At 53.7% G+C, this 57,275-nt stretch carries 53 protein-coding genes and 1 pseudogene; 31 read left to right on the plus strand and 23 right to left on the minus strand.

Annotated elements, in window-relative coordinates; genetic code table 11:
• The first annotated feature begins 269 nt into the window (after positions 1-269).
• Together ACR0MI_RS21575 and ACR0MI_RS21580 are read left to right on the plus strand one after the other, a co-directional pair.
• A complete protein-coding gene (locus tag ACR0MI_RS21575; RefSeq protein ID WP_170611820.1) occupies positions 270-419 on the plus strand; it encodes an adenine nucleotide alpha hydrolase family protein in 150 nt (49 codons plus the stop codon).
• 71 nt (positions 420-490) lie between these two features.
• Complete coding sequence (locus tag ACR0MI_RS21580; protein WP_170611818.1) at positions 491-2,203, plus strand: adenylate/guanylate cyclase domain-containing protein; 1,713 nt, start codon at positions 491-493, stop codon at positions 2,201-2,203.
• 193 nt (positions 2,204-2,396) lie between these two features.
• Here ACR0MI_RS21580 and ACR0MI_RS21585 read toward each other — a convergent pair whose 3' ends face one another.
• Positions 2,397-2,663 carry a nitroreductase family protein gene (locus ACR0MI_RS21585; RefSeq protein WP_170817374.1) on the minus strand — a complete coding sequence of 89 codons (267 nt, stop codon included), beginning with the start codon at positions 2,661-2,663 and terminating at the stop codon, positions 2,397-2,399.
• A 667-nt stretch (positions 2,664-3,330) separates the two neighbouring features.
• Between ACR0MI_RS21585 and ACR0MI_RS21590 the strand changes: the two genes are divergently transcribed.
• Entirely contained in the window at positions 3,331-3,816 is a 486-nt protein-coding gene (locus ACR0MI_RS21590; protein WP_170611814.1) for a hypothetical protein, read from the plus strand.
• 46 nt (positions 3,817-3,862) lie between these two features.
• Here the strand turns inward: ACR0MI_RS21590 and ACR0MI_RS21595 are convergent, their stop codons facing one another.
• Complete coding sequence (locus ACR0MI_RS21595) at positions 3,863-4,030, minus strand: hypothetical protein (protein ID WP_170611812.1); 168 nt, start codon at positions 4,028-4,030, stop codon at positions 3,863-3,865.
• Positions 4,031-4,171: 141 nt separating this feature from the next.
• The gene (locus tag ACR0MI_RS21600; RefSeq protein WP_480855564.1) at positions 4,172-5,392 is read right to left on the minus strand and encodes an alpha/beta hydrolase; all 1,221 of its coding nucleotides are present in this window, start codon (positions 5,390-5,392) and stop codon (positions 4,172-4,174) included.
• 87 nt (positions 5,393-5,479) lie between these two features.
• On the opposite strand from ACR0MI_RS21600, the gene ACR0MI_RS21605 reads away from it, so the two are divergent.
• The 4 genes from ACR0MI_RS21605 (at position 5,480) to ACR0MI_RS21620 (ending at position 10,229) form a co-directional block, all read left to right on the plus strand.
• Complete coding sequence (locus ACR0MI_RS21605; RefSeq protein ID WP_170609149.1) at positions 5,480-5,680, plus strand: hypothetical protein; 201 nt, start codon at positions 5,480-5,482, stop codon at positions 5,678-5,680.
• Between the two features lie 430 nt (positions 5,681-6,110).
• The gene (locus ACR0MI_RS21610; RefSeq protein ID WP_170817372.1) at positions 6,111-6,932 is read left to right on the plus strand and encodes an ankyrin repeat domain-containing protein; all 822 of its coding nucleotides are present in this window, start codon (positions 6,111-6,113) and stop codon (positions 6,930-6,932) included.
• 304 nt (positions 6,933-7,236) lie between these two features.
• Positions 7,237-8,862, plus strand: a complete 1,626-nt coding sequence (locus ACR0MI_RS21615) for a tetratricopeptide repeat protein (RefSeq protein WP_170615129.1) — start codon at positions 7,237-7,239, stop codon at positions 8,860-8,862.
• A gap of 437 nt (positions 8,863-9,299) precedes the next feature.
• Positions 9,300-10,229, plus strand: coding sequence for a hypothetical protein (locus ACR0MI_RS21620; protein WP_170619879.1), 930 nt, complete (start codon positions 9,300-9,302; stop codon positions 10,227-10,229).
• Between the two features lie 58 nt (positions 10,230-10,287).
• On the opposite strand, the gene ACR0MI_RS21625 is transcribed toward ACR0MI_RS21620, so the two are convergent.
• On the minus strand, positions 10,288-12,069 hold the full coding sequence (locus tag ACR0MI_RS21625; protein ID WP_170817370.1) for a GMC family oxidoreductase N-terminal domain-containing protein: 1,782 nt from the start codon (positions 12,067-12,069) through the stop codon (positions 10,288-10,290).
• A 271-nt stretch (positions 12,070-12,340) separates the two neighbouring features.
• Positions 12,341-12,592 (minus strand): annotated as a pseudogene (locus ACR0MI_RS21630) (ABC transporter ATP-binding protein); the annotation flags it as partial.
• A gap of 290 nt (positions 12,593-12,882) precedes the next feature.
• Between ACR0MI_RS21630 and ACR0MI_RS21635 the strand changes: the two are divergent.
• From ACR0MI_RS21635 to ureG, 9 genes are all read left to right on the plus strand, one after another.
• Positions 12,883-13,620 (plus strand): urease accessory protein UreD, encoded by a 738-nt coding sequence (locus ACR0MI_RS21635; protein ID WP_480442320.1) that lies wholly within the window; start codon positions 12,883-12,885, stop codon positions 13,618-13,620.
• Between the two features lies 1 nt (position 13,621).
• The gene (locus ACR0MI_RS21640) at positions 13,622-13,924 is read left to right on the plus strand and encodes an urease subunit gamma (RefSeq protein WP_170613846.1); all 303 of its coding nucleotides are present in this window, start codon (positions 13,622-13,624) and stop codon (positions 13,922-13,924) included.
• A 17-nt stretch (positions 13,925-13,941) separates the two neighbouring features.
• Positions 13,942-14,103, plus strand: coding sequence for a hypothetical protein (locus tag ACR0MI_RS21645; protein WP_170613844.1), 162 nt, complete (start codon positions 13,942-13,944; stop codon positions 14,101-14,103).
• Positions 14,100-14,432, plus strand: a complete 333-nt coding sequence (locus tag ACR0MI_RS21650; RefSeq protein WP_170613842.1) for an urease subunit beta — start codon at positions 14,100-14,102, stop codon at positions 14,430-14,432. The genes ACR0MI_RS21645 and ACR0MI_RS21650 overlap by 4 nt, the downstream gene beginning before the upstream one ends.
• A complete protein-coding gene (gene ureC / locus ACR0MI_RS21655; RefSeq protein ID WP_170613840.1) occupies positions 14,407-16,167 on the plus strand; it encodes an urease subunit alpha in 1,761 nt (586 codons plus the stop codon). Before ACR0MI_RS21650 ends, ureC begins: the two co-directional genes overlap by 26 nt.
• Positions 16,168-16,335: 168 nt before the next feature.
• A complete protein-coding gene (locus tag ACR0MI_RS21660; protein ID WP_170682697.1) occupies positions 16,336-16,512 on the plus strand; it encodes a DUF1127 domain-containing protein in 177 nt (58 codons plus the stop codon).
• Between the two features lie 28 nt (positions 16,513-16,540).
• A complete protein-coding gene (gene ureE / locus ACR0MI_RS21665; RefSeq protein WP_170613837.1) occupies positions 16,541-16,993 on the plus strand; it encodes an urease accessory protein UreE in 453 nt (150 codons plus the stop codon).
• Positions 16,977-17,630, plus strand: coding sequence for an urease accessory UreF family protein (locus tag ACR0MI_RS21670; protein ID WP_170613835.1), 654 nt, complete (start codon positions 16,977-16,979; stop codon positions 17,628-17,630). The genes ureE and ACR0MI_RS21670 overlap by 17 nt, the downstream gene beginning before the upstream one ends.
• Entirely contained in the window at positions 17,627-18,256 is a 630-nt protein-coding gene (ureG, locus tag ACR0MI_RS21675) for an urease accessory protein UreG (RefSeq protein ID WP_170613833.1), read from the plus strand. Before ACR0MI_RS21670 ends, ureG begins: the two co-directional genes overlap by 4 nt.
• Before the next feature lie 507 nt (positions 18,257-18,763).
• Here ureG and ACR0MI_RS21680 read toward each other — a convergent pair.
• Positions 18,764-19,396 (minus strand): tyrosine-type recombinase/integrase, encoded by a 633-nt coding sequence (locus ACR0MI_RS21680; protein WP_170613831.1) that lies wholly within the window; start codon positions 19,394-19,396, stop codon positions 18,764-18,766.
• Positions 19,397-19,551: 155 nt separating this feature from the next.
• Positions 19,552-20,496: a helix-turn-helix domain-containing protein gene (locus ACR0MI_RS21685; protein ID WP_170817369.1), complete on the minus strand. Its 945-nt coding sequence runs from the start codon at positions 20,494-20,496 to the stop codon at positions 19,552-19,554.
• A gap of 158 nt (positions 20,497-20,654) precedes the next feature.
• Here ACR0MI_RS21685 and ACR0MI_RS21690 point away from each other — a divergent pair, with 158 nt between their 5' ends.
• From ACR0MI_RS21690 to ACR0MI_RS21720, 7 genes are all read left to right on the plus strand, one after another.
• A complete protein-coding gene (locus tag ACR0MI_RS21690) occupies positions 20,655-22,397 on the plus strand; it encodes an amidohydrolase family protein (protein WP_170817368.1) in 1,743 nt (580 codons plus the stop codon).
• A gap of 59 nt (positions 22,398-22,456) precedes the next feature.
• Positions 22,457-22,882: an antibiotic biosynthesis monooxygenase gene (locus ACR0MI_RS21695; protein WP_170817367.1), complete on the plus strand. Its 426-nt coding sequence runs from the start codon at positions 22,457-22,459 to the stop codon at positions 22,880-22,882.
• Positions 22,883-22,995: 113 nt separating this feature from the next.
• Positions 22,996-23,778, plus strand: a complete 783-nt coding sequence (locus ACR0MI_RS21700; protein WP_170817366.1) for a hypothetical protein — start codon at positions 22,996-22,998, stop codon at positions 23,776-23,778.
• Positions 23,779-23,922: 144 nt separating this feature from the next.
• Positions 23,923-24,711, plus strand: a complete 789-nt coding sequence (locus tag ACR0MI_RS21705; protein ID WP_170613821.1) for a DUF3299 domain-containing protein — start codon at positions 23,923-23,925, stop codon at positions 24,709-24,711.
• 395 nt (positions 24,712-25,106) lie between these two features.
• Positions 25,107-25,823, plus strand: a complete 717-nt coding sequence (locus tag ACR0MI_RS21710; RefSeq protein WP_170613819.1) for an ABC transporter ATP-binding protein — start codon at positions 25,107-25,109, stop codon at positions 25,821-25,823.
• 29 nt (positions 25,824-25,852) lie between these two features.
• Positions 25,853-28,183 carry an ABC transporter permease gene (locus ACR0MI_RS21715; RefSeq protein ID WP_480855575.1) on the plus strand — a complete coding sequence of 777 codons (2,331 nt, stop codon included), beginning with the start codon at positions 25,853-25,855 and terminating at the stop codon, positions 28,181-28,183.
• Between the two features lie 5 nt (positions 28,184-28,188).
• Positions 28,189-29,409 (plus strand): permuted SH3 domain-containing protein, encoded by a 1,221-nt coding sequence (locus ACR0MI_RS21720; protein ID WP_170613815.1) that lies wholly within the window; start codon positions 28,189-28,191, stop codon positions 29,407-29,409.
• Between the two features lie 372 nt (positions 29,410-29,781).
• Here the strand turns inward: ACR0MI_RS21720 and ACR0MI_RS21725 are convergent, their stop codons facing one another.
• The 9 genes from ACR0MI_RS21725 to ACR0MI_RS21765 form a co-directional block, all read right to left on the minus strand.
• Positions 29,782-31,446: an alpha/beta hydrolase gene (locus ACR0MI_RS21725; RefSeq protein ID WP_480442311.1), complete on the minus strand. Its 1,665-nt coding sequence runs from the start codon at positions 31,444-31,446 to the stop codon at positions 29,782-29,784.
• A gap of 268 nt (positions 31,447-31,714) precedes the next feature.
• On the minus strand, positions 31,715-33,232 hold the full coding sequence (locus ACR0MI_RS21730; RefSeq protein WP_170619811.1) for an aldehyde dehydrogenase family protein: 1,518 nt from the start codon (positions 33,230-33,232) through the stop codon (positions 31,715-31,717).
• A 34-nt stretch (positions 33,233-33,266) separates the two neighbouring features.
• On the minus strand, positions 33,267-33,611 hold the full coding sequence (locus ACR0MI_RS21735; protein ID WP_170525386.1) for a cupin domain-containing protein: 345 nt from the start codon (positions 33,609-33,611) through the stop codon (positions 33,267-33,269).
• Complete coding sequence (locus tag ACR0MI_RS21740; protein ID WP_170617418.1) at positions 33,608-33,973, minus strand: cupin domain-containing protein; 366 nt, start codon at positions 33,971-33,973, stop codon at positions 33,608-33,610. Before ACR0MI_RS21740 ends, ACR0MI_RS21735 begins: the two co-directional genes overlap by 4 nt.
• Positions 33,970-35,256: a glycosyltransferase gene (locus ACR0MI_RS21745; RefSeq protein WP_170617416.1), complete on the minus strand. Its 1,287-nt coding sequence runs from the start codon at positions 35,254-35,256 to the stop codon at positions 33,970-33,972. Before ACR0MI_RS21745 ends, ACR0MI_RS21740 begins: the two co-directional genes overlap by 4 nt.
• A 24-nt stretch (positions 35,257-35,280) precedes the next feature.
• Positions 35,281-36,294: an ABC transporter ATP-binding protein gene (locus ACR0MI_RS21750; protein WP_480442334.1), complete on the minus strand. Its 1,014-nt coding sequence runs from the start codon at positions 36,292-36,294 to the stop codon at positions 35,281-35,283.
• A 44-nt stretch (positions 36,295-36,338) separates the two neighbouring features.
• The gene (locus ACR0MI_RS21755) at positions 36,339-37,121 is read right to left on the minus strand and encodes an ABC transporter permease (RefSeq protein ID WP_170617412.1); all 783 of its coding nucleotides are present in this window, start codon (positions 37,119-37,121) and stop codon (positions 36,339-36,341) included.
• Positions 37,121-37,975, minus strand: coding sequence for an ABC transporter permease (locus tag ACR0MI_RS21760; RefSeq protein WP_170617410.1), 855 nt, complete (start codon positions 37,973-37,975; stop codon positions 37,121-37,123). Before ACR0MI_RS21760 ends, ACR0MI_RS21755 begins: the two co-directional genes overlap by 1 nt.
• A gap of 78 nt (positions 37,976-38,053) precedes the next feature.
• Positions 38,054-39,124 carry a polyamine ABC transporter substrate-binding protein gene (locus tag ACR0MI_RS21765; RefSeq protein WP_170617407.1) on the minus strand — a complete coding sequence of 357 codons (1,071 nt, stop codon included), beginning with the start codon at positions 39,122-39,124 and terminating at the stop codon, positions 38,054-38,056.
• Between ACR0MI_RS21765 and ACR0MI_RS21770 the strand changes: the two genes are divergently transcribed.
• Both ACR0MI_RS21770 and ACR0MI_RS21775 read left to right on the plus strand, forming a co-directional pair.
• Complete coding sequence (locus tag ACR0MI_RS21770) at positions 39,123-40,226, plus strand: FCD domain-containing protein (protein WP_170817362.1); 1,104 nt, start codon at positions 39,123-39,125, stop codon at positions 40,224-40,226. The genes ACR0MI_RS21765 and ACR0MI_RS21770 overlap by 2 nt on opposite strands.
• A 4-nt stretch (positions 40,227-40,230) precedes the next feature.
• On the plus strand, positions 40,231-41,523 hold the full coding sequence (locus tag ACR0MI_RS21775) for a nucleotide disphospho-sugar-binding domain-containing protein (RefSeq protein WP_480442337.1): 1,293 nt from the start codon (positions 40,231-40,233) through the stop codon (positions 41,521-41,523).
• A gap of 342 nt (positions 41,524-41,865) precedes the next feature.
• Here the strand turns inward: ACR0MI_RS21775 and ACR0MI_RS21780 are convergent, their stop codons facing one another.
• The gene (locus tag ACR0MI_RS21780) at positions 41,866-43,710 is read right to left on the minus strand and encodes a TPR end-of-group domain-containing protein (protein ID WP_170617403.1); all 1,845 of its coding nucleotides are present in this window, start codon (positions 43,708-43,710) and stop codon (positions 41,866-41,868) included.
• Between the two features lie 503 nt (positions 43,711-44,213).
• Between ACR0MI_RS21780 and ACR0MI_RS21785 the strand changes: the two genes are divergently transcribed.
• Positions 44,214-44,759, plus strand: coding sequence for a hypothetical protein (locus ACR0MI_RS21785; protein ID WP_170617401.1), 546 nt, complete (start codon positions 44,214-44,216; stop codon positions 44,757-44,759).
• A gap of 906 nt (positions 44,760-45,665) precedes the next feature.
• Complete coding sequence (locus ACR0MI_RS21790) at positions 45,666-46,265, plus strand: hypothetical protein (RefSeq protein ID WP_480855581.1); 600 nt, start codon at positions 45,666-45,668, stop codon at positions 46,263-46,265.
• Between the two features lie 129 nt (positions 46,266-46,394).
• On the opposite strand, the gene ACR0MI_RS21795 is transcribed toward ACR0MI_RS21790, so the two are convergent.
• The 4 genes from ACR0MI_RS21795 to ACR0MI_RS21810 form a co-directional block, all read right to left on the minus strand.
• On the minus strand, positions 46,395-47,252 hold the full coding sequence (locus ACR0MI_RS21795; protein ID WP_170617397.1) for a class I SAM-dependent methyltransferase: 858 nt from the start codon (positions 47,250-47,252) through the stop codon (positions 46,395-46,397).
• The gene (locus tag ACR0MI_RS21800) at positions 47,245-47,532 is read right to left on the minus strand and encodes an acyl carrier protein (RefSeq protein WP_170617395.1); all 288 of its coding nucleotides are present in this window, start codon (positions 47,530-47,532) and stop codon (positions 47,245-47,247) included. The genes ACR0MI_RS21795 and ACR0MI_RS21800 overlap by 8 nt, the downstream gene beginning before the upstream one ends.
• The gene (locus tag ACR0MI_RS21805; RefSeq protein WP_170617393.1) at positions 47,532-49,055 is read right to left on the minus strand and encodes an AMP-binding protein; all 1,524 of its coding nucleotides are present in this window, start codon (positions 49,053-49,055) and stop codon (positions 47,532-47,534) included. Before ACR0MI_RS21805 ends, ACR0MI_RS21800 begins: the two co-directional genes overlap by 1 nt.
• Before the next feature lie 88 nt (positions 49,056-49,143).
• Positions 49,144-49,839, minus strand: coding sequence for a DUF374 domain-containing protein (locus ACR0MI_RS21810; RefSeq protein WP_170617391.1), 696 nt, complete (start codon positions 49,837-49,839; stop codon positions 49,144-49,146).
• A gap of 757 nt (positions 49,840-50,596) precedes the next feature.
• On the opposite strand from ACR0MI_RS21810, the gene ACR0MI_RS21815 reads away from it, so the two are divergent.
• From ACR0MI_RS21815 to ACR0MI_RS21830, 4 genes are all read left to right on the plus strand, one after another.
• Positions 50,597-51,154, plus strand: coding sequence for a tetratricopeptide repeat protein (locus ACR0MI_RS21815; protein ID WP_480855584.1), 558 nt, complete (start codon positions 50,597-50,599; stop codon positions 51,152-51,154).
• 223 nt (positions 51,155-51,377) lie between these two features.
• Positions 51,378-53,291, plus strand: a complete 1,914-nt coding sequence (locus tag ACR0MI_RS21820; RefSeq protein ID WP_170617389.1) for a DUF3604 domain-containing protein — start codon at positions 51,378-51,380, stop codon at positions 53,289-53,291.
• Positions 53,292-54,103: 812 nt separating this feature from the next.
• Positions 54,104-55,339, plus strand: a complete 1,236-nt coding sequence (locus ACR0MI_RS21825) for an adenylate/guanylate cyclase domain-containing protein (RefSeq protein ID WP_170617387.1) — start codon at positions 54,104-54,106, stop codon at positions 55,337-55,339.
• 437 nt (positions 55,340-55,776) lie between these two features.
• Positions 55,777-56,226 (plus strand): DUF411 domain-containing protein, encoded by a 450-nt coding sequence (locus ACR0MI_RS21830; protein ID WP_170619817.1) that lies wholly within the window; start codon positions 55,777-55,779, stop codon positions 56,224-56,226.
• Between the two features lie 188 nt (positions 56,227-56,414).
• Here the strand turns inward: ACR0MI_RS21830 and ACR0MI_RS21835 are convergent, their stop codons facing one another.
• Both ACR0MI_RS21835 and ACR0MI_RS21840 read right to left on the minus strand, forming a co-directional pair.
• On the minus strand, positions 56,415-56,651 hold the full coding sequence (locus ACR0MI_RS21835; protein ID WP_480442346.1) for a universal stress protein: 237 nt from the start codon (positions 56,649-56,651) through the stop codon (positions 56,415-56,417).
• 58 nt (positions 56,652-56,709) lie between these two features.
• Positions 56,710-57,159, minus strand: coding sequence for a phasin family protein (locus ACR0MI_RS21840; protein WP_170817361.1), 450 nt, complete (start codon positions 57,157-57,159; stop codon positions 56,710-56,712).
• Between the last annotated feature and the right edge of the window lie 116 nt (positions 57,160-57,275).

A 57,275-nucleotide genomic window follows, 5' to 3' on the forward strand; every position in this document is an offset into this window, starting at 1 on the left:
GGTGGGCAAGGATTCCTACCACCCCAGCCAGGTCATCAGAACATGGAACGAGACTAGGCACTTGGGGCTAAACCCTCCGAGAAATGCCCCCATTTATGCCCCAGTGGTTTCGGGTGTTCTGACTCCCCCTGACTCCTCCTCTTTCCTGACCTCTAGCAGGAGTTCTATGGGGGTGGGGAATAGGTATAAGTAATGAATAGAAACAGGAGGATAGAGAGACCCGAGTATCCTCCTTCCTGATCCGTAATACATTGAGGAAGGAGGAGGTTATGGGGGAGATAGAGGACCCATGGCACTCGCGGCCAATCGACGTTCATCGCTGGTCGGACCATCCAGAGGTGGCAGAGTTGGTCGACCGCATCTGGGATGATCTCCAGCATGGAATGGATTTTGAGAGCAGTTTGGGACTTAGGGTTTAACGCTCAAAGGCAAAGTTGTCGGGCTGACAGAAGTTGAGTGTCGCGCTAAGTTTCTCAAAACGGGGGAACGAATGGACAGACGGCTTACCACAGTGCTTGCGGCGGACATCGTCGGATATTCAGCACTGATGGATCATGACCGTGAAGGTACGATTGCTGCGCTTAGATCATTCCGTGAAGATACACTTCAGTCGCTGCTGCAAGCCCACAGGGGGACATTGATCAAAAGCTTGGGCGACGGTTGGATTGCCGAGTTTAAGTCCACATCAGACGCTGCAGATTGCGCTATTGCATTACAGTCAGCGCAGAAACCAGAGAGCATCAAGCTTCGAATTGGCATTCATACTGGCGAGGTCGTTACAGAAGGCGATGACATTTTTGGTGACGGAATAAATGTCGCCGCTCGTCTCGAAGCGCTGGCCGAACCGGATCAGGTTTTGATATCGGACACATCTCACAACAGTCTTGACCGAGGTGACGCATCCAAATTCGATGGCGGTGAGCAGACAGAACTCAAAAACATCACGCGCCGCATTGGTGTTTGGTGCTGGCCAAAGGGCACTTTTGCCAATCTGTCAGAAAAGGCAGATGTCAGACCCGGGATTGCAGTGCTGCCATTCGACAATATGTCTGGTGATCCCGAACAGGAGTTTTTTGCGGACGGCATCACCGAAGACATTATCACAGAGTTGTCTCGTTTCCGTTGGCTGATGGTCGTGGCAAGAAATTCATCTTTTACATTCAAAGGAAAAAGCACGGACATACGCGAAGTGGGTCGCATTCTTGGAGTGCGCTACGTTCTCGAGGGTTCAGTCAGACGAGCAGGTCAACGAGTCCGCATTACAGGGCAGTTGATTGATGCGGAAGACGGCAGTCATCTCTGGGCAGACCGCTTCGACGGCGTGCTTGATGATATTTTTGACCTTCAAGACAAAGTAACGCTGGAGGTCGTAACCGCGATTGAACCGTCTTTAAGGCACGCCGAAACTAACCGAGCGCGGGCAAAACCTACGGAAAATTTGGAAGCTTATGAACTATATCTTCGAGCACAATCGCATTTCCATCTTTTAACGGATCAAGACAATCGAGAGGCCATACGTCTGACAAACCTCGCATTGAGGCGTGATCCAGAATACGCATCCGCGTCAGGGCTGTTGGCTTGGTTGCATATTCAGCGAATGGTTCAAGGGCTTGAGCCAATTGGTGAAGGGCCGAAAGAGGCTATTAAGGCAGCCGAGCGGGTTCTGTTGAGCGATCGTGCAGACGGCATCGCGTTGGCGTACGCTGCGCATTCAATCTCTATGCTGGCGCGAGACCTGCCACGCGCGCGGGTTGCTTTCAAACAAGCTCTTGAGCAAAATCCAAATGCCGCAACGGTCCATATGCTGGGCTCCATCAACCTTTTTCTTCTTGATCGTCCAGAGGAAGCACTAAGTCACGCGGTTCAATCTGTTGAGCTCAGCCCTCACGATCCATTGCGCCACGCTGCTTACCTTGCTCAGGCTAGCGCGCTTTTTCACCTTGGGCGTTATGAAGAATCGGCTAAGGCTTGCCGAGAAGCTTTATCTGTACGCTCAAACTTCGTAATGAGCCATCTTATGCTGATTGCTGCTTTGGGACACCTCACCGATGATGCTGCAGCTCGCAAAGCGGTAGCGGACCTTCAGACGTTGCGCCCGGGCCTGACTGCAGCCTCAGCGCAGACACAAATGCCAATATTCACTGTTCCATCCTGTGCAGATAGTTGGCGCGAAGGTTGGTTAAAAGCAGGGTTGCCAAAATGAGTATCCGTAGCGTTTTTGCAAAGGCTTTAGCTTCGCACCGCTCCAAGTGAACGTCAGGTCACAAAATTGAAGATGAAAGAACTGAATGATCACAGCAATAGCTTCCTGTGACTTCACGGAGTGTTAGAAACTGATTTATGCACAATTCAACCCTTCGTCTGTCCGATAACTCGGCCCACTTATTTCTGCAGCGTCAATTTTGAGCTTCGAACGGCACCACCTCTCGCCCTGTTCTCCGTTCATGTTCCGCCAGCCGTTGAAGATACGCCTCGGACCGGGCCGTCTGCCGACAGATGATGTAGTCTTTGACGTGGTCGGCGTTCGGATCGGGTTGTTCGTCCAGCCCGTAGAACTTGTTCGATGTGGGTAACGGTGCACCAGCCACTCCAGTAGACGCCTCGGCCATCACCCGCTTCAGCTCCCCCACGCGGGTGTAATCGACAATAAAACTGTCATGCACGGATAGGACTGGAACGGCCCGATCGCAGAAGTGCCGATGGACGCGCTCCGCTATCTGACTATCAAGGTTCATCAACTGAATACCTTGATCCGCGAACAGAAAGTCCCTGATGTGAGGGGTCTTTAGCCCCAAGTGCCTAGTCTCGTTCCATGTTCTGATGAACTGGCTGGGGTGGTAGGAATCCTTGCCGTCCGATGAAACCTAAGAGCTTTTCAGCGAAGCCCGAGAAACTGGGGCGGTTTCGGGGGCATTTTGCTGAGCGAAGCGACGGGCGGAATGGAGCGTCAGCGGGTCAGCATGGGGCACTTCTGACCGCCGGAGAGGCCGTTCTCTAGTGCTGACGGCGTCCGTAGGACTGGACCGTTGACGAGTCGTTCCGGGGGCTGACGGGGGTCGCTGGTGCTGGCGGATTGGGGGGGCGGACGTTCAATCCTAGTGCTGCGAATGACTGATGGGAGCCCAATGCGGAAAGGATGTGCAATCTACCCAGACGCGGAGCACTACCTTGAGACAGGTTGCAGAATCGTACAACTGCACAGGTACGCTGCTGGCGCAAATAAGTAGGTGGGGTCTTCATATTGACGTATGTCAATACATGACAAAGTGTTTCTCATTAATCTGGTTTTCCAAATACCGAAGCTCGGAGAATGATCTAGGAGAGCCGGAAATGAAGCTTCTACCCATCGCCGCGACAATTGCCACTCTCTTGATTGCAGGATGCGAAACTCCATCTCCAAAGACAACCGATTCAATTGGAAATCAAGGAACAACGAGCCTAGTACCAACCGTTCCAGCGAATCGTTCAATGGTTGTATTTTTCCGTGGAAACGAATTTGCAGGCAGCGCAAATATCTATAGGGTCTTTGTAAACGGTAATGCTGTGGCAGACATGTCTGTTGGTACACGCCATGTGCAAGAAGTCAGCCCCGGAACGGTAAATTTGAATGCTGAGACTGTGGCGAGCGTTTTGAACGTAGGACTTGGATTGGTGATTATGGAGAAACCTCAATTACAGCTTCAGGCGAAGGCGGGTCAGCTCTATGTAATCGAAATCGATCCCGGATTTGCTGGCGGTCCTGTATTCAAACAACGCGACAGCCAAGCGCTGTCCAGCACTCAGGGATACTCACCGGCTAAAGCTCCGTCGCAGTAACTCTTTCAAACTGTCCCATTGGTGCTGACGTCAGACAAGCTTCAGCTCAGTCATCGTCGGGCCTCCACGTCCAGAGGACCGCCAGCAGAACCAGCGCCGAGACAGCGGGATGAGACCGAGACACCACCCAGAGCATCGTCGTCAGGACAGCCTTGGGCGGTGGGTGCAAAAGAAAACCCCCGACGAGAACGCCGAGGGCAGACAAGTACTTCATGGATCAAACTCCTGCATTTGCTTCTTTATTTAGATGCAGGAGGTTGCTCGGTTTTTAGGGTGGGCGGACATTCAGATTTATTGCGGGAATGACCAAGTTGCGGACGAAGGAGCCATTGCCTCCAGCCGCGCGCCTTATCTGTCAGGCATCGAGAAAACCCCGGAGCGCCTGGATAAACACATCGAATGTTGGGTGGCCAGGGACAGGCAAGTGGTTCGCGCTTTCCAACACCAACAGCTCCGAGCCGGGAATGCCTGCAGCAAGTTTCTTCGCCTGCACCAAGGGATGTATTGAATCGTTACGACCTTGAATGATCAGAGTCGGGCATTCGACATTCTTCAATACATCGATGATTGATGCATTGTTGGACCGGTCGCGATGTTCGAGCATGAATTTCTGAGAGGCGCTTTCCTGCATTAGTCCCACCATTTGCCGCACGCCTTCGGCCGGACCCTCGGGAAAATAGGCCGTGAGAAAGGCAGTGGCGATCCCGCCTTCATGCTGGTCCCAACCTGCCTCCATCATAGCCTTCAAGACCTCGGGCTGGCCTTGCGCCTCACGAATCCCGCGGCCCTCTGCATACCCGCCAACCATGACAAGGTGTGTGAGCCTCTCAGGATGCGTTGCAGCGAATAGGACGGCTGGCAAACACGCACCAGATTCGCTCATGAGAGCAAATCGGTCTAACCCGGCGGCATCGGCAACGGCGACCATATCCTCGACATTCTCTTCGATGCTAAGCGCTTCATCCAACGCCTCCGACAGACCCGTTCCGGCCCAGTCCATTTGAATGAGCGTACGACCCTCTCGATAGGCATCATAGCCATCTCGCAAGATCGGTATGTGCCACGCCTTCTCCTTGCTAAGCGGCGGACCATCAAGTTGAAACAGCGGTGGCCCGGAACCGGAAACAAGATAGGCCAAAGAGTGCCCGCGCTTTGAGATCGTGTATCGCACCTTGGGAGCCATTGGTTTTTCCAAATTTGGGCGGTCGGTGGCGTCGCCGCCTGTAACAACAGCAACCATTTCCAGACCTCGCCCGTGATGTGTCCGAATTACCTTCTGCTGCTTTCCGTTGTCTCCAATCGCACGGCGTGCTGCAGCGATCCGGGCGCTGACGGCACTTTCGGAAACGACGCGTCCGCCCCAGACGGCGTCAATGATCTCATCTTTGGTCACTAATCTTGAAGGGTTCTCCGCCAGAAGCCGCAGCAAATCGAAAACTTGCGGTTCGATGGCAACTTCCAGACCGGCGCATTTCAGTCGGCGGCTGGCAGTGTCGAGTTCGCAATCTCCAAAACGGTAAAACAATGAGACAAACCTTTGATCCAAGATGATCTTTGAAATTCTAGACAAATCCAAATGAATTCACAGGGATTTCTAAGGGCTGTCTTCAAGCGAAGATCTTTTACCCCTGTCACAGTGGCAACAGGAACAAGGAGAAAGACGATGAATGCCCCTTTTGATACCGCCCTGCTCAAGCATTTGCCCGATCACCTATCCCCGCTGACCGAAGCTGATCGCGCTGCCGAAAAACTATCGCGTCCCTATCGCCCAACGTTCCATGAGTTCGCGGCGCAGGTTTTCTCCGCGGTGCCACGGCATCGAAAATCTGAGTTGCCACGAACTGCGGCAACTACGCGGCTGTGAAAATCGAAAGACCAATTTGGGCTCAACGCAGCCATCTGAGTCTTTTAGTCAGACGACGGCTTAGGAACGAATAGCGGTCATTGTTAATGGTCATTCCGAGAAATTTCGCCTGAAGGTCTGCATAGAGCGGTAGCGGACGTTCGCTGAAATCTTCTGAACGGCAGAGTTGCGGACGAAGCTGACGTTCAGTTCGAACCAGCAGGTCCGTGAATTTGGCTCCGAACCAACGTCCATAAGTGGACTCAAATGCTGCGGACGCAGCCGACATTACCGTCATGCGTTGCGATGGCGAAAATGCTTCTTCTGCGAGCGACCACAAATGGGACGAACTGCCCCGAGTGTCACACAGGAGCCCTTTTCCACCTTAGGATTTGGTACAATGGTTCCATCTGCTTATGGTTGGCTTAAGCTGTTGAATTTGGAGGCCCGTATGTTTCGGCTGATTGCAGTAGCTCTGTCGCTGTTCATCTTTCCGCTTGAGAAGGCATTGGCGGAAATCATCCATCTCCACGCTAAACGTGGAAATATTGAGGGCGTTCTCGCGGAACTAGATAAGGGTGTACCGCTCGAACTTCGCAGTACGAACATGACAAGCGCACCGGGCGTTACACCGCTTTTTGTAGCTGCAAAATTCGGCCATACCGAGTTGGTTAAACTTCTTCTTGCGCGGGGTGCCGATCCAACAATTTTTTTCTATCAGGGAAATGATACTTATACGGTTGGAACCGCTCTCCACCATGCGGCCGGGTATGGCCACATCGAAGTGGTAAAAGTCCTCATTGAGGCAGGGGCGGACCCAGCCAGCTATGAACCATATATCTCGACTCCTTTGCATCAGGCGCTGAGAGCGGGGCACATCGAAATCGCCGAGGTGCTCATCGAAGCGGGAGCGCCTCAGCGAGTAGAGCGCCAACCGATTGCCGATAAGTTGCAGGGTGCCGATATTTCAAATGGTGAGTTTCTAGCCAAGGGGTGCGAAATCTGCCACGGCAAACCTTCGTCGATAGGAATTGCCGGCGATAATGGGCCCAATTTTTGGGGAGTATTCGAACGACCCTCTGCGTCCGATCCCGAGTTTCCTTACTCAAGTTACTTGCGCGAATTAGGTTTGGTTTGGGATGCGGATACACTGAATAGCTATCTCGCTAGCCCGTATCAGTTTGTACCCGGGACGACCAAAGTGATGCTCGGAATTGAAAATGAAAATGATCGCGCGGATCTCATTGCATATCTAGCAACTTTGAGAGATTGAGGGCCGAGCTGAAATCGCTTGGGCGACCAGTTTGTCCCGCTTTGCTGTGAAGTGACAACAAGCAGCGAATGTCTTCATAAATGTCCGCGTAATTCACCTGTTCCGGCAATTACTAAAGCGTCAGCTATGGGCTCGAAGCAGTCGTTCGCGGCGTAGTGCATCAATGACCGCTGTGCGGACGAAGCCGCCATTCATTGCATTGCTTTGGTGATGCCCAGAAGCCGCTTCGCCCGCTTCAAAAGATGACAATACCTGAGCGTTGTCTTAACCTTGCTTTATGAAAGCTCGCCTGGCCGTAATCTTGATGGCCGACCTGGTCGGCTATACGTCCGCAATGGAGGCGGATCAGTCGCTCGCAATCGAGCTGGTCCACGAACTTCGGGATAAACTACTGGAACCAGAGGCCGTACAAAGAGGCGGCGAAATACTGAAGCGTATGGGCGATGGATGGATTATTGCCTTTCCTTCAGTATCAGCGGCAATCGAAACCGCTCAATTTGTGCAATTGGGATTGGTCGACCATAAGAAAATCAGGCTGAGGATGGCAGCGCATCTCGGTGAGATCGTTCAAGACGAGGCCGACATTTATGGCGCCGGTATAAATATCACCGCCCGCCTGCAAACCGAAGCGCCACCCGGTGGTGTGATGATCTCCGAAGACCTTAAGCGGCAGTTGGACGATAAGTTCTCGGCGGGTTTCAGCGATGCGGGCACGTTCGATTTGAAGAATCTTGCTAATCCGGTGAATGGGTTTCAATGGCGGCCCGCCACGCAGCGTGAAATTGAACTAACCGAATTGCCTTCCATTGCGGTCGAGCCGGTCACAAGTGCTCCCGAAACGAGAGAGACTCTTGAGGTTTGCGCTGACCTGCAGGAGCAGTTGGTTCACAGTCTTTCGCGCCGCACAGGTGTGCGTGTAATTGCAACAGATTCAACATCCGAGACCAAAGCAACCTACAGCCTGAGGTGCAGGTTGCGCTGCCGGGAGACTGAAGCAAGGATATCGTCCAGCCTTACTCGGTTGGGAGATGGACAGGTAACCTGGTCGCGCTTCCTAAACGGAGATTCAAAGGATTTGTTTGAACTAAGCGACCGGGCTGCAGAACAGCTGTCAGACGATTTACGTCTGCAGATCAATGCGTTTGACGGTGACCGTCTTAATGACATTCCAGACGATCAATTGAGCCCAAGTGAGTTGAGATCCCGAGCGGCAATGCTGTTTTACCGTGCCACCGTCGAGGACTATAGGCATGCGGGTAAATTGCTGGAGCGAGCGCTTCGACTTGATCCCGAGAACGGGTCCGGGCTTGCAATGTGGTGTGAAGCCAAATTGTACCCCTTAGAAGCATGCTATCGCGAGGCTGATCCTGATTTGCGAATGCGGATCATAGAGTCATCGAACAAGGCCGTTCAGGCTGCGCCTCGCTCTGACTACTGCTGGTATACGCGGGCGCAGGTGCGCGCGCGCCTCGCGGGTGATCTGCATGGCGCCCGGAAGGACATTGATAGGATTTTCAGACTGAATCCCAGCTACGTTTTGGGTATGGAGGCGAGCGGTTACACCGAAGTTATTGCCGGCAACTGGGAAGCTGCTCGGAAAAGTTTAGCGAAGGCCGTGAGTCGTTCCACCGAGGATCCGTTTCTTCCGTACCGGCTTTATCCCCTTTCGATTGCCCACATGATGGCAGGTGATAAGCAACTCGCGATCGAAGCAATTTCAGACGCTACTGAAATGCGCCCCTACTGCAGACACTTTTGGTTAGTGAAGGCGTGGATACTCAGGAAGTCCGGAATGCACCCCAAAGCAGAAACTGCTGCAGAACGTGCGGAAGCGCTGTCAGAAAAAGCGGATATCCTCGCACAAAATCTTCATCTGCCTGACCCCATCAGAGAGGCTATAGGGTTGCCAGGTGAACCGATCCAAGCATAGAGGCTTAGATGGGTTACTAGAGCGTAGGCTAATAATCGAATGGCAGATATGTAAGACGTTCTCGCCTTTCGATATTCTACCACGACCCAACCTAAAGCTCGCTATCTACATTCACCGCGGGCGACGAGTTGCGTCATTTTTCAGGGTCGCTTTGGGCTCGAAGCTGTCACCTGCCACTTTTTGTTGGATACGGGTTATCAATGCGGAGCGGACATTGCGGCGACGGGTTCAATTCACATTGCTGACTGGTATTCCCCAATTTAGGTCCCCTCTTAGGCGGTTAAGGAAGCAGTTGGGGGCGAGACCCTCACAATCGAGACCAAATTGCCTAACAGCAAAACAAATATGGCAAAAGGCGGGGCATTCTTATCCCGGCAATGCTAAGCTTAAGGGACATCGCTATGTCTTCCATTTTATCCGACAAATGAGCCTGTACATTGAGACGATTTCTTGCTTTCGCGGTGTTTTCAACTGCAAGTTCAACTAGTCCATCCAATGCTCAAAGCGTGGACCCTGATGCCTCTGAGGCTGCAGCGCGAGCGGCTTTGTCCGTCTTGAGTATCGCCGCCACCCCAAACGAGACTCTATCCTCGTTTTCTTTTCTTGATGCTTCCGGAGGTGCCAAGAGTCTACGCTCGACGCAACTGCGAGGAGGTTACAAGCCACTTGAAAACGGGCTGTATGTAGAGGGTCTTGTTGCCTATCAAAAATATAACCCGGTACTCTTCTTTCCAGAGATCGCCCCCGGCACTGAGTTGGATGTAACTTGGTCAAGCGTGGCAGCAACGGTCGGCATCGGTTGGGAATTTCCATTGGTAAACGAGTGGAAAGTTCGTCCGGTCGGACATCTTTCACTTGGCCAAGTGACTGCGGATGCTTTTCTTGGCGGCTTTCCATTGCTGCGTTCGGCATCTAGCTCCAACGATTTGATCGACGGAGACTTAAACGCATTCGGGGTTGGTGCTTCGCTTGGTATCTTCCGAGAGGCGCAATTTGGATCGTGGCAGGGGGAATATCGTATCCGTCAAACATTCTTGGATTTTAACCCGATCAACGAGCCTGAGGCTGGGAACGCAAGTGCGAGTTCAAACCAAACAACCCTGTTCTCACGTCATCGCTATCCGCTGGAAAACGTCAATCTCTTCGAACTCCCAACACAACTCGTTCTGGATGCTGGTGTTGTGCTGTATCACGGCGACAGTGCAACCGTTCTTGGCACCGATTGGCTGGCCACAGCTGGCGTAGGACTTGAGATTGATACTCGCCTGACCGGTCTGCCAGCCGTTCAAGCGGGACGTGTAATGTTAAACGGTGTAGTTGCCGAAGGATTTTCCGGTTTTTCGATAGGCTTCGGTCTGCGGTTCTAGGTCGGGGCCTGATCCTGTCACAAAAAATCGGTTGTCTGATGCTTAGCAATTATTTCACTCAAACGCGCCCAGCGATCATGTCGGCAGCTTTTTCAGCAATCATAATCACCGGCGCGTTGGGGTGTCCGGTGTTCATTTGCGGCATCACAGACGCATCGGCAACGCTCAACCCTTCAAGCCCGTGCACTTTCAAGTCAGGAGCTACGACGCAATCATCGCTTTGCCCCATCCTGCAACTGCCAACGGGATGAAAGGACGTCGACGAAATCTCACGAATGTCCGCAAGAAGTTCTTCGTCGCTCTGGGCGTCCGCCCCCGGAGATATCTCAACCGGATTAAGCTTCGAAAAGGCTTCCTGTGATACAATCTTCCGCGCTTCCTTGATGATCGAGCGCATCAGATCGACATCCGCCGGGTCGCTTAGATATCCAGGATCGATAATGGGCCGATCCAATGGGTCGTTTGATGCAATAGTCACACGCCCTCGACTCCAAGGACGGGTCGGAAAACCAGAGATTGTGAAACCGTGGCGATCCGGTGGGCGATACTCCGGGGCTCCCAAGCTTATGAAATATGGGATCATAAGCAGTTCTATGTCGGGAATATCGACATGGGGCCCGGATCTCAGAAACGCACCAGACTCAAAGTGGTTCGTTGTCAGGGGACCGCGCGACTCCTCCGAGTAGAGGCGCTCAACCTCTGCCGCTTGCTCTGCGCTTCGGCCATAGAAGGTCAAAGGCTGATCGATTTCCCAACGGGCGCGGTAATGGAAGTGATCCTGCAGATTTTCACCCACGCCGGGCAGGTCATGCTTTACCCGGACTCCGACATCGTTCAAAAGGTCTGCAGGGCCAACTCCTGAAAGTTGCAATATCTGAGGTGAGCCTACGGCCCCCGCCGCCAAGACCGTTTCCTGTGCAGTTGCATGGTTCAGTTCTCCCTTGGCAAGATAATTCACACCGGTCACAGAACTGCCCTTAAATTGCAACGACATAACCGTCGCACCGGTCACAACGGTCAAGTTGGGACGCCCCATCGCCGCGGAGAGGTATGTCTGCGCGGTGCTGCCCCGCCTGTTCTCTTGCAAGGTCGCGGGGAAATAACCACAGCCGTCCAGTTCCATGCCATTCAGATCGCCATTAAATGGAATCCCGGCCTGCTGGCAGGCTTCTATAAATGTCTCGGTTAAGGGCGACCGCTCGCCTGGCTTAGTCACAGTCAGCGGGCCGCCGTCCCCATGGATCGACGGATCTCCATCGACTTCCCAATTCTCAGCCTTCTTGAAATAGGGCAGCACACCGTCCCATCCCCAGCCCGTTGCGCCCATTTGGGACCACGTGTTGTAGTCTGCCGGATGCCCGCGCAGGTATATCATGTAGTTTATCGAACCAGTGCCGCCGATACATCGACCGCGCGGATAGGCGATCTGGCGTCCCGAAAGTTCGCCCTGCGGAGTTGTCCGAAAGGCCCAATCGAAACGTGTATTAGTGAGAGCGCCAAATTTTGCGGGTGTGGAAACCCGGGGGTCGTCGTTCGATCCACCGGCCTCTAATAACAAAACGGAACGCTTCACATCTTCGGTCAAACGAGCGGCGAGGACGCATCCAGCACTTCCGGCGCCAACGATAATAACGTCAAAACTATCCGTCATGACAAAACCCCAAACTACCAATCTGGAAAGAGTGGCGGACAGTCTGCCCTTTATCAAGCAATACATTTTGCGGAGGTTGGGTATGTCCGCTTTGGGCTCAGAGCGGTCATTCGGGGCAATAGTCAAAAGACTGGTTAGCGGTTGCGAGCAGTCATTTGGACCGCTCGCGGGATCGATATAGGTGACCACCTTTGAAACACAGTTCGATGCGTCTTCAAGCTTTACTCCGGGACTCTACCGTCATTTGAACCTCTCGCGATTGCGCTCCCGGAGTTCGATGTTGATCTGGTGATCTCGACCCAGAGCCCGGTAGAGTCCCTGTCCCTTGGACCAGTTCAGAAAATGGGCAAAGCTGTCGACTTGAACGTCGTTGCCTCCGCGTGGCAAGGAATGCAGCTCCCGTTTGAAAACTGCCAGCCAAGGAGCATCGTATGCCTTTGACCATGACTTCTCCACGTCACAACACGACAATCTTTTTAGCAAGGTCATACTTGAAGTCGAAATACTGCTCGACTACGACAATTTCTGTTCCACTCGTCGTTCTAGGGTGCCAGATCACTTCGCCAATCTGCTGGACTAACTTCGGCTGAATGCCTTCGGTTGGCTCATTCAGCAGCAGTCGCAGCCTCGTGATCAGCGCTCGCGCGATGGCCAGCTGTTGCTGCTTACCGCCAGGAAGGTCGCTCCTGCGCCGGTTCTGCATCGCAGCAAGTTTGGCAACTTACCTTTGACCCAAATTAGAAAGTCGGCAAGGTGTGCCTGTTTTTTCATCTAGGACTGACGTCTCTGTCTAATATTTAGCCACACGATATGGAAATAGGCAGTTTGAGACGCTGCAGATTAGCGTTCCGACCCTACAATAGAGAAACAAGTGGCACCAAAACGACGCTTTAAAGGTGCCCGATTACCCAAGCTGCTGCCATATTGCCGACGTACAATGCGCTGCCGCCCCGTGCTGCAGGCACCGTCTACTTGAGCACCAAGCAATTGGGCCAAAGGACCGTGCTAGACAAGTTTCGCCAGTCCGGGTCTTTGAAATGTCTGTTTCCCAGAACACCGACGCCTGATCTTGATGCGGTTCTTCTGAACACTGCAGGTGGTGTGACAGGCGGCGATTCATTCCGGTTATCAGGCAAGGCAGCAGAAGGCACCGCGCTGACACTGACGACACAAGCCTGCGAGCGTGCCTACAAGGCCCAACCTGAAGAACGTGCCCAGGTTATCAATCACCTGACAGTTGAAGCAGGAGCCCGCCTGAATTGGTTGCCGCAAGAGAGCATTTTGTTCAACGGCAGTGCTTTGGAACGACGCCTGAAGATCGACAAGCAACCGGGTGCCGAGGTTTTGATGGTAGAGCCGCTGGTCTTTGGGCGCGCCGCCATGGGCGAGACGTTGACCGATATCCGCTTAAGCGATCGGATCGAGATACGACACGAAGGAAAGCTGGTGTTCCTGGATGCGATGCGGTTCTCCGGTAATTGGCACTCTCACCTATCCAAGCCGCATATTGCAAACGGCGCAGGGGCGATGGCACTGATCGTCTTTGCATCGGAGGCTGCCGAAGGTCATTTGGATTCTATTCGCGGAATGCTGCCCGACGACGCAGGTGCAACACTACTCCAAAATGACCTGCTGGCTATCCGTGTTCTAGCCCACAACAGCTTGGCCCTTCGCCGCACTCTGGTCCCGGTTCTGCGCAGGCTGAACAAAGACACATTACCCCGTTGCTGGATTCTCTGAGATGAACCTGACCCCTCGTGAAAAAGACAAACTACTGGTTGCCATGGCTGCTGAGGTCGCCCGCAAACGGCTGGCCCGCGGTGTCAAGTTGAACCACCCCGAGGCCATTGCCCTGATTACCGACGCCGTGGTCGAAGGCGCACGCGATGGCTGTTCAGTCGCCGATATGATGCAAGCCGGCGCCGAAGTGATCACCCGCGACCAATGCATGCAAGGCGTGCCCGAGATGATCCACGAGGTGCAGGTCGAAGCTACTTTCCCAGACGGCACTAAGCTTGTCACTGTTCACAACCCAATCCGCTAATTTCCAAGGAGTTCCAAATGAACCGAATGTTGTTTCCCGCTTTTATTTTGGCTGGTCCTGCTTTGGCCCATACGGATACCCATATTCATGCCCATGGCAGTGATTTCGCCCTGCTCGCAGCTGGGCTGGCATTGATCGCGGTCATCGCCATCACGGTCATATTGAATCTGCCTAAATGATCCCGGGTGAGATCATACCTGCCGAGGGTTCACTGACACTCAACGCAGGACGCAGCAGTCGTCTTGTTGTTGTCGCCAATACCGGTGATCGACCGGTGCAGGTCGGCAGCCATTACCATTTTGCCGAAGCCAACTCTGCCTTGGATTTTGATCGCTACGCGGCCTTGGGGATGCGGTTGGACATCCCGGCAGGCACGGCTGTGAGATTTGAGCCGGGCCAGACTCGCGAAGTCATACTGGTGCCAGTTGACGGGCGCCGGCACATCTACGGTTTCAATATGCATATCATGGGGGCTCTGAAAGATGCCGGGCAAGATCAGCCGAAGTGACTATGCGTCAATGTTCGGCCCCACGGTCGGTGACAAAGTACGATTGGCAGATACCGAACTGATCATCGAGGTTGAGAAGGACCTGATCGTTGAGCGCGCAACGGCTGCGCGTTTCAGCGAAACCGGGCACCGCGAAGATGTCTATGGGGAAGAGGTCAAGTTCGGTGGTGGCAAAGTCATTCGCGACGGGATGGGGCAATCTCAGGCCACCCGCGCTGAAGGGGCCGTGGATACGGTGATCACCAACGCACTGATCGTCGATTATTCCGGTATCTACAAAGCGGACGTTGGGTTGACGGGCGGGCGTATCGCCAAGATTGGGAAAGCCGGCAACCCCGATACGCAACCTGGCGTGGACATCATCATAGGCCCTGGTACTGAGGCAATTGCAGGAGAGGGTCGCATCCTGACGGCGGGCGGGTTCGACAGCCATATCCACTTTATTTGCCCGCAACAAATCGAGGACGCGCTGCATTCCGGCCTGACCACAATGCTGGGCGGCGGCACAGGGCCTGCGCATGGTACGCTGGCGACCACATGCACCCCTGGACCTTGGCATATCGGGCGGATGTTGCAGGCCGCTGATGCGTTTCCAATGAATCTAGCCTTTGCAGGTAAGGGCAATGCCTCTCTACCCGCTGGACTGGAGGAACAGGTCAAAGCCGGAGCGTGTGCCCTGAAACTGCACGAAGACTGGGGAACAACCCCCGCCGCCATCGACTGCTGCCTGTCGACAGCCGATGCAATGGACGTGCAGGTGATGATCCACACTGACACGCTGAATGAATCAGGCTTTGTGGAAAACACCTTGGCGGCCATAAAAGGTCGTACGATTCACGCCTTCCACACTGAAGGCGCAGGCGGTGGACACGCCCCGGACATCATCAAGATCTGCGGCGAGAACCACGTGCTGCCGTCCTCGACCAACCCGACGCGACCCTTCACAGTGAATACGGTCGAAGAGCATCTGGACATGCTGATGGTCTGTCATCACCTCGACAAGTCCATCCCTGAGGACGTGGCCTTTGCCGAAAGCCGCATCCGGCGCGAGACCATCGCAGCCGAAGATATCCTGCACGACATGGGCGCGTTCTCGATCATCGCGTCTGACAGCCAGGCCATGGGTCGGGTCGGAGAGGTATTGATCCGCACTTGGCAAACCGCCGATAAGATGAAGAAACAGCGCGGTCGTCTACCCGAAGAAACCGGTGAGAACGACAACTTTCGCGTCCGCCGCTACATCGCGAAATACACCATCAACCCAGCCATTGCCCACGGCCTCAGCCATGAGATTGGTAGCATCGAAGAAGGCAAGCGCGCCGACTTAGTCCTATGGAACCCTGCCTTTTTCGGAGTGAAGCCCGAGATGGTTCTGCTGGGCGGCACGATTGCGTGTGCGCAGATGGGCGATCCCAACGCGTCTATCCCCACTCCGCAGCCTGTCTATAGCCGCCCCATGTTTGGCGCATATGGTCGGTCGGTAGAAAACTCGGCGATCACATTTGTCTCGCAAGCCGCCTATGCGGACGGGATCGGTGATGCACTGGGATTGGCAAAACAGACCGTCGCCGTCCAAAACACGCGTGAGATCGGCAAGCAGGATCTTCTGCTGAACAACGCGACGCCGCAAGTCGAAGTTGATCCGGAAACCTACGAAGTCCGGGCGGATGGCGAGTTGCTGACCTGCCAACCCGCCGAAGTCCTGCCAATGGCGCAACGATACTTTTTGTTCTGATCAAAAATGTGCTGAGTTGCGGCCCGCGCAAGGCTGAAATGACCAAACACGCTCTTCTAAATGAGGCCACTATGACAAATATTAAATCCAATGGGAGGACCAACATTTACGAGGGTCCAAATGGCACACTCAACAGCACAAACACACGCACGCTTTTCGCTGCCAAATTTGATCGCATCCATCGGATCGTCAATCTACTCGGCCCTGATCAGCGTGGCCGAAGCTCAATCACGCGTCCGGCAAGTCGAATTCCTGCAATCACTGAGCGACGAAGAGTTGAAAAAGCGCGGCCTGGCGCGCGAACGGATCGTGCATCGGGTATTTTCGGACTCAATCTGGCTCTGACCGTTCCCCCTGCAGAGGAGGCGACGGTATGACCGCCCTGCTCTGTATTGCACGTAAGTATTCGGATCACACGCATAGCGATCCAGCAGACTGTCTGTCATTAACCTATGACGACCGCTTTTTGCGGCGCAAGGTTTTGACCTGCGAAAGTGGCGAACAGATTCTCATCGATCTGGCACAAACGACTTCGTTGAACCACGGTGGCGCTTTGGTTCTGGATGACGGTCGCGAAGTGGAAATACAGGCTGCACCCGAAGCGTTGCTGGAGGTTAAAGCCCCGGACCTGACGCGCATTGCTTGGCATATCGGCAATCGCCACACGCCCTGCCAAATCGAAAAGGATCGGCTTCTGATTCAGGTCGATCATGTGATCCGAGACATGCTTCTGAAAATCGGAGCCTCGGTTCGGGAGGTTCACGAACCGTTCACCCCCGAAGGTGGGGCCTATGGCCACGGCAGGACTCATGGCCACGCCCACTGACGCTGATATCCTTACGCTAACCCAGTGGTTGTCTCCGGCATATCCCGTAGGGGGCTTTGCCTATTCTCATGGGCTGGAAACTGCAATTGACGAGGGAGCTGTCTCCAGTTCACAAGATACCCAAGCCTGGGTTTCACATGCGCTGGAACATGGATCTGGATGGAATGACGCTCTGTTCGTAGTGTCCGCATACAACGCTCAGGATAAAGATGAACTTATCAGTGTCGATGCCAAAGCCCGGGCCATCTGCGCGTCATTTGAAAGAAAAATGGAAACCGAATTGCTGGGACAAGCATTCGGAACGGTCACAGGAGACGTCTGGGAACTAGATATCCAACAATATGCTTACCCAGTTTCAGTAGGCCACGCCGCACGTCTGCAGGGCCTCCCCATGTTACTGGCGACAAAGATGTATTTACAAGCATTTGCAAGCAACTTGGTCGCCTGCGCAACGCGCCTAGTGCCGCTGGGCCAAACCGATTCTCAGAGACTGATACGTAATTTGACACCGCTATGCGCTCACATCGCCGAAAAAGCGCAAATGGCAGGCTTAGAAGAACTGAGTTCGACTGCGTTCCTGACGGACATAGCGTCGATGAAACACGAAACACAGTATTCAAGGATATTCCGTACATGAACAATATGAACGGCCCTCTTCGCGTTGGCATCGGTGGTCCGGTTGGAGCCGGAAAGACAACTTTGACTGCTGCCTTATCTGAAGCTCTGCGCGACGTCTGTTCGGTGAGTGTCATCACCAATGACATTTATACTCAGGAGGACGCTGAAGCATTGATGCGTATGCAAATTCTTCCCCAAGATAGAATTATCGGCGTCGAAACGGGCGGTTGCCCACATACAGCGATCCGCGAGGATGCATCGATCAACCTAGCAGCGGTCGCTGAAATGCAGGAACGCCATCCCGATCTTGATATTGTTCTTATCGAAAGCGGCGGCGACAACCTGTCGGCTACTTTCAGCCCGGAGCTCGCGGACCTCACAATCTATGTGATTGACGTCGCCGCTGGTGAGGAAATCCCACGAAAGGGCGGACCGGCCATAACAAAATCCGACATCCTGGTCATAAACAAAACGGATCTGGCGCCGCATGTTGGCGCTTCACTGGAGGTCATGGAAAGAGACGCAGCCAGAATGCGCAAAGGACGGCCTTTTTTGTTTTCGTCCCTTCGTCACAAAAAAGGGGTTGCCGCAATTGTTGACCTCTTGGTGAAGCGGGGTGGGTTAACAATTTCAGAAGCGAATTAGCACCCAGAACGAAAATGCCAAATTGTCGGCACCTGAAGTCGATTGGAGAGGCCGAAAGTACAGTCTTTCATTTCCTCGTTCGTCTGGACGTTATCTTTTTTCTTCACCTAGCTGTTGTCTGTACAGGAAGAGCAATAAGCTCAGCCATACAACTACACACAACCAAGCCATTTTTCGAGGCCGGTTTTTTGCGCGCTCTGCGAGTTTCACCCTCCGATATTTCTCCGCTGAGGGGCACGCGCGGCGCGAAATTGCGACGCCCGCTTTTCGCTCTCGAAGAGGACGTTCGCCGAAATATTCTAGAGTGACTGCTTACTTCCCGCAAGCATTCACATGGCAATGATGACAACCCAGCTACTGACCTGAGCCCCGGCGATCCGGGCGAGAAATTCAACTCAATCAACAACGGTGGCGCTCGTCTCGGCTCGGAAGTCCAGTGGAAGGTCAGCACTGATGCGACAATTGCCAGTCACGAAAAGCGGGCGACTCTTGCCGCCCGCCCAATCTTCACACGTCGATCTTTTCTGCGATACTCAGCGCGTCTTCCAGTTCAACGCCAAGATATCGAACTGTGCTGTCGATCTTGGTGTGGCCAAGCAAGAGCTGCACCGCGCGTAGACTGCCTGCTTTCCGGTAGATCAGTGCCGCTTGGGTGCGTCTTAGTGAATGCGTGCCGTAATCGCTTGGCTCCAAACCAATCGCCGACACCCAATCGCGGACCAAACGCGCGTACTGTCGCGTCGATATATGCGGCCTTTCGTGGAAGCGGCTTGGGAAAAGGAAATTGCGTCCAAGCATCTCCGGGCGACATACCCAGGTCCAGATAGACTGGCGGGTGTTTTCCGAAACCTCGAATTGGGCTGGCCGCTTTGTTTTGCTCAGGACAACTGTCACGCGTTCGCGGACACGATCACCAGCAACAAGATCGGCTACGTTCAAGCGAACCAGATCGCAGCCTCGCAGCTTGCTATCGATCGCAAGATTGAAGAGTGCCAAGTCCCTGAGATTGTCTGAGAGTTCAAGCCGGACGCGGATGGCCCAGACCTGCTTCGCGAGAAGCGGGCGTTTTTGGCCTATAAGGCGACCTTTATTCCACGGCGGGCGTTTCGGTGTGATGGCAGGAAGTTGAAAAATGGACATCAATTGTCCTCCATCCTTCCTTCCCTCTCCATGCACCGACACCGTGTCGACCAACTGAATCTATCAAGGAGCCAAATGGCAGGTTTCATCAGCATATCCAACGTTCGTGAGCAGCGCAGCGTGTGCCCGCAGGGAGCCCAAAGTGGACTTTCGTCTTAAGAAGCTCCTGCACCTGAACCAATTTTTGGTCGGGTCGCGGTTTCTATAGGGGTTTCGCCGAAGAATTGGCGGTAGGCAACTGATGTCCGGCCTAGGTGACTAAAACCTGCCTCGCCGATGAGCTTCGAAACGACACCTTTCTCATAGGTGCTTTCCTGCAGAAGCGACCTTAGTCGATGCAGTTGGACGATCGATTGGAACTTGCTTGGGCCAACACCAAGCTGTTTTTCAAAGGCCAGAAAGAGTGTCCGCCTGGATACCCCGAGTTCGCGACACAGTTCTTGAACCGTTAGTTTCGTGCCAGCCGGGTTTTCTGAAAAAAACTCTTCTGCCGCCAAAACGATCTTCCATTGACTATGGCTCGCCTTCTCTTCAGCCATTTGTGGTTCAGCACAGTAAAATAAATCTCCTGCCAAGTTTTCGAGGCTTTCGAATATGCCATTCAACATGCAAACCTTTTGCATGCCCCTGCCACTTTGTTTGTGGCGAAGGCACATTTCAATGATCTGGACATGAGCATTCAGACGGCCAGATTTGGACAGGCGGATTGGGGCTTCAAATGTTGACCATCCCCGCTTTTCGACTTGGTGCCGTGGGACTTCCAGCATGTAAATCTGGGTGCCAGATTCAGCAACGTAATCATATTCTGTCTGCTTTTGTCCCTGCCAACACACTAAAAACGGATCCTCATACAAGGTTCCCTGAAATCGGACCGGATCACCATTTGGCAGGAACAGACCGTAGAAGACCGTACCGCTGTGTTGAACCTCTTGATAACGTATACGCGAATAAACTTCTTCAGAGTGAACGCCAAAACCATTGTATTGGGCACTGCGCCAATTCAGCTTTGGCCCTTGGGGAGATAACAGTAGCGCTTCGTATTGAACGTCATTGTAATTGGGCAGGTCTTCTACTGAACGTATTTTTTTGGAAAAGAACATAGCGCCTCGGTCAACTTAATTTGCGTCCGGCTCTATCCGCACCATAATGAAATTCAATTATTCATAATAGTTTGCACGATTCGGATAGCCAGTCTCAAACTCAAGTTACACTATCGACCTCGAACATAGAAAATCTGTTAACGTCCTTGGAGTGCCTCATGAAGAAGCTAACACTTTCCATTGCTGCGCTATTGGTATCGTCAACTGCTCTGTACGCGCAGGCCGCCGATCTGGTCTTTACCAATGCCTCTGTCCTTACCATGAACGACGATGCGCCGACCGCGCAGGCCGTTGCGGTCACGGGGAACCAGATTAGTTACGTTGGCGATGTCGCGGGGGCCGAGGCGCTGATCGGCGATAACACCGAAGTTCTGGACTTGGGCGGAGATACCCTGTTGCCGGGCTTTGTATCAGGTCACGATCACATCGTTGCATCGGGTTGGACGTCGCGCGGTGTCAGCCTGTTTGGAATTGAAACGCTTGAAGAGGCCTTGGCCGCAGTCAAGGAATATGCCGATGCAAATCCTGACGAGGAGTTGATCCTTGGCTATGGGTTCAATCAAGTGGCTTATGGCGGTTGGCCTACAAAAGAAGATCTGGATTCGGTGGTTTCTGACCGTCCCGCCTTTATACTCGACTTCACAATCCACGATGTTTGGATGAACTCCAAAGCCTTTGAAGCGGGTCAAGTCAGCCCTGACGAAGAGGATCAGGTGCCGGGCGTTATGTTCTGGCAGCGCGACGCCGAAGGCAACCAGACAGGAATCGGCATTGAGTTCCAGTGGGCTGCGGCATTTCGAAATGCAGGCGCTTGGGACCCGGCAGGTGAAATTCCTGACATCCAGAAAAACCTCTACGATCAGGCCGTCAAAACCGGAATTACAGCCGTGCACGTGCCTTTGATGGCCATGCCGACAGTTACCGATCTGTCGCTTGTGAAAGATGATGAGAAGCTCGCGCTGGCCCACCTACACGAACTCGAAAAGAATGGTGAGCTAACAATCCGCACCTTTGTTGCGACGGGATTCAAGGACCCGACCGCCACTGCTGACGAAATCGTGGAACACACACTCGAGTTACGCGAGCAATACGACAGCGACATGCTGCGCATCTGGGGCATTAAGATTCACCCGGAAGGGAACTGGAGTTCAAAAACCGCTTGGATGCTGGACGATTACGCCGATGGGTCTGCAACGCGCGGTGCGGCTGCTATTGAAGGCCCAATGATAACTTCGGTTTATTTGCAGGCCAATCAGAACGGGCTTCCGGTGGGCACTCACGTCGATGGATCACAAACAGTGCGCAACACGGTGGAAGCGATCATGACTGCGCGCGGAGCTGGCTATGACGTTCCGAACAACCTTTTGCACCACTATTTCTGGGTATCTGATCAGGACCACGAGACTGTTATCGAAAACGAGATCATGGTGAACACGACCCCGCTTTTCCACGTTGACTGGGAAGCTCAGGACGTAAACGCTTTGGACCTGTTGGGGCGCGCAAAGGTCGAGGCGATTTTTGCCCGCTATTCGTCGCTGATGGCATTGGGGCACAACGTATCGATTTCCTCGGATGTTCCATCCGCGCCAATTGATCTGATCGGTCCGCTCCTGAACGTTGAAATTGCAATGACGTTGCAGGACCCGCTGAACCCGGACAGCAAACCGTTCCCGTTGTCACGCAAACCGGCCTCATTGGAAGAGTCGCTAAAAGCGGTCACAATCTATCCTGCGGCGCAGCAGGCGATGGAGGACAAAATAGGGTCCATCGAAGTGGGCAAATATGCCGACCTTGTCGTTCTCGATCAGGACATTACTGCAGTCGAACCGCGTGAAATTTCGAACATCAAGGTGTTGGGTACGCTAATGGATGGGCGGTTCACGCATCGGGACGGCATTTGACTGCTGGGGCGCACAACGCCCTTGGCCGTCTCGTACAAACTCCGGATAGGAGACCAGAATTGAAACGACTGGTTCGTTGTACCGCTTTTTTGCTGGCTGCAAGTTTTTCAATGGTGACTCATGCTCATGCGGAAGAAGTCGCATTTATCGCCATACTAAGCGTTCCGGCGGAAAACGCGCAGGCTTTTGATACTTTGGCCAAAGACATGGTTGAGGCCTCTGCCACCGATGACGGGCTTTTAGTTTACGAGTTCGCCCGAGTGGGCGAGACGGTGTACGGCTATGAACGCTATGTGGATGCGGCTGCCCACGCCCGGCACGAAGCGTTGATCGAGCCCTTCATTCCACAGTTGGTTGAGTTGGCGAAGTTCGAGAAAATCGTCACCCTATCGCAGCTTACGGATGACCATCAGGAACTGTTCCGAAGCATTGGTGCAGAGATTGGCCAACCAATTGTCGCTGCGGCACAAGGACCATCCAAATGAATGCGCGACGGCAATGAAGGTTTAGAAAAAGTCTACAGAAAAATCTAAGCGGAACACGGGAGCAAATGATGAAATGTCGACTTTACGCTTGTGCTGTCTTCTTCGCTGGGCTGATGAGTCTTCAACCCAATGCAGCTCAAGCTTGTGACGCGGCTTGTCAGGCAGCGCGGAAGGCGGCGAACCCGCTTGCGGACACAAAAGCACTGATCACCGACAATACAATCGCCTTTAGGACCGGGACGAATGACGACGACAGCTACAACTTTCAGCTACAGCCCGTCTATTCAGTTCCGCTGACTGACGCCACACTGGTGCTTCGGGGGATTGTGCCGATCCAAGGTGTCCAGCCCGGAGCCGTGTTGCCGCCTGGAATTGTCGATCCCTCGGAAGAAGATGATTTGACCTGGGGCATCGGCGATTCAACTGTGCAGGCATTTTATTCCCCCACCCCAGGAGAAAGCGGAATCGCATTGGGGTACGGCCTGCAAGTTTCCCTGCCCACGCACACGAATGACGCCTTGCAAGGTGCAGGTTGGGGCGCTGGCCCCGCCTTTGTCATGTTTGGGCAATTCGGTGACCTGTCGTGGGGTGGTGTTGTTGCCCATATGTGGGGCGAGAACGATTTCAACGTGACCATCCTGCAACCTATTTTGAACTATGGTTTGGGAGAGGGTTGGTACATCGGGTACAATAACGTCGTTTCGTACAATTGGAACTCCGCCAGCAATGACGAAGCTTGGGCGATTCCACTGGGTTTGACCGCTGGTAAGACCTCGATCATCAATGAGGCAAAAGGCACCGCTATGGATGTCAGTGTGGGATACTACACTCTAGAGCGCAGACCTGACGGCGGACCGGACAGACAACTAAAACTGGGTTTGTCGTTCTTTTTTTGATTGGCGGTTTAGAAGCATGATCCAGGAGACTGCTTTCAGCGAATGGGGACAACAAAAACACGAGAGAGAACGATCCTTTGCATATTGGACCCCGGCCGAAAACTGGAATCCGTCGCAACTATGAGGAACAAGTGGACCACTGAAATGACAACCAACCTGATCGCTCTAGTAATTTTAGTTCTTGCGTTCGCACACATTCAAGCTGCTCAGGCGGAGATTGCCCAAAGCCCACAAAAACCTGCTGCCCAATCTTCTCCTTCAGGGGCAAAGCGTTTTGACATGTCTGAGCGCTTACTTGATTTGGCCATTGCCTCACGCTCCTCATCGCTAGACGAGTCTATTCAGGAACATGTTGCAATTAGCTGGCGCGATTTGAAGCCGGCCCTAAAGTCTCTGGAAACCCCATTTGAAAAGCTGCCATATCCGTTGTTGAACGCTATGCGAACGCAAGTTCGTTGGCGAACATCCAGTACCAGCGAGCGCTCTAATCCTGATCTAATTAAAGAATACAAGGCGGCCAATGGTGTTCTGTCCGCCCATGATGTCGACGTAGAAAGGCTCATGCAAGAGCGCCGAAAAATCATTGCGCAAAACAACTCAATCGGGCGCGGCCCAAATTTAGAAATTCTGGGGACCACAATCAGGCTGCCGGGGTACATAGTGCCACTGACAATCGATGGGGCAGTTGTAACCGAATTCCTGTTTGTTCCGGTTGCAGGTTCTTGCGTTCATACACCTTCGCCGCCACCGAACCAGATCATTCATGTAGTTTACCCTAAGGGCATCGAGTTCAAATCGATTTTCGATGCATATTGGATCGAAGGCGAACTGCTAGCTGAACGCCGAGTCAGCGACGTTACATTCTACGACGGCGCTACAAACGTGGAATCCATTTATGAACTCAACGCGCATATTGTTGAAGCATTCACCTAGTGATTTCGAAGAAGCTCATCCGCCAAAAAGCCGAGAGTTAATGTCGCGCTTCATTCGTTTCGCCTATTTGGATGGCAATACACTCAGGACGCGCTAGACGGCGTAACAAAGGCTCACATCAGCGCAGAGTGCAGCCAATTCGTTCAGAGTTAAGAACGGCGGCTTTGTCCGCGTTGCTGTCATTGGTTCCCGCTGCAGCGAAAGACTGCTCTGAGTCCCAATGCGTACTATCAATCCAAGTCGCCAACGGGCGATGCATAGCACAGCTCAAAGATAAAGTTGGGTTAAGGCCCGGCATTTTGCGTTCGACATAAATAGAAAGCATGGACCAAAGGACAAGTTGCCGTATTTGCCAATGTGTTGACCCGCCGCCCCCGCTATTACAGTGTGTCGTCATGAAACACCTGCCTGGTTATACCTTTCGTACGGAAGCTCTATCCAAGGTGTACGGGGAAGGGGAAGCCGCCGTCCACGCTCTGCGGGGCGTCGACCTTGAAATCCCGAAAGGTGAGATGGTCGTACTGCTCGGTGCATCAGGCAGCGGGAAGTCCACTTTACTAAATATACTCGGAGGCCTCGATCGCGCATCGGGCGGGCAAGCGTGGTTTGGAGGTACAGAGCTGACAAGCCTTTCGGATCGCGACTTGACGCTATACCGGCGCCATCATGTCGGGTTCGTGTTTCAGTTCTACAATCTCATGCCCAGCCTTACAGCCGAAGAGAATGTGGAATTGGTCACCGAAATTGCACAGAACCCGATGCGACCCGCGGACGCACTGGACCTTGTCGGGCTGGACGCAAGGAAAGATCACTTTCCAGCGCAGCTTTCAGGGGGTGAGCAGCAACGCGTAGCCATCGCGCGTGCCATTGCGAAAACACCCACTGTTTTGTTCTGCGACGAGCCGACCGGAGCGCTCGACAGCCAGACAGGTCGGGCCGTGCTTCGGGTGCTGAAAGACGTCAATGAACGACTGAACACCACTGTTCTCATTGTAACACATGCGGCTGCAACAGCAGATATGGCTGACCGGGTAATAAAGTTTGCAGACGGCATGATCCAAGATGTTCAGGCCAATTCCGAAAAGCTCACACCTGACGAGATCAACTGGTGAGTCCGCTTGACAAGAAAATAGTTCGGACTTTGCGCCGCTTGAAAGGGCAAGCCGTCGCGATAGCCAGTGTTATCGCATTGGGTGTAATGACCCTCGTGATGATGACCGGTTTGGTTGGTACGCTTTCCGAGACACGCAGTACGTATTACGAACGCTACCGCCTTGCGGATGTCTTTGCTCCAGCCGCGCGCGCGCCGCAAACGGTGCTTCAGCATTTGGCCAATCTGCCCGGCGTTACGGCGGTTGAAGGGCGGGTGACTGGCGGGGCTCTGATTACGCTGGAAGAGGCTGGCAGACCCGTGCGCGCCACGGCACTTTCAATACCGCGGGATGCTCGTCCGCTCATCAACAACTACATGCTTACAAGCGGTCGCGCGCCCCGTGTCGGGCGCAATGACGAAGTCTTGCTATTGCAGAGCTTTGCCGACGCCGTTGGTCTGGCACCTGGTGATAGTCTGTCTGCGACGATGAACGGCGCTCGAAGAACCTTTGTTGTTGTCGGATTGGCGCAAAGCCCGGAGTTCATCTACATCGCTGCTCCGGGAGAAATTGTGCCGGACGACACACGCTTTGCCGTTTTGTGGATGTTGGAGGATGCCATGGCAGCAGCCTTCGACATGAAGGGGGCTTTCAACGAAGCGCTGCTCTTGCTCTCAAGAAATGCCAATACGCAGGAGGTGATCGCCGGGGCAAACCGCCTACTCGACAAATATGGAGGTTTGGGCGCTTACGGTTTGGAAGATCAAGCGTCCAACAGGTTCGTGACAGAAGAAATCGCTGGTCTTCGCGCAACAGTAGGGGTGGTGCCGCCGATCTTTCTGGCTATCGCGGCGTTCCTGCTCAATATCGTGATTGCCCGAATGATCCAATCCGAACGAGAACAAATAGGAATACTAAAAGCCTTCGGGTACACCAGCCTTGAAATAGGTGTTCACTATTTCAAGCTTGTTTTGGTGATCGCATTGTGCGGTGCCGTTTTCGGCGGGGCGCTTGGGATTCTGTTGGGGCGCCTCTTGTCGGGTGTTTACCAGACGTACTACAAGTTTCCGTTCCTCGTTTTCCAGATCAGTGCAGGTGCCTTTGCTCTTGGAGTCTCAGTCAGTGTCTTGGCGGCATCCGCAGGCGCAATTCTCGTTCTGAGATCGGTATTCAGTCTGACACCCGCGATCGCTATGCGACCTCCCGCGCCGGTAGATTATAGCAGGACTGGGGCCTTCGGTCCGCGCATAAAAAGGCTTTTGGACCAGCCAACCCGAATGGTGATGCGTCGCATTGTGAGGCAACCCGGCCGTATCCTCGGCGCGATTGTCGGGATTGCCTGCGGGATGGCACTGACTGTTGGTATGGTTAGCATTCTGGCCGGCTTCGACAAGACCATTGATATGACGTTTTCCGTCATTGACCGCAGTGATGCCATGGTCAGTTTTACACATCCGCTGTCCGATACGGTTCAGTATGAGCTTGCATCGCTCGACGGCGTTCATACCGTTGAGCCCGTTCGTGTGGTGCCTGTGTTGTTTCGGCATGGACTGCGCCAGTATCGTGGTGCGGTAAACGGGCTGCAACAAGACGCGCGTCTGAACCGCGCTTTGAAGTCAGACTTGGAACCGGTAGAACTTCACACGAATGGCATTGTGCTTTCGACTGCTTTGGCAAAAGTTTTGAGTGCGGAAATCGGAAATACCATTGAAATTGACGTGCTGGAGGGGCGGCGTCCGAAATTGACTGTACAAGTTACAGGTGTGGCGGAAACTTTGCTTGGATCTCCTGCGTATATGTCCCTCGACGGGCTTAACCGCATACTCAAAGAACCGGGGCGTGTCTCGGCAGTCTACCTGTCGGCGGAATCCGATCGGCTTGAGGCCTTGCAGCTTTACTTTGCAGAACTGCCGCGGGTGGCCGGGATCTCGGTCAAGCGTGATGCGGAGCAAGCGATGCAAAAGATCATGAACGAAGGCGCAGGGTCCACCCGTTATTTGATGGCGCTCATCGCGGCTGTGATCACCTTTGGGATCATCTATAACACCGCGCGCATTTCATTTTCTGAAAGCATGCGTGATCTGGCAAGCCTGCGCGTCATCGGGTTCACGAAGGGCGAAGCATCTTATGTGCTTTTGGGGGAGTTGGCGGTTGTCGTACTCGTTGCTTTACCTCTCGGAGCACTCATGGGCTACTTTTTGTCGTTTGCGATATCGGCAGGTTTTAGCACCGACATTTATCAGGTCCCAAGCGTGTTTAATCCCAGCGGGTATGGCACTGCGGTGCTGGTGGTTCTGGCTGCTTCAATAGTTTCTGGCTGGATTGTAAAGCGAGATGTGGACCGGGTTGACCTGGTCGAAGCGTTGAAAATTAAGGAGTAGTCCTGATGGCGCAAAAAAAATCACGGTGGGTGCTTTCGATTGTCACCATTGTGATAATTGCGATCGTGTTGCTTGTAGCGTTCTGGCCTCGAGCGGTGGCGGTGGATCTGGCTCAGGTTGAAGTTGGGGACCTAATCGTCACGGTTGATGAAGAGGGGCGCACGCGTGTGCACGATTCATATGTTGTGGCGACACCAGTTGCCGGACGACTGCTCCGCGTTGGTGTGGAGCCGGGTGATCCGGTTGTTGCGGATCAAACGGTCATCGCACGCATGTTGCCCACCAATCCCTCCATGCTTGATGTACGGACGCGCGAACAGGCCCGCGCGGCGGTCACTGCTGCAGAAGCTGCTCTCCGCGTGGCCCGCGCCGATCTAAACAAAGCGGTCGCAGATCTGGCGCTGGCGGAAGAAGATCTGGAACGCGCGGAGTCGCTAATGAAGAACGGCCGCATCAGTGAGGCGGCGTTGGCCCGCGCCGAGCGCGAAGGCCGAGTCGCCCAGGCCGTAGTCGACAGTGCCGAGGCTGCTATTTCGGTTCGAACCGCAGAACTGGCGAATGCGCGTGCTCAGCTGATCGGATTTGATGACCGTGGCATTGCATCGGCACTTACATCACACTCGGACGAAGTGATCCCGCTGCTGGCGCCTGCAACTGGGCGGGTTCTGCAAGTGATACAGCAAAACGAAATTACGCTGCCTGCGGGGGCTCCCATCCTGGAAATCGGCGACATCGACGGAGACCTTGAGGTTGTTGCCGAACTTTTGTCTTCTGACGCTGTTCAGGTGTCCGTGGGCGATCGTGTTATTATTGACGAATGGGGCGGGGGGAAGCCGATTAACGGAGCGGTAGAGCGCATCGATCCGCTTGGATTTACAAAGTTCTCGGCCTTGGGGGTCGAGGAACAGCGCGTAAACGTTGTGATTTCAATGGAAACACCCGATGTATCCACCGGCCGATTGGGCCACGGGTACCGGGTAGAAGTACGGATCGTCATTCAGGAAGATCCGGAAGCGTTGATTATTCCTGCTAGTGCAATGTTCCGGGCGCAGCAAGGCTTGTTTGTGTTTCTGGTCGAGGATGGAAAAATCTTCGAACAACCAATCGAAGTCGCCGCGACCAATGGCGTGCACGCCAGCGTCGCCAGTGGTTTGAACGCGGATGATTTAATTGTTCTCTACCCATCTTCAGGATTGGTTGACGGAACGCGGATCACAAAACGGTAGACATGTCACTAACCCAACCCACTCAGCTTATGTAAAGACGATGATCATGTCACCAAATTGAGGTTCACAGGTCTTTGAACATTATTGGGAATCTACTGCCTTGGCATGAAGAAAGTTTGAGTTGGGCGTTTCTTGTGGTAAGCAGTGAATGGCTCAGATTGTCTCCTGTCCACAAGGGGTCTGGAGGTGTTGAGCGCTCTATGAATGACGCGCAAATCCAAAGATTGGGAGTTTGTTGTCGAACGGTTGGTTTGTCCGCATAGCGGTCGTTCGCCTTGCACGCCGCTTCTCAGGAATGTGGAATAATCTCTCAACTTCTATCGACGGCGTGTGCCGAGCTCGCAAGACAGATTAAGGAACGTCGACACTGGTTCACCGGTTCCGGCATCCAAGCTGGTACCCGATATCGCAATGCGCTTTCAGCCGTTTGGTGTCTGTAGCAGTCCAGTCCGCAGGGGCCGTGACCTCGACCCAGGGCGAGATGTAATCCTGCGCAAAATAGGCGTGTCCATGTCCTGGTGGCGTACCAAAAGATAACGCCATATCGAGGGCCAACTGAAACTGCGTGACTACCGGGATGAAGACGAGTTGCTTTGAAACATCTTCGGCTGGAGGTTCGTTCATCCAGGGCGGTGCCCGCCAAAGGGAACTCGGATCGTAGAAAACGATCGGATCGCTGGAATACTGCAGGAATACGATCCGCATCTCCCCCCAGTCAGCGATGGCTTGAGAGGCATCCGAGAAGTGAGACGCAAATCGGACGAACGATCCGTTCCCAATGATGGGGAGCACCCATGGACTGCCAGGATCGCGCGCGTTTTGCGCTTGCTGCCAGAACCGTGACGGAAACGGCGGGCCGGCCCAGAAGGCTCCATCGATCGGGTCGTCGGCAAGGCGGAAGAGGTTGGTGGCGTACATCGACGACCAGGCACCAAGGCTCAGACCATGCACGTAAAATCTTGGGCGGCGATCCTTTGGCAGCGTCCGCCAATAGGAGTGCACCACGTCGAGAAGCGCGGTCGCCTGATCGAGTCCGGTCCGGGTTTCTAGAACCAGTGCCAGAGGCGATTGTAGGTAGGAATACTGGGCGCTAACCGTCGCGATATCGCCATTGTGCATGTATTCCACCGGATCGTGAGAACCCGGGTCCATCCAACCGGTTCCTGTGGGGCTAGTAACGATCAGAACTTCCCGATCAAAAGCCCTCAGCCGTTTTAGCTCGGCAAGTGCCAGTTCGGCCCGCTCTTGCGGTGACTCGCCGTTCGCCCGGCCGACATAAACCCGAATAGGGTCCAGCGCGGGTTTGCCTGTGAAGGCGGAAATCGCTTCGGCGTCCGGGCCATCCAGGACGAAATCTCGACCAGGTTGACCCATCGCCGCCCAGTCAATCAGAGACGCTTCGGAACCAGCCTGATCCGGTCTTTCGGGCAGGTCAGGCGCGATATCAAACAGCATCTGAGCGGCCTCGAAGCTTTCATCCAGGCCTGTGACCAACCAGTCGAAAATGCCGTCGCGGGTGACGACGAAGAGCAGTAGGGCGACCGTCACAACGCCCAGAACGTTGGCCCGGCGCGGCGGCATGAAGCGATAGAAGCGGTCCCTGACCCATCGGAACAGGGCCGCCACGAACGCGCCGATCAGAAAAAAAAGCGCAAAGGTTCCGGTCCCTGCCAAGAGGATCTGCGCCAGGTGCTTTGCATCTGCAAGCTCCATCCCCATTTTTGCGCGTAGCTCATTCTGCCATTCAAAGCTGAAAGTCAGCGTCCATATTGAAAATCCGGCAACAAGAGCTGCAAAGACAATGTTGCCAACAAGCGCTAGACGTCCGCGCATGCGAGGCAGATCGGCGGCCTGCCAAATCAATTCGAGCACACGTCCCAGTAGGTAGCCAAGCGCCACCAAGATCCCGCCTAATAATCCCTGAACCATTGGCTCGCGTGGAATGAGGGAGGGGGTCAGCGAGGCTGCAAAGAACAGAAGACCTAAAAGCAGGCACGGGAGGGATACTCCGGCAATCAGTGGTCTTATCCACCACACAATCGTTCCTCCACGATCCAGGACAACTCAGCCAGCTTAGTGAAACGCAGCGCGATGGGCCATGTTTATTGTGTGAGTTCCGGGGTATCGCAAGCACCGAAGCTTTTGCGGTCCCTCTCCCTGAGGACGCACATAATATGTGGAACGGACATGTCCGCTTTGGCTCGGAGCGGTCGTTCGCTATGCAGCCAATCAATGACCGCGTTGCGGACAATCCTGCCGTTAGCTCATCTTCAGTTGTAGAGTCGATCAGGTCGCACCGACCATCCTAGCCGCTGTGCTTTCTCCCGCCCTGTACGTCATCTGAATAGAACCAGTCGTCGGGATATGGATACCACCAGTCCGCCTCCTTCGCCTTCGGATCAATCACGACCATCTTGGGCCGTCTGAAAGCCTCGAGGCCTTGAAGGCCCAGCGTGCGCCCAAGCCCAGAATTCTTGACGCCGCCAAAAGGCAAGGCATCGTTGTCCACGAGCGGGTTGTTGACCCAGACCATCCCCACCTGTAGCTTATTCACCCCTTGAAATGCCTCATCCAAGTCGCCGGTAAACAGGCATCCGCCAAGACCGAATTGTGACGCGTTTGCCAGTTCAAGCGCTTGGTCAAAGTCGCTCACCCGAATGACCGAGGCGACTGGCCCAAAAACCTCTTCCTGAGTTAACGCCATGTCCGTCGTCACGCCGGTCAGGATCGTTGGTTCGAAAAACCAACCCGGCCCGGCGTGATCCGGGGTACCGCCTCCTACCTCAACCACCGCGCCTTTCTCAGTTGCATCACGCACCAGCCGCTCGACCTTGTCGCGTGCCTCCTTGGAGGCCAAAGGTCCGATTTCCGCCACCCCCATTCCGTCGCCGATGCGCAGTTTCCGGGTTCGGGTCACGAATTCATCGACAAAATCGTCGTACACGTCATCCACTACAAAAATCCGTTCCGACGATGTGCAAACCTGGCCCGACTGCAAAAATGCAGCGGTAACCGCCCCCGCAGCAGCGACCGCGATGTCGGCGTGTTTACTAACGATCAGTGGATCGCTTCCCCCAGCCTCGATCACTGCGGGTTTTAGGTTCTCTGCTGCGGCCACTGCGACTGCACGACCTGTCGGCACGGACCCTGTAAAAGCGACCACATGGGTTTTGGGGCTGGCAATCAGCTGTTTGCCCACGTCTGCACCACCCGGCAGGCAAGCAATCAGGTCTTGGGGCAACGCCCGAAAAAACTCCATGAACGCCATCGTGCACAAAGTTCCTGCGGGTGAGGCTTTCAACACTACACCGTTACCTGCCGCAAGTGATGCGGCCATCGACCAGCAGCCAAGAATGAGGGGGAAATTGTACGGAACCACATGCACGGACACGCCGTAGGGCTCGTATGTCTGATACTGAAATGATCCAGTTTGCATCGTGCCGGCGATCTTGCCCGCGTCATCGCGCGCCATCTCGGCATAGTAGCGGAAAACCGGCGGGATGTTCGCAATCTCGCCAATCGATTCAGGGTAAGGTTTGCCCGTTTCCAATGTCATCAAGCGGGCGATCTCAGTCATGTCGCCGCTTTCGATGTCGTTGGCGATCTGGTGCAATACCCGCGCGCGAGATTTGCAGTCCATCGCAGACCACTTCTTTTGCGCCGCATTGACCCGGTCCAGAACCTGGTTCACGATCTGCGGCGACGGCTCACCAAAAACACCGACTGGCTGCAAGGTAGACGGGTTGACCAGAGTGGTCCCACCACCCTCCAATGGCACATGCTTGGGGTTGAGGTAGTAGGTGGATTTGAACGGGTCGCGCATTGGGCAGCCCCCTTGTTTGACGGGCATTGCGCCGTTAGCGGATCATGTACACTTTCTTGACCGTCTCGTGGACAGTACAAACGCCTTTCCAGTCCTGCGGGAAAAAGGCCGCCGTATCGGGAGTAATCTCAATTACCTCTCCGCTTTCATGGACATAGGTACAGCGGCCTTCCAGAAAGTGGCAGAACTCGTCCTTAGTGACGTGACATTCCCACATACCGGGAGTGCAGACCCAAAGGCCGCATTCGGACTGGCCATCAGGCCCCTTGTGGATCAGCTTTCCCGAGGTGCGGGATTGCCCTTCAATCATCGTCGGGATTACCCCCCAATCGACAAGATCAGTCTGCTGGAGCGGGTTTTGCATACGTGGCGTGGTCATGACTCAGGTTCGCGATCCGTTAGGTAGTAGGTGTTGCGCAATGTTTCCTCGACCGTGCACTCCCCTACCCAACCGGCGGGGAATAGTACGGCCGTTCCGGGCGTAACTTCGATGCTTTCGCCTGCATCCGACCGATAGACCGCGCGGCCCTGCACAAAATAGCAGAACTCGTCACGCGGGATTGTTAGGCGCCAGCGGCCTGGAGTACAGACCCATGCGCCGATCTCCGGCCGGTTGTCAGGACCCTTGTGAACCAGCATACCCGATGAATGAGACTGGCCTTCGATCATATCCGGCTGTGGCCCCCAGTCCGTGAGGTCGGTGCGGGTCGAGATTTCGGAAAGATGCGGGGCACTGCTCATTCAGCGGCTTTCAGGATGTCGTCGAGAATGCCGGCTGCCTTGGTCGGGCCATGCCGTGACTGCATGTGAACAGAGGTTGCCGCCATCTTCGCCTGCATTCTTGGATCGTTGATACATTTTTCGAGGGCAATAGCCAATTCATCATCGGTCCAATCGTATCGGTGAAACCCGAACCCGTGGCCGGTTTCCTGAACACGGGTGGCGTTATCGTGGCCGTCCCAGACATAGGGCATAATGATTGCTGCTTTGCCGAAATATAGGCACTCGGTGAACGAGTTGTTACCGCCATGATGTATCACCGCGTCAACCTGCGGAATTACCGAAGGCTGAGGATACCAGCTCTGTATGTGCACGTTGTCGGGAATGTCTGTGTATTCATCCATGTAATCCCCGACATTTACGAGCGCCCGGTAAGGCAACCTGGAAATGGTCGAAATGATCCTCTTTAGCAGGTCGGTATCGCCTGCGCCAAGCGACCCGAAAGATACATAGAGAAGTGGTTTGTCATTTTTGGACTTAAACGTTGGCACCTCAAACGGTTCTTCTTCGCGTACGCAACCTTCAAGATACTGGAACCGGTTTGGGTCCAGCGGGTTCTGTCGTTCGTACTTTGCAGGCTCGGGATAAAGCAGAAGGTTCATTGTGGGAGACGCTTCGAAAAACTCTCCAATCGGATAGGCCTCTTCGTTGCATCTGGCCAGGAACGCATTGTAGTCGTCGTGGATCGGCTTGATCACCTCGTGGAATTTAGCCTCATAGGCCGCCATGCCCTCGCGGTCATCCACCCGGCAGCCTGATAAATGCGGCGGCACAATCGGGTCAGGGATTTCGTTTTCGGAACATGAGATGATCCGCACCCACGGTACGCCGAACTGCTTAATGGCTGGGAACATAATGACATTATCCACGCAGATCATATCTGGTTTGATTTTTGCCAGTACCTCGGGCAGATCTTTTTGCGCCCATTTTGCGCTGTCGACGATCGCCTCCCAGCAATCCTTGACGTAGTTATCGATCTGGTCAATCGGGCTTTTGCGAAAATTTGGGATGTGACCGTTGATGAAATCTTCCCAGAACTTCGCCATCGCCTCTGGTTCCATCGGCTCGGACAGGGCTACTGGATGTGCCTCGAACCCATAACCTTCGTATACCTCAACAAAGCCGGGATCGCTTAGAAATACTGCCTTGTGGCCCAATTTTTCGCAGGCCTGCGCGATACCAACCGAATTCAGCGCAGGGCCAAAGGCAGCTTCGGGGAAGAAGGCGATGGTTTTCTGTGACATTGTAGTTCTCCGGTTAGATTTGGCTTAGCAGTTGGGAAGGATGCGGGAATGTTTTGCATCCCATACGCAGTGGACATCTTGACCCGGCTGAATATTTTCACGGTCGGCTTGGCTGGCGGGAACGCGGGCGGAAAGGGTGCTCCTCCCGCCGCGAACGCGCACATGCACACCCAGGTCTGACCCGTGATAGGCGACTTCTTCGACAGTGCCGGGAAGGCAGTTGCGCCCATCTTGAGGGGCGGTCTGCATCAGGCTGACCCGTTCCGGGCGCACAGCAATCGTGGCAGCACCGCGCAGCTCGGAAACGCCCCTCAGCACCCCCGCCCCGTCGACATCGACACCGCCGTCGACGGCGTTACCATCCAGAAAGTTCATCACGCCGATAAAATCTGCAACAAAGCGCGATCCGGGGTGTTCGTAGAGCTCGTGAGGAGTACCGACCTGCGCCAGCTTGCCATCATTCAAGACCGCGATCCGGTCGGCCATGACTAGAGCCTCTTCCTGGTCATGAGTCACAATCAGAAATGTAATCCCCACCTCGTGCTGCAACCGTTTGAGTTCCAACTGCATCTCTTCTCGCAGCTTCTTGTCCAGAGCCGAAAGGGGCTCATCTAACAGCAGGACCTTTGGCCTTTTGACCAGCGCGCGCGCCAAAGCGACCCGCTGTCGCTGCCCACCGGAAAGCTGATCCGGCTTGCGTCCAGCAAAGCCTGAAAGCTTTGCGCTTTCCAGAACCTCGGCCACCCGCATGGCGATTTCTTCCTTGGGCAATCTCTCCATCTCTAACCCATAGGCGATGTTTTTTTCGACGCTCATGTGCGGAAACAAGGCATATGACTGGAACATCAGGTTCAGGGGCCGCCTGCTGGGGCGTATGTTTGTCACGTCCTGCCCGGCAACTATAACCTGTCCTTCCTGTGGTGTTTCGAACCCCGCCAGCGTCCGCAACAATGTGGTCTTGCCGCAGCCCGATGGGCCCAGAAGTGCAAAGAACTCGTTATCGCGAATATTCAGTGAAACGTTGTCGATCGCAGTCATCAAACCGTATCGCTTGGTTATATTCCTGAGTTGAATCCCTTGGCTCATCGGCTGAAAACCTCTTTGTCGGCACGCTGCGCGAAGAAGACCAGCGTGAACGAAACGAACATGACGATGGTAGCCATCGCGTTGATTTCCGGCGTAACGCCAAATCGGATCATTGCGTAAATCTGCATCGGCAACGTGGTCGAGGATTGCCCAGCACCTGCGGTGAAGAAGGCAATAATGAATTCGTCCACAGACAGGGTAAAAGACAACAGCGCCCCGGCGATAACCCCCGGCGCGATGGCGGGCAGCAGAATGCGACGAAAGGTGGTGAATTCGCTGGCCCCAAGGTCGGCACTGGCCTCAAGTATCGAATGGTCGAAATTGCGCATCCGCGTTCGCACCACGGCGACAACAAAGGCTATGTTAAATACGACATGGCTGAGGATGATCGAATGAAGCCCCAGCGTCATGTTGAGTAGGGTGAAAAAGGACAAGAGCGCGATGGCCAGAACTATGTCGGGGATGATCATCGGTGCGAACAGAACCGCGTCTAGAACTGAAGAATTACGCCGTGTCTCGACACCGACCGCCAAAAGCGTGCCGATTATTGTCGCCAGAACGGTCGAGGTTAAGGCCACGATTAGCGTGTTGCGCGCTGCCGACAGTATTGGATCCGCGGTAAACAACTTGCCGTACCATTCCAACGAAAACCCGGTCCATATAGTTGGAAGTCCGGCCCGGTTAAAGCTTAGCGCCATGAGCACAAGGATCGGCACATAGAGAAAGGTGTAAAACAAAACCAGGTGCAGCTTTAGGCCCATGTTAGATCGGCCCCGCATCAGTCCTGCCCTCTCTGTCCCGCTGCGCGATTGGCCAATACCGCCTGTGCGAACAATAGCCCCATCATAATCGCAATCAGGAACATCGACAGCGTTGCTCCGAACGGCCAGTCGCGGGCGCTCAGAAACTGGTCATAGATCAGGTTTCCAACCATCTGAAATCGCCCGCCACCAAGCAAATCGGGCGTTATGAAATTGCCGATCGACAGCACAAAAACAAAGACACCACCTGCCGCGATGCCGGGAACGGTCTGTGGCAGTATCACCCGGTAGAAAGTAGCCCAAGCGGGCGCTCCAAGATCTTCCGAGGCTTCTATGGTTTCGACATTTATGCGGTTCAGCGATGAATAGATCGCCAAAACCACAAAGGGGGTGTAGTTGTAGACAAGCCCTACGATCACAGCGAAATTATTATAAAGCAGAGACAGCGGTTCATCGATCAAGCCTGCCCCCTGGAGAGTATTATTGATTAAGCCCTCGCGGTTCAGCATCACGATCCAAGCGTAAGTGCGGATTAAGTAGTTGGACCAGAACGGCAGGATCACCAAAATCAGCAAACCGGTCTGCCAACGGTGCGGCGCCAGCGTGATGGCATAGGCAGCCGGATAGGCGATAAGGATCGCGATTATGGTGGCCAGAAATGCAATCTTGGCCGAGCGTAAGAAGATCCCGAGGTAAAGAGGATCGGCGGCTCGCACAAAATTTTCAATCGTAAAGACGTGGTCGATGCCGCCATAGATACCGCGTTCAAAGAACGCATAGGTAAAAATAAGACCACACGGCACCACCATAAGAAGCGCAAGCCAGCCAAGGCCCGGCCCCAGCAAGATCACCGATTTAAGTCGATTGGGCATATACTTGGCAATCTGTGGAGTGATGTCGTATCGGCCCGACCCTTTGTTCGGGTCGGGTTTTGCTCAGGATTTGATCACTTACTGTGCGGCCATGATTTCGGTCACGGTCCGTGCAAAGGGTTTCTGGCCATTGCCGAGATCGCGCAACTGCTCGTACTTGGTAAGGTCTGCAGGCGACATCCCCATGTTCGGGAAGGTTTCGATCAAGGACGGGTCCAGCGCCTCCATCGCAGCCTTGTTCGGCGTTTTGTAAAGGATATTGCTGGCAACCCAGACACCGACGTCCGCGCCCAAGACATAGTTCAAAAAGGCATGCGCCGCGTCTTTGTTTTCAGATGCCTCCGTGATGACTAGCGCATCTACCCACAGATCCGATCCTTCTGATGGTATCGTGTACTTGATGTCCGCGTTTTCACCGATGCCGTAGTTACACCAGCCATCCCAGGCGTGAACCATCGTTGCCTCGCCCGATACCAACTTCAGATAAAAAGTTGCGTCGTCGTAGGCCAGCAAATCCTGCTTCGCCGCAACCAGCAGGTCCTTTGTAGCCGCCAACGTCTCATCCGACGTATCGTTCAGCGACTTTCCGAGAGCTAGCGCAGCAGCCCCCATCAGCCAGCGATCCGTCGAGAGCATTGTCACTTTGCCTTTAAGGTCGTCAGAGGGTTTGAGCAGATCGTTCCACGAAGTTGGCTCTGCCATCAGGTCTGACCGGTAGCATAAGCCCGTCGTGCCCCAAGCGTATGGCATTGAATAGTTGTTGCCCGGATCATGGGCTAGTTCTTTAGCTTCGTCATACAGGTTGGAGGCATTCGGAACCTTGTCGTGGTCGATTGCAGCCACCAGCCCCAGGTTGTTTAACGCCTCGGCAAAAGGCGACGAGACGAAAAGAACGTCGTAGCCCTTGCCTCCACCGGCTACGACCTTGCCCATGATTTCTTCGTTGGTGCCATGCACCGAGAGCTCGGCCTCGATACCGGTTTCCTTGGTGAAATTCTCCAGCAGGTCCGGCGGCATGTAGCCGTCCCAGTTCGAGATCACGATTTTTTCTGCTTGGGCCGCTCCGGCAAAAACGCTGAGTGCGCAGGCCGCCCCGGCGGTGAGCCAAGCAAATGGCAAACGGAACGAATTGGTGAACTTGTTGGTCATGTCTTCCTCCCTTGACATCCGCGCTCGCTTCTGGGGCGAGATATTTGATGCAATCACGGTATTTTTTGATGAAATAAAACTCAACAATTTTTTGAATCACTTTTGTATGGCCCGGCCAAGCCATTTAAGATACCGTTTTTATTGTATATTAATTAGGTATGACGAAAGCCGTCTTCTTATGCCACCAAGCAAACACTTGAAACTTGCTCAAAAAATACTGGATGTTGCGATGGATCTCGATTTGCATCAGGGCGACAGACTGGTGGAAAAAACCCTTGCTGATTCGTGCAGTGTCTCTCGCACTCCGGTTAGATCCGCATTGAGACTGCTGGAAAAGGAGGGGATGGCACGCAAAGCGGCAGAAGGCGGGTTTGTCCTAGAATGCGAACCCGAAAAGGGGCATTCGATACTCAACCAACATGCGATCGGAGCAGGTGTGGATCTCGCTGGTGCCATCCTACGAGATCGCGGTGCCCGACGCCTGGACGGTGCCATAAATGTCACAGACCTGATCCGCAGATATTCGGTTTCCCGCAGCGCTGCACAGCGTGGGCTCGAAGCCCTCCTGGCCCAAGGTGTGATTCAGAAAGCCGAAGGTCAGTCCTGGGTTTTCACGCGCATGCCGGGAGACCGCTCCGGACGAATAGAGAGCTACGAATTTCGTCTGATACTGGAACCGCAGGCCATTCTGTCCGACGGTTTCAAGTTGGACACCAAGCGCGCCGATCTGGTCCGCAGCCAGACCGAAGCGCTTCTGGCGCAGTCGGAAAACTCTTTCAATAGCCAGGATTTCCAAGACGCGGATCTTGCCTTTCACAAGCTCATCGCTCGATCGTCCGGAAACCAGTATCTAGCTTCTGCTCTCATGGCCCATCATGGGTTGCGCCACCTGCCAGGCGGATCATTCGGTATGATCGACTTTCGGATGCGGCAGGCGCTCGATGAACACGTGCGTATACTTGATTTCATCGAACAGGGTCATTTCGATCTTGCGGCGGATCAGATGAGGGTGCATTTGCGGCTTTCAATGCACCAAAGGCCCAGCGTAGCTAATCGTGGTGCTCCGGCGCTAGTCCAAGCAACCCGCGGGTCAATCCGGTGAGTGAATGATGAACCGCAAGGAAGCACCCGTAATCGCGTTTTTCCCCGAAGCTAGTTTTGGGGCTGCACTGAATTGTGTGGGGATCGCTCAGGAACTTCGCGCTATGGGTGCACACCCCGTTTTCCTGACCCACGGCGGCTTTGGTGGCGTATTCGCAGACTACGGTTTTGACGAATTCGCTGTCCCTGTTCAGTCAGAGTTGACAGAAGAAGAAACCCAGACCTACTGGCAGGAATTCCTAAGCCATCATCTGCCGCATTTTAACATGCACCCAACTGACCAACTGGCCACCTATGTAGAGCCGGTTTGGAACGCAATCGTCGAGACAGCGGAAGCGGTCGAACAGGGGTTGGAATCGGCGCTAGAGCGTATCAACCCGGATGTCGTCGTCCTCGACAATGTGATCATGTTCCCTGCCATCGTACGCTCCAAGTGCCCATGGGTCAGGGTCATTTCTTGCGCGGAAACCGAGTTGCCAGACAAGTGCCTACCGCCGTACCTGTCCGGCCTGCCGGCATCTGACGTTGCCGGGTGCGCGACATTCCGCGGCCAGTACCTGGAGACCCTTGGCCCACTTCATGCTCGCTACAACAAATTTCGCCAGGATCGCGGGCTTAAGCTATTGCCTGAAGGTGAGTTCCTGGAAACATCACCACATCAAAACCTTCTTTTGGCGCCGTCTATCATTCGCCATGATCGTGAGCAGGCGCCGGACCCGAGACAATTCACCTTTCTCGAAGGCTGCGTGCGCCAGGAAGGTCCCTATCGTGTACCTCAGATGCCCCGTAACGAAGGGCCTCTGGTGTACGTGAGTTTTGGCAGCCTCGGTGCCATGGATGTCTCATTCTTTGAAAGCCTGTTCGACGTATTCAAGACAATGGACATGCGTTTTCTGATCAATGTCGGCGCCCAGATTGATGCCTATTCCAGAGCGCCAGACAATGTTCACCTGCAGGAATGGTTCCCGCAGCCTTCCGTGGTTGAACAATGCGATCTATTTATTCACCACGGCGGCAACAACAGCTTTTGTGAAGCACTGTATTTCGGGGTTCCGTCGCTGATCCTCCCCTATTGCTGGGACGGACATGACAACGCCCAGCGGGCAGTTGATACCTGTGTCGGTCTCAGGCTAAACCGATGGGATTGGACACCGGATCAGTTGGAGAATGCGATTAACCAACTACTGGGGAACACAGAGATGAAGGCCCGACTGACCGAGAACTCAGAGATCATGCAGTTCAGAAAGTCGGTTCAGTTAGCTGCTCAGAAAATCTTGGATTGTGTAGAACATAACTGAATCTAGTTTAGTCCCGTTGGTCATCCGCTTCGTCAAGACGGATGGAAGGGTACATCGCAACGGCCTCTAAATCACTGAACCTAAAGTATCGGTTTGGACTCGGAGCGGTTGTTCGTTGCGCAGCGCATCAATGACCGAGTTGCGGACGGAGCAACCATCGTCTGAAGTTCAGTAGCTTGCTGTGTCGGTAAAGAAGCCACAACCGCACAATAGTCCACAAAGAGGTCCAACTAACGCCAAATCTATGTGGTGACTGCACAATGCAGAGGTCAACTCTGCATTCTCCCTATTGGACTGGCCGGCGCGTTTGCGCCGGTCTTTTTCCTTTTCAGTCACGTGCCCCTAAGCGTCCGTTTTTGGTGCGGCGTTTAACAAGAACTGGAACCGGGGATGATTGCGAAGAGACTGGAAGTCTGGATCATTTCGCATCCAATCCCGTTGAACGGGGCCAAGGCTCGGATATACCTTCTCAAGACACTCCAAGGCTTTTTCAGTTTCACCGATTAATGCATAAACGCAGGCCACGTTATAACCGTCGGTCGAATAGCTGTGGGTTTCCATGGTAAGAGCTCGACTCAACCACGCGCGTGCCTCATCATACCTTCCCAAGCTGGCCAAAACGGACGCCGACAATTCGAGCGGATCAGGGTTATCAGGATTGCTTTCTACCGCCTGTATAGCCCGCTTAAGGCCCATCTCAAGGTAAAGGTCACGTTCATCCAGACGTCCGAGTTCGACGAGGTCGGCAACAAGTAGGAGTGGCGACCGATAATCGTCCGGCTTGATTTCAAGAGCGCGTGTAAAATGATAGGCGCTTTGCTTATGATCCAGTTGCCCCCGGTGATAACGAGCAAAGTTATGATGCGCATCATAACAAAGCGGATCAAGCGACAGCGCCCTGCGATAAGCCACAACCGCGGCTTCATTCTTCCCGACAATCTGCAATGCCAGTCCAAGGGAGGCATGCGCTTCTGCTAAGTTAGGATCGAGATTGATGGCACGTTGAGCCATGCTGACAATGTCTTCTGACGGAAAATCTGTGCCATGCCAATCGTTAAGCCTTGCTTCGCATTCAGCCAACCCCACGTAAGCGCGGGCGTAGTCAGGATCTTGCTGCACTGCTTCAAGGAAAAGCGTACGCGCCTTTTCAAGATAGTTTCTGGCACGCATGTGAAAGTAGCGTCGCCCCTTAAGGTAAAGAGTGTAGGCGTCTACACTTTCCGTGTGCGCCTTTTCGGCGATATCAGAGTCAAAAAGCCTAACCTGCAACTGATCAATGATTTTATTGGTTATTTCGTCCTGAAGTGCGAAGATGTTAGACAGATCCCGGTCATAGCGTTCTGCCCAGAGATGCCCGCCAGTTACACCGTCGATCAATTGCGCTGTGATGCGTAGGCGGTTGCCCGATTTTCGAACACTGCCTTCAAGAATGTTGCGTACGCCTAGGTCTCGGGCGACATCCTGTAGTTTAGTTGGTCGGCCTTTGTAAGCAAAAGCTGAGTTTCGACCAACCACAAAGAGGCCTGAAAGCTTTGAAAGATCAGTGATTAAGTCTTCAGCGATACCATCAGCAAAATACTCCTGCTCAGGGTCACCACTCATGTTCTCAAAAGGAAGAACCGCGATTCTGGGATGACTGGAGGCGTTTGCTAATGCAGGCTGCATATCGCCGGTTTGAGATCGAACGTGAAAAACTGGAACGGCGCCATCGATGTTTTTTAGCAGTTGTTCGCCTGCGTCATCGAAAGTGATGCCAAGCTTGTTGCCGACCTGATCGCGAACCACTCCCGAAACAGCGATGCCACCTGGTTGAGCCAGCGCCTCAATGCGGGCCGCGATATTGACACCTTCGCCGAATATATCGCCGCCCTCAAAGAGCACGTCGCCCATGTTAATGCCGATACGAAAGTGGATCTGTCGATCTTTGGGAACGCCGACGTTTCGTTTGGCAATTGCATCTTGAATGACAAGCGCGGATTCTAAAGCGCTAACAACGCTTGCAAACTCCGCAAGAACTCCATCCCCCATAAGCTTAACGATGCGTCCGCCAGCTTGGTTGATTGCTTCATCGAAAACGTTGGCGAGAATTTCTTGCATCTCTGCCAAAGTGGCAACCTCGTTTGCGCCCATCAAACGGCTGTAGCCGACTACGTCTGCGGCAAGAATGGCGGCTAGGCGTCTTTCCATTGGCACTTGTCAACTCCGATTGTCTCGAGCATATCACCGATATGATGATGAACGGCACTCAAAATTTGGTTCAGTTTAATCCTACATTGCGTTTCAAACACGGCAGTTCCATCGACCGTGGCTTGTCCAATATAGGCTAACCTTGCTCGTCGTCGCTGGTTTGAAACCTCTCCACAGACATAGAGATGGGGTACACTACAACCGCACGCGAGTAATTCCTGCCGTTTCGATTGTCGGCCTTGGGCTCAGAGGGGTAATTCTCTGTACTTGGTATGAACGACCAACATGCGGGACAAAGCTTACATTGAAGCATTGTCCGCGTAATCGCTCTAGATCTCCTATGCTCTGTCTGGCGGAAATCTGAAGTTCGAGAACATCGGTCTTTGGTGTAGCTGGCTGACAAACATCTTTTTAAATTCGAAGTGGTGTGGCAACGTTTCGCCATCCTGAAGAACTGCATGCTAGTGTACAGACTTCCACCATGAATCTCATAAGGAGAAGACATGCTAACGAAAATTCTAACGTCTGCATTTTTCTTGATTTTGCCCGCACTCAGTTTTGCTCAAACAGCTGAGCGCAGCGTTACCATCGAAGCCGACGCGACAGTTAAGTCAGTTGATCCGGACACTCGGCTCATCGTGCTGCAAAACTCAGAGACAGGTGAAGAAGAGACCATTCTTGCAGGACCTGAAGTCAAAAACTTCGATCAAATTGAAGAGGGTGACACAGTCAAAGCGATGTACACACTGGGGATGGCTGCAAGCATTGCTTTCCCTGGCGAGGTTGACAGTTTGGTTGAATTGGAAGGCCAGGCTGCAGAGGGATCAACACCGGGCATGGCTGCCGGAACAATGGTCACCTTGATTCTGACTTTTGTGTCCTTCGACAACGCGAGCTCAATCGCCACTGTGACGGACAGCAGTGGTACAGAACAAATGATCGAGGTTGAAACAGACGTTGGTCGCGAGTTTGTCGAGCAGCTTAGCCCGGGAGACAAAGTAGCTCTGAGCTTCACGGAAGGTCTCGCCGTGGGAATTGTCGAAGAATAGGCGTCCGCAGCGAAACCTCACTAGGCGAACTCTTGTTTCCTCTTTCACCACCAATAAAAAGCTCGTTCCATCGCTTCCCGCATCCCAAGCCAAGTCAGCGACCGCTATGCTTTTGTAATTTCGTAGCACTCAGTCCCCTTGCTAACTTGAACACGATGTCAAAAACGCCGATGCCATTTCATGCGGACTTTCCTTGGCTTATTTCACAATTTGATACGAGTTCGGAGTTTGTTATGATTGGACCAGTGCTTTGAGAAGAAATAGATGGCCTCCCAGCGACGTCACTCACTTACATCACCGGGAGGCGACCAGACACGTCTGGTGGATGCGGCAGCAACAGAGGTAATTAAGATTTGCTACGCACCCCAATACTTGAATCCAAAATGCACCAAATCAAGTATTTTTGCGCGCGCTAAATTTGTTTCTCACTCTCTTGGTGCTTGCTTCCATACTCTACCCTACTGGCCCGCGTTGGAAAATGTGGCCGTGCCGTGCGATTGGTTGGTCACGAGGTTAGTCAGCAGAGCCTAAAATTAGTAGTCAAGGCACCTTTTTTGCTACCTGCGGCTCGACGCACATTCGAGATAGTTTGGCAAGTCCTATGGGCAGACTAAATCCCCGCGTTGCCTATCATCTCAGGTTAGGGTGGCGCGGGGAACTTTGATCCAACCCGCGATCCGCACCGTAGAATGGATACCCCAAACTGCTTCCCGCGTTGTTCAATTGGTTTCCCTCCGAACAATGCGGGTTTTTTGGGGATTGAGGGGGTAACGAGTTTTCCGTCGCTAGTGGCCGATCGGGCCGGTGAATTCCGGTCCGGTCGGCGTTAGATGATCAAACGCTTGGCTACCGAAATCGTTCCGCAATTCAGGAAAAAACGAAGCCCTTTCCCTTCGGTTTTGAGGCTTGTTTGCAAGAACGGCGTTTACCGCCTATCCTCGCATCCTCATTTTGCGATATTTTTTTGGGAGCGTATCTATGAAAACTACAACTAAGATTGTTTTTGTTTCGGCTGTTCTCGCATTCGGGGCAACGTTAGGGCACGCCAAGGACAAGAACATTCTGCCGAAAGACAATGCAGAGTTTGTAAACTACGGCGAAGAATCCGGCTGGAACATCTTTGTAGACAAGAGCCGGAATACCTGCCTGATTGAACGGGTCGATGAGAATACAAACGTTGTGCAAATGGGTCTGACCCCAGACAAGGAGTTCGGCTACATAGGGGTCTTCACCAAGGCGGACATTGAGTTCGAAGATGACAAGGTTGAACTGCTCATGGACAACAAGTTGTACTACGGCGATACAACAGCAGCGCCACCCAATCTGGCAGATGGGTACAAGGGTGGCTATTTATTGGCCAACAACCCCGACTTCGTGGCAGATGTGATGGAGCGCGAAACCATGATCGTAATGCCGGAGAGCAATTTTGCGTTCGAAGTGAGCCTTACCGGTACGAAGAAAGCGATTGAAGCGGCGCGTGAATGCAATGCTTCTCTCACCAACTGATTTATCTCAATATCTCAAGGCCGCTCACGTTGTGGGCGGCTTTGTTTTGGCAAAGCGGTTTCAAAGACTGAGGAAAGCCGACGTTCAATGCTGTCAAACGCATCGAAATCCGGCTCGCGGCCGGATAATTTATCTGCCCCTGCGCCTGAACACGAAACGGCAAAGATAGAAACGTCTGCGTCGATATAGCAGGGACCCACCCTTGCAACTGTTCAGATAAAACTTGAACCGCTCTTCACCAACGATCCTGATCGCAGCGTCACTGTTGGCTATCAGCCCCTTTGCCCATTCGGCCAGAGTGTATTGGTAGTCTTCCGGGCGGTTTTCCATTGAAACCAGTTCCAGATGCGGATGGGACGCTTCGATCACGTCCGCGATTTCTGGCAGGTCACTTTCGGGGAAAATCTCATGTATCCTATTCATATCACGCTCTGCCGGACCAGCGTCACCCCACGTCATGGTCTGTAGGGAAAACCGGCCATCTCGCGTCATCCACTCGGCACAACGCCGGAACAGTTCCGAGTAAATTCGCAGCCTTTCTTCCCGTGACATACTGGGTTTCACGAAGTGCTCAAAAGCGCCGACGCTGACAATGGACTCGTAGGGCTCTTCAGGTTCATGATGTTCGTAGCTTTGCAGAGCCGCGGTTACGTTGGGCAGGCCCAAAGACCCGATGTAACGATGCTGAAGGGGGCTCAGCGTAAGGCCGTGTGCCGAGGCGGCTCCCAGGCGTTTGACCCCAGCGCTCAGCAGAGTGCCCCAGCCACAACCGATGTCCAGCATGCGGTGCCCCGACGCAACATTCGCGGCACTGAGGTGATAGTTGATTTTTTCGTCCTGCGCTTCGTCCAGTGTCATGCCCGGTTGCGTGAAGCGCGCTGCCGTGTAAGTCATAGATCTGCCGAGCCAAAGCGAAAAAAAATCGGCGGGCATATCGTAGTGAAACTCAATAGCTTCCTGCGACGCCCCGGAGTTTGATTCAGTCATTGGCTGCCCCCGGCTTCAGCGAGTTCAGGCGATCAGAAATGTCTTCGATTCTGTCTTCAAAGTCGAGGAAATCATCAGGTAACAGGACCTGAGATTCGGCCTCAAGATGGTCGATGAGCTCGACGGCGCCAATGGAATCAATCCCCAGAGTAGATACGGTATCCGAACCCGTAATGTGGCCGTTTACAAGATGGTTCGGCAGGATCTTCTCGCTGGCGAGATCGCGCAGAATTGAGATCAGCCGATCAACTGTCCAGTCATTCCGGTTTTTCTGGTCCATCAAACCCGTCCTTCCCTAAATAGTTGCGCCGCCTTCTGGCGCATGAGTTTTCCACTGGAGGTGCGCGGTAAACGTCCTCCTATCGCATTTCTGATTACATCGACCTGTAAACCCAGTTCGCCAGCCACTGCAGCGCCCACCCTACGGGCTTGATCATCATCCCAGTTGCGACACTCTACTAGGAGAACAATCTCTTCGCGGTCTGCGCCGGAACGTATGCACGCAAAGGCCACGGCGCGTCCGACGCCGAGGTTCAGCGCGTTTTCCGCAACCGCTTCAACCACAGTTGCAGGGAATGCTTCCGCGCCCCGCTTCAACACGTCCTTCGTTCGACCGGTGACATACAATCGACCGCCATCCATGAAACCCAAGTCGCCCGTATCAAACCACGCGTCCGATGCGAATGCTTCAAGCCCGAGGTAGCCTTTCAAAACTGATGGCCCACGGACCTGGATATGCCCCTCATCACCGGCGCCAATCTTGGTTCCGTCTTCGGTTACGATCCGGCACTCCATATCCGGCAGCACTGGCCCGCAGGAGATGTACCCGTTCCTGACAGACCACGTTTCACCAGAAGCACCACAGGAAATGCCTACGACAGTTTCCGCCATCCCATAGGTCGGCTGCACCACCCCTTTGCTTAATCCTGCAGCGGAGTATGCCTCCTCGAAAGCGTCAACCACTGCCGGAAACACCATCTCGCCGCCGATCCATGCATATCGAAGAGCAGTCAGGTCCACATTTTTGACTGTCCGGCGCGTCAATAGTTTCAGCGCTGTGGGCGGAGCCGTTGTAATAGTACCACCATAGTTTGAAATCGTTTCCAGCCACGCGGCCGGGCGACGTACAAAATGTTCAGTTTCCATGAGTACTAGGTTCGCTTTGCGGCTCAATGGAAGCAGAACTGCCATGAGGCCCATATCGTGATAAAGAGGTGCCCAGGACACCATCCGATCTGTCTCTGACAGCTTTGATCTCTGCGCTATTGCGTCCAGGTTGGCCTTAAGTTGCCCAAAGCGAACTACGGCCCCCTTGGCCCCGCCTGTGCTGCCCGAGGTGAATTGGACGAAAGCAATGTCGTCCGGGCTTCGATTTGCCAGAAAACTATTTGGATCTAAGGATAAATCCGATTGGGCGTTGTCTTGCGGCAGCTCCAGCGTGTCAACTGTAGCATCCAAGGCCTCGGGCAAGTCTGTGCCCGCCTCCTTGAGCAACAGTCTTGGCTGCAGAACGGACCAGACATCATCCACACGGTGCCGCGACCGTTCAGTCGCAGTCCGACCCGCAAAGGAAGGCAGCACACAAAAAGCCGCGCCGGCGGACCAGCATCCGAACATGGCCGCGATCTGGTCTTCGCCTCGGTGCAACCACATGGCGACGCGATCACCCGGCGATACACCGTTCGATTTCAAAAGCTCCGCGATCAGCGCGGCGCGACGGGCGATGCGTGCCCTCGGAACCGCCACACCATCTGGAGACGATTTTCCAACAAACACAAAATGTTCGGGCCAATACATTTTCATATGGAAAATCTCTTTATGCCATTTTCTAAAAGATGATCGAGTCGGAGTCAGCTATCAACTGAAAATGGTGAATCCTGCCGGACTGCTTCTATCGCCCTTCGGGCACACGACCTACAGCGCGGTCGGACTCATCTGTCACCGCATTCAGTGCTTTTTGCAAACTAAGTCGAAGCCTCTCGGTTTCGATGTCGTCTGGAACGCTCGAAACAGCTTCATGCCATTCCTGGCAAAACAAGACGCCGCGAGTCCACAACGCGGGAAACCACATCTTGTCCCAAGTCGGCAGGACGTGGACCCGCCGCGCCGAGTAACTAACCAAAAAAACGCGTTTCGTAGAAGCGCGTGCCCAGGTTACTGGGGCAAGCGAGGCAATCCGGGCTGGGCCTCTAGGGCCATCTGCTGCCACTCCAAGAGATACGCCCTCGCGAATGCCTCGCAAAACCGCCCGCGTCAGCGCGACATGGCGTTGGTGCGAAGACATGCTAATCGTACCCAACCCAAATCGTTTGACGACATTTCCAGCAAGCTGACCAGCTCTTGAAGAGGATGTAAGCGAACAAATTGGTCCAAGCGAAGGGTCAAACAAGTACGGCGACATCATCAGTCGTTGGTGCCAAAGCACGATGATTGCTGGCTCGCCGCTCCGCAATGAGTCTTCGAGGTCTTCAAATCCGATCCTCTCCCACCTTGATGTCGAAAATGCCAGCCAAATCCATGCCGCTACCATTGCTTCGACGCTGCGGTTGAGCCACGGGATGTCTGCAATTTTTCTTTTTTTTCCCATCACTTTTCACCGGCAACCGTTGTGGCTATCTTCGGCAACCGGGTTAATGAAAGCAATAAAGAGCTGGAAGATTCTTGTGCTGCGATGAACAAGTCTCTTCAGCAGGCAGGGCCCGCGGGTCGATATTCAGTCAGCACAAAGAAGGATTTTTTGGCTAATTGGCAATTTAGCTCTCTGCGGCTGAACTAAAAACTTCGGTCATTCATGTTACTGCGCGTGCTGTTGCCAGAGCAGAGGTGCTTCCGGTTTGGGCTCGATTTAGTAATTCGCGGCTTTCGGCGTGAGCGACTGCTTCGCGAACGGCGTGGCCGTCGGCTCAGCGTCATCCACTGCCCTAGACCTTCGGATTCTGCTGAATTTTGATGCAATTCAGGCTAGAAGCGGTCGGTCAGCACGAAACTTGCGAACGACAGCTTTCTCAAGCCGATTGTCAGAGCATTCGGCCAAGCCTTTGAAAACACCGGACCAGCTCAATTAGTGTAATGACTGCTTTTGGGACTAGGTTGCAAGTCGAGCTGCTGACTCGCCGCAAGGCCGCTTCTAGCCCAAAGCAGAAACGCCAAGCGATTACGCAGAAAAACCTAATCGCACCAAAAAACAGTTGTCAGTAATCCTACGCAGTTTCCGAGGATAGCGCCCATAGATTAATGTCCTCTTCCGCACTGACCTCATTAATCCTGAAGAGTTCCGCTTCGGTAAAATCCATATTTTCGACCGCAACGGCGCAATCCACACATTGAAAATCGCCCGAAAGGGCGTGGCACTCGACAACCGCGACGTCTATATTCAGAACCAGCTTGGGTTTGCTTATCTCTGTGCCGGACTTTGGGATGGGGCCGAGGCGCAATTCAACAAGACACTTTCCATGATAGAAAGCGAGGCGGAGTCTATTGCTTGGTGCGGCTATGCTTTCCTACTGCTCGGCCAGCGCGAAAAGGTGCGAGCAGTGGTTTCGGAAGCTATGGGACTGGATCCGCTGCATCCGTCTGCCATCGAATGGATTATGGGTCAGGTCGAATTTTTCAACGGCAACTATAAAGCAGTGCTTAGTTTTCTAATGGGAGCAGCGCGGCTGAACTCATTGGCCACTGCATTTGTTGCTGCGTCTTACGCGCAGCTCGGACGAGAGCGAGACGCCTCCGACGCATTGCGAGAATTCGTCACCGAACGTCACGATGAGTTCACAAGTCGAGGTATTGTGGTTGAGGATGACACAGTAGATTGCTTGGCCAGCGGGTTTCGGTCTATGTGGCGGCGACCGGATCATTTTGAGCGTCTTGCCAATAGGCTACAGGCGGCAGGTATGACCGGCTGAAGCCGGATATTACTCTAATGTCCAACCGCCGCGGCCTCAACTACGCGTTTCTCTGCGCTTTGTTTTTTCGGCGGTTCGCAGCCCAAAGCAGACTCATAAGATCGAGTCTTAGACAGGTCCATGAGCGCGGATGGGGGACGGTGGACCCAACTCACTTGAATATTTGATTTTATGCACGCTTTCTCGTACACATATGCTTTATTTTTTTGTCTTGGGGGCAGTCATGAGAACTCACTTTGAACCCACGATTATGTTGCATGCTGCAACCGCCTTAGCGCTTTCATTTGGAACGCAAGCAGTTGGCTTTGAAGGCGAAGTACCTCCTAATACGGTGGTCCCCGCACAGACCTACTCTCCTTTTGTTGACCGATCTTATCCTGATGAAGTTCTATTTGGTGATCTTCACTTCCACACTGAAATTTCATTCGACGCAGGGCTTGTTGGGACTTCTTTGAACATCCACGACGCCTTCCGTGTGGCCCGCGGTGACAGGATAACCTCAAACACTGGGCAACCTGTTCAACTCATTAGGCGCCTCGATTTCCTCGCAATTACTGAACACGCGGAAATGTTGGGACTTGCGACCGCCGTTCGAGCAGCTGACCCTCGGCTTTTGGCTGACGAGTGGGGTCGTTTGACTTACGAAAGGTTCAATTCTGGGCAAGAAGGTCGGATGGAGGCGTTCGCTGATATCATCGAAATCGCATCAATCGAAGGGCGAGACCCGACCGCTGGATTGGATTTGGACGGTGACCTTTGGCAACAAATCGTGGAAACGGTCGACGAATACTACGAACCCGGCGTCTTCACATCATTGGCTGGGTACGAGTGGACATCAACTCCGAGAGGTAACAATCTCCACCGAGTGGTGATCTTCGGAGACGGCGCCGATAAGACCGGTCGAACCCGCCCATTTACCTATTTTGAAAGCGAAGACCCTGAGCCGCTGTGGGACTATCTGGCTGCGTACGAAGAAGAGACGGGCGGAAGCGCAGTATCTGTTCCGCATAACGGAAATATATCCAACGGAATAATGTTCGCGCCTACGAAATTCGACGGAACACCTATGGATGCGAAATACGCGGCCAAACGCATTCGTTGGGAGCCGATGCATGAGGTAACCCAGATTAAGGGGGATGAGGAAACGCACCCATTGCTGTCACCTGATGATGAGTTTGCGGATTTCGAAACCTGGGACGTTGCGAACATCTCGGGCACCGTCGCAAAGACCCCTGAAATGTTGCGCTACGAGTATGGGCGCTCTGCGTTGAAGGTCGGGCTCGAAGTTCAGCGTAAGACAGGCGTTAACCCATTCAAGTTCGGCTTCTACGGCACGACGGACACGCACACCGCGCTCCCAACCACGCGCGAGGACAACTACTTTGGAAAGTACCAACACACAGAGCCTTCAGCGAACCGTCACAACTTTGATGTAATCCCGGCCGAAGACCCGGCATTGCGTATCATTACGGCGCAAGAATCGGCTGCTGGCCTCACCGCTGTTTGGGCGCGCGAAAACACCCGCGAGGAAGTCCACGGAGCAATCAAGCGTAAAGAGGCCTACGCTACGACCGGGCCGCGAATGCGAGTCCGGGTCTTTGGCGGCTGGGATTTTGATGCCGATGATCTGTACGCCTCGGATTTTGTTTCCAACGGGTATAAGAACGGTGTGCCGATGGGCGGAGACCTTAGGAACGCGCCTAATGGGGTTTCTCCCAGCTTCCTGATCCGGGCGCTGCGCGACCCAGATGGCGCGAACCTCGACCGAGTCCAAATTATCAAAGGCTGGATCGACGAGAGTGGCGAAACCCATGAGCGGATCTTCGACGTGGCAGTCTCCGATGACCGAGAGATTGGAGAGGATGGCCGCGCACGCGAACCAGTAGGCTCGACGGTAGACATTGAAAGCGCGACATACAGCAACTCAATCGGTTCCGTGGAGCTCGCCGGTTATTGGCAAGACCCAGATTTTGACCCGAACAACAACGCTTTTTACTATGTGAGAGTGATCGAAATTCCAAAGCCGCGATGGACGACCATAGACGCAGCTTTCTACGATATACCGCTGCCCGAGGCGGTTCCCGCAGAAGTCCAAGACCGTGCTTACACATCGCCGATTTGGTTCAGCGCCGAATAGTAAAACTAGTATTGCGACAAAGCAGGTCTTGATCATTTTCGATTCCCATGGAACAAGTTGGCAACCAGCTCCAATGGCTCGAAAGTCTCCAAAGCGTGAGGACGTCGTCTGGTTCAGTCGCAGGACAAATCAAAGACCTGTTCTGGTGCCACCGTGTCTTCTCGCTGGTAACGCCGGCAGTGGCCGCACGCTGTACTTTGCAAAGTCTGCTTCCATTATTCTGTTAGTCTACACCTTGGTAGCAGGATCAATTGGGCCCAGGCTCTAGCAGCGCTTTGGCGAAGACACGGGTGTATATCGGGATGACGACGGCGCCGTGCGGGTGGTTTATCCATCCATCACAGCAGAGTCGTTGTTTCAGGACTCGATGCCAGCATTGAGACGCGCAGTCAGGGGCAATGGCCTCGTAACGGCCGCCCTAATTCGAGCTTTGAAGCGCATTGCTGAAGAAGTTCCCAAAGGAGACTTGCGGGTTGTTGTAGATGAACTATCGGCGGTCAGAGATGAGACCCGAGAAAGCGATATGCTAGAGCGCGATATTGATAAGTTCTGTGGCCACGTCGAAACCGCAATTGAAGGGACTTAGTCAACCGTCCTGGACATTTGCAGTCCAGTTCGGCAGGGGGGCTTGTGAGTGGGCCATCCACCAACTTATCGTGAAGTACTTAAACGTCGGGATTGCCTCTAAATTCAAAAAAAGACAAAAAGCGGGCGATGAATAATGACAGCAGCGCTGGAAATTGAAATTGAAGTGTCCTTGAAGTTAAATAGACTGAGAACTAACGGAACAGTCAATTCGTTGAGAGGTCATCATGGCAGCTCCATTAGTCCAAAACTGGGAACTGACCGCGGCCGTAAAGGACATAGCCGACTGGCTGGTTCAACAGGGCTTGGAGAATGCTCCTGTGGAGCTCTGGCTAGAAGCATTCTGCAACCGTCTTGTTTCGGCAGGAATTCCACTTCAAAGAGCAAACATCACAGTGCGCGCTCATCATCCGGAGATTGGGACAGTTGCTTTCCGCTGGCACAGAGATGGCGGAAATGAACGACAGGACTTTGTCCGAAGATCAGATGCGCCTGAGGAATACGTTCTAAGCCCGATTTACTATCTTTTGGCAAACAACATTGAAGAGATCAGACAAGACCTTACAGTCGAAGAACCAGAGCTCAACTTTCCGATCTTCGACGAACTTCGCGAGCGCGGTGCAACTGACTACTTTGCTGTCAAACGGTTCTTCCTTGTTCAGGACAACGCTACGCCTGTTGACCCGATGCAGGCCGAAGAAGGTGCCATTATTTCGTTGGCAACCGACGCGAGCGGGGGCTTCACAAGCCAGCAACTTGACGGTTTGCGTCAACTGATATCTCCACTTTGCCTGACGCTGAAGTGCGGGGCAAACCGGCTGATGGCTGAAGACATAACCGCCGCGTACTTGGGAAAAGACGCCAGTAGGCGCGTTCTTTCCGGGGACATCACCCGAGGTTCATCGGAAACTATTTCAGCGGTGATTTGGTATTTTGATTTGCAAGGATTTACCAAATTGTCAGAGGCGCTTCCGGGGGATTCAATCATAGAATTGCTAAACGACTACTTCGCGGAAGCTGTTGACGTAGTCGAACGCAATGGCGGTAACGTTCTGAAATTCATGGGAGATGGAATGCTTGCCATCTTCGATATCAATCAAGTTCCAGACGCTCGCCGCGTCGCAATTCACGCGGCAGCGGAGTTGCGGGATACCTTTGAGGATCTCAACCAACGACGGCAAGCGGATGGTTTGCCAACGACCGGCTTCACTCTTTCGTTGCACGCAGGCGATGTTCTTTACGGCAATATTGGCGGTAGGTCTCGCTTGGATTTCACAGTGGTCGGCCCAGCGGTCAATACTACCTCCCGCATTTTAGGCATGTGCAGCGCGCTCGATCAGAACATTGTGGTTTCCGACAAGGTGGCGGGCGACTTGGTGGGCTCTATTCCAAGTCTTGTTTCCCTGGGGCAATACAGATTGCGCGGAGTTGCTGAAAGACAGGAGCTGTTCACGATAGACTAACTGCCGCTGTTTGGAAGCTGCCGCAATCGGGAGTTGACCTGCGTCAAAGCATAGGTGGCTGGATCGCTGCTAAGTTGTTTGACACATGGAACAGAACCGTTGGATCAAGTACTCGCGCAGAGCGGCATTCTTGGTCATAGTGATTGCAGTGTCAGGGTGCACGGGCAGGCACCACCAAGGCAATTGGCATGGCCACGGCTTAGAAGGTTGCTATGGACCTCACCACGACGTCGATCGCGAGGTCCATTGCCGAACGCTCGAGTGAACTTGAGCCATACGCGACGCAACTCACAAAACGTTTGGCGACCAGTGTTACTTGGATTGAGATTCAGATCTTGTATCGAAACTGCCCGTTTGATGCTCAGTCCGGTAACATTGAAAAGTTTGGCCTTGGCACAATATCTTTGTAGTCCCATGAGGAAGCGGAGAAGAGACCAATGAAACGACGCGAATTTTTACTAGCGGGTACAGCAGCAGTGTTAGCCACTCCTTCCGTCGGTCAAGAAGCCCCACTCATCAAAGTCTACAAGACGCCAACCTGCGGCTGTTGTGCCGCATGGGTGGATCACCTGATTTCCGCAGGATTTCGCGCCGATACACTGAACGTGGAACAGGAGCAGCTGTGGTCGCTTAAAGAACAAATGAAAATCTCAGATGTGCTTTCCAGTTGCCACACTGCAATTGTTGGGGACTTTTTTGTCGAAGGTCATGTTCCGGCAGAAGACATAAATCGACTTTTGTCCGAACATCCTGAAGGCCTCGGCCTGACAGTTCCAGGCATGCCGATGGGTTCACCCGGCATGGATTTTTCAGACGAACGAGAACCTTATGAAACCTTGCTCGTTGGTCTGGATGGGACGACGAGTGTGTTTGCTCGACACAGCTGAGAGATTGGATGAAGGGCAATCAGATTTCCCAGCTCCATGTCCAACATTAGTTTGCGCTGATTTCAAAAGGATTCAGCTGCAACCGTTGTGTTTTTTCCACATGGCTGGGTCGTGGCCTTCGGGCACATTGGAGCACGGGTCGTTCGCATACCCTCTTAGAATGCTGTACTGTTGGATTTGATCTGCGCTCAACAGTGGTGTTGTTTGCAGGTGCCGGGACAGATGAACCAGTCGCAACTCGGCTCTGGCAGCTTCGCAAGCACTTCGCTTGGAATCTGAGACCCCACATACGCGGGGATAGGCTCTTGGACGTGCACAACAGTAAATACAGCGTCCGCATCAGCCAATTGGTGTGCGGCCTCAAACGATGCTTGGGTGTCGTGCTCTTGGTCCAGTGCAACCGGGATCAGGATGTTCTTGTACATTTGACCTCCTATCTACTTCTCTGATGATTTCAATCTGGTTTAGTCGGCAGCAGGAAATCTAAACCGGCTCAGACTTTGAAGAATTCCCTGCGCTCTTTGTAGCGGCTGCAACATCATCAACTGTTTGCTCAACAGCTTCAGACTCGGTTTCAGCGACATATACTGCACAACGGGCCACGGTTTCGAACCATTCCTGCGCGTCAGCAACCAATCGCTCCGTCGAGTGGCGCTGCCATTCCGCCATACTCTGAAGGGCTTTCGAGGGTTCCGACGGGTTAGCGTAAGACACTTCACGCGCAGCTTGCAGGGCCGTTCGGACCGCCTCATGTCGCCGCTCGAACCAATGCTGCGCAAAGGCCTCTGTTTCCTCAAGCATTTTTTCTTGTGCGTCCCAGAATTGTTCGATCTGGGCACCGAAGGCCGGATTGCCAGACATGGGCGGCTGCATATTCTTGAAAACGTCCACGAGTGAAGCCGAGTAATTTGACTTGGACTTCTTTGTCGGCATCAAAAATTCCTCCTCATTCCCTGATTGACCTATTGTGCCACTTGCGGTGGGCATCCGCCTTAATACAGATCAATATCCCTTAATCTTATGATCCTCGGTTCAGATCGTGTAAGGAT

The organism is Ruegeria sp. D4, assembly GCF_056534475.1.

What these genes read in the sequence shown, in the direction of transcription:
- ACR0MI_RS21575 (WP_170611820.1), top strand. Translation starts at nt 270, where the DNA reads ATGGGGGAGATAGAGGACCCATGGCACTCGCGGCCAATCGACGTTCAT.
- ACR0MI_RS21580 (WP_170611818.1), top strand. Translation starts at nt 491, where the DNA reads ATGGACAGACGGCTTACCACAGTGCTTGCGGCGGACATCGTCGGATAT.
- ACR0MI_RS21590 (WP_170611814.1), top strand. Translation starts at nt 3,331, where the DNA reads ATGAAGCTTCTACCCATCGCCGCGACAATTGCCACTCTCTTGATTGCA.
- ACR0MI_RS21595 (WP_170611812.1), bottom strand. Translation starts at nt 4,030, where the DNA reads ATGAAGTACTTGTCTGCCCTCGGCGTTCTCGTCGGGGGTTTTCTTTTG.
- ACR0MI_RS21605 (WP_170609149.1), top strand. Translation starts at nt 5,480, where the DNA reads ATGAATGCCCCTTTTGATACCGCCCTGCTCAAGCATTTGCCCGATCAC.
- ACR0MI_RS21610 (WP_170817372.1), top strand. Translation starts at nt 6,111, where the DNA reads ATGTTTCGGCTGATTGCAGTAGCTCTGTCGCTGTTCATCTTTCCGCTT.
- ACR0MI_RS21615 (WP_170615129.1), top strand. Translation starts at nt 7,237, where the DNA reads ATGGCCGACCTGGTCGGCTATACGTCCGCAATGGAGGCGGATCAGTCG.
- ACR0MI_RS21640 (WP_170613846.1), top strand. Translation starts at nt 13,622, where the DNA reads ATGAACCTGACCCCTCGTGAAAAAGACAAACTACTGGTTGCCATGGCT.
- ACR0MI_RS21645 (WP_170613844.1), top strand. Translation starts at nt 13,942, where the DNA reads ATGAACCGAATGTTGTTTCCCGCTTTTATTTTGGCTGGTCCTGCTTTG.
- ACR0MI_RS21650 (WP_170613842.1), top strand. Translation starts at nt 14,100, where the DNA reads ATGATCCCGGGTGAGATCATACCTGCCGAGGGTTCACTGACACTCAAC.
- ureC (WP_170613840.1), top strand. Translation starts at nt 14,407, where the DNA reads ATGCCGGGCAAGATCAGCCGAAGTGACTATGCGTCAATGTTCGGCCCC.
- ureE (WP_170613837.1), top strand. Translation starts at nt 16,541, where the DNA reads ATGACCGCCCTGCTCTGTATTGCACGTAAGTATTCGGATCACACGCAT.
- ACR0MI_RS21670 (WP_170613835.1), top strand. Translation starts at nt 16,977, where the DNA reads ATGGCCACGCCCACTGACGCTGATATCCTTACGCTAACCCAGTGGTTG.
- ureG (WP_170613833.1), top strand. Translation starts at nt 17,627, where the DNA reads ATGAACAATATGAACGGCCCTCTTCGCGTTGGCATCGGTGGTCCGGTT.
- ACR0MI_RS21680 (WP_170613831.1), bottom strand. Translation starts at nt 19,396, where the DNA reads ATGTCCATTTTTCAACTTCCTGCCATCACACCGAAACGCCCGCCGTGG.
- ACR0MI_RS21685 (WP_170817369.1), bottom strand. Translation starts at nt 20,496, where the DNA reads ATGTTCTTTTCCAAAAAAATACGTTCAGTAGAAGACCTGCCCAATTAC.
- ACR0MI_RS21690 (WP_170817368.1), top strand. Translation starts at nt 20,655, where the DNA reads ATGAAGAAGCTAACACTTTCCATTGCTGCGCTATTGGTATCGTCAACT.
- ACR0MI_RS21700 (WP_170817366.1), top strand. Translation starts at nt 22,996, where the DNA reads ATGAGTCTTCAACCCAATGCAGCTCAAGCTTGTGACGCGGCTTGTCAG.
- ACR0MI_RS21705 (WP_170613821.1), top strand. Translation starts at nt 23,923, where the DNA reads ATGACAACCAACCTGATCGCTCTAGTAATTTTAGTTCTTGCGTTCGCA.
- ACR0MI_RS21710 (WP_170613819.1), top strand. Translation starts at nt 25,107, where the DNA reads ATGAAACACCTGCCTGGTTATACCTTTCGTACGGAAGCTCTATCCAAG.
- ACR0MI_RS21720 (WP_170613815.1), top strand. Translation starts at nt 28,189, where the DNA reads ATGGCGCAAAAAAAATCACGGTGGGTGCTTTCGATTGTCACCATTGTG.
- ACR0MI_RS21730 (WP_170619811.1), bottom strand. Translation starts at nt 33,232, where the DNA reads ATGCGCGACCCGTTCAAATCCACCTACTACCTCAACCCCAAGCATGTG.
- ACR0MI_RS21735 (WP_170525386.1), bottom strand. Translation starts at nt 33,611, where the DNA reads ATGACCACGCCACGTATGCAAAACCCGCTCCAGCAGACTGATCTTGTC.
- ACR0MI_RS21740 (WP_170617418.1), bottom strand. Translation starts at nt 33,973, where the DNA reads ATGAGCAGTGCCCCGCATCTTTCCGAAATCTCGACCCGCACCGACCTC.
- ACR0MI_RS21745 (WP_170617416.1), bottom strand. Translation starts at nt 35,256, where the DNA reads ATGTCACAGAAAACCATCGCCTTCTTCCCCGAAGCTGCCTTTGGCCCT.
- ACR0MI_RS21750 (WP_480442334.1), bottom strand. Translation starts at nt 36,294, where the DNA reads ATGACTGCGATCGACAACGTTTCACTGAATATTCGCGATAACGAGTTC.
- ACR0MI_RS21755 (WP_170617412.1), bottom strand. Translation starts at nt 37,121, where the DNA reads ATGCGGGGCCGATCTAACATGGGCCTAAAGCTGCACCTGGTTTTGTTT.
- ACR0MI_RS21760 (WP_170617410.1), bottom strand. Translation starts at nt 37,975, where the DNA reads ATGCCCAATCGACTTAAATCGGTGATCTTGCTGGGGCCGGGCCTTGGC.
- ACR0MI_RS21770 (WP_170817362.1), top strand. Translation starts at nt 39,123, where the DNA reads ATGTCTTCCTCCCTTGACATCCGCGCTCGCTTCTGGGGCGAGATATTT.
- ACR0MI_RS21765 (WP_170617407.1), bottom strand. Translation starts at nt 39,124, where the DNA reads ATGACCAACAAGTTCACCAATTCGTTCCGTTTGCCATTTGCTTGGCTC.
- ACR0MI_RS21775 (WP_480442337.1), top strand. Translation starts at nt 40,231, where the DNA reads ATGATGAACCGCAAGGAAGCACCCGTAATCGCGTTTTTCCCCGAAGCT.
- ACR0MI_RS21780 (WP_170617403.1), bottom strand. Translation starts at nt 43,710, where the DNA reads ATGGAAAGACGCCTAGCCGCCATTCTTGCCGCAGACGTAGTCGGCTAC.
- ACR0MI_RS21785 (WP_170617401.1), top strand. Translation starts at nt 44,214, where the DNA reads ATGCTAACGAAAATTCTAACGTCTGCATTTTTCTTGATTTTGCCCGCA.
- ACR0MI_RS21795 (WP_170617397.1), bottom strand. Translation starts at nt 47,252, where the DNA reads ATGACTGAATCAAACTCCGGGGCGTCGCAGGAAGCTATTGAGTTTCAC.
- ACR0MI_RS21800 (WP_170617395.1), bottom strand. Translation starts at nt 47,532, where the DNA reads ATGGACCAGAAAAACCGGAATGACTGGACAGTTGATCGGCTGATCTCA.
- ACR0MI_RS21805 (WP_170617393.1), bottom strand. Translation starts at nt 49,055, where the DNA reads ATGAAAATGTATTGGCCCGAACATTTTGTGTTTGTTGGAAAATCGTCT.
- ACR0MI_RS21810 (WP_170617391.1), bottom strand. Translation starts at nt 49,839, where the DNA reads ATGGGAAAAAAAAGAAAAATTGCAGACATCCCGTGGCTCAACCGCAGC.
- ACR0MI_RS21820 (WP_170617389.1), top strand. Translation starts at nt 51,378, where the DNA reads ATGAGAACTCACTTTGAACCCACGATTATGTTGCATGCTGCAACCGCC.
- ACR0MI_RS21825 (WP_170617387.1), top strand. Translation starts at nt 54,104, where the DNA reads ATGGCAGCTCCATTAGTCCAAAACTGGGAACTGACCGCGGCCGTAAAG.
- ACR0MI_RS21830 (WP_170619817.1), top strand. Translation starts at nt 55,777, where the DNA reads ATGAAACGACGCGAATTTTTACTAGCGGGTACAGCAGCAGTGTTAGCC.
- ACR0MI_RS21835 (WP_480442346.1), bottom strand. Translation starts at nt 56,651, where the DNA reads ATGTACAAGAACATCCTGATCCCGGTTGCACTGGACCAAGAGCACGAC.
- ACR0MI_RS21840 (WP_170817361.1), bottom strand. Translation starts at nt 57,159, where the DNA reads ATGCCGACAAAGAAGTCCAAGTCAAATTACTCGGCTTCACTCGTGGAC.